The organism is Micromonospora sp. NPDC048986 (assembly GCF_040649335.1).
GTDB lineage: Bacteria > Actinomycetota > Actinomycetes > Mycobacteriales > Micromonosporaceae > Micromonospora > Micromonospora alfalfae.
In genome coordinates this window covers 115344-173014 of record NZ_JBEZFJ010000014.1, presented here as the reverse complement: position 1 = coordinate 173014, position 57671 = coordinate 115344, and the positions used below count along the sequence as shown (strand labels likewise).

44 protein-coding genes, 1 tRNA gene, 5 pseudogenes and 2 riboswitches (1 of these 52 only partly in view) are annotated in these 57671 nt (G+C 70.6%); of the genes and pseudogenes, 19 read left to right on the top strand and 31 right to left on the bottom strand.

The window, feature by feature from the left end:
• Positions 1 to 245: 245 nt before the first annotated feature.
• Positions 246 to 914 (bottom strand): DUF3159 domain-containing protein, encoded by a 669-nt coding sequence (locus AB0B94_RS26225; protein WP_357285887.1) that lies wholly within the window; start codon positions 912 to 914, stop codon positions 246 to 248.
• 170 nt (positions 915 to 1084) lie between these two features.
• On the opposite strand from AB0B94_RS26225, the gene AB0B94_RS26220 reads away from it, so the two are divergent.
• Positions 1085 to 1972, top strand: coding sequence for a phosphatase PAP2 family protein (locus AB0B94_RS26220; protein ID WP_357285700.1), 888 nt, complete (start codon positions 1085 to 1087; stop codon positions 1970 to 1972).
• A 40-nt stretch (positions 1973 to 2012) separates the two neighbouring features.
• Here the strand turns inward: AB0B94_RS26220 and AB0B94_RS26215 are convergent, their stop codons facing one another.
• Positions 2013 to 2876 carry a DUF1028 domain-containing protein gene (locus tag AB0B94_RS26215; protein ID WP_357285697.1) on the bottom strand — a complete coding sequence of 288 codons (864 nt, stop codon included), beginning with the start codon at positions 2874 to 2876 and terminating at the stop codon, positions 2013 to 2015.
• 47 nt (positions 2877 to 2923) lie between these two features.
• Complete coding sequence (locus tag AB0B94_RS26210; RefSeq protein ID WP_357285694.1) at positions 2924 to 4144, bottom strand: low temperature requirement protein A; 1221 nt, start codon at positions 4142 to 4144, stop codon at positions 2924 to 2926.
• A gap of 154 nt (positions 4145 to 4298) precedes the next feature.
• Between AB0B94_RS26210 and AB0B94_RS26205 the strand changes: the two genes are divergently transcribed.
• Positions 4299 to 5282, top strand: coding sequence for an LLM class F420-dependent oxidoreductase (locus AB0B94_RS26205; RefSeq protein ID WP_357285883.1), 984 nt, complete (start codon positions 4299 to 4301; stop codon positions 5280 to 5282).
• Positions 5279 to 6070: an SDR family oxidoreductase gene (locus AB0B94_RS26200; protein ID WP_357285691.1), complete on the top strand. Its 792-nt coding sequence runs from the start codon at positions 5279 to 5281 to the stop codon at positions 6068 to 6070. The genes AB0B94_RS26205 and AB0B94_RS26200 overlap by 4 nt, the downstream gene beginning before the upstream one ends.
• Positions 6071 to 6074: 4 nt before the next feature.
• On the opposite strand, the gene AB0B94_RS26195 is transcribed toward AB0B94_RS26200, so the two are convergent.
• The 8 genes and pseudogenes from AB0B94_RS26195 to AB0B94_RS26160 all read right to left on the bottom strand — a co-directional run.
• Positions 6075 to 6878, bottom strand: coding sequence for a class I SAM-dependent methyltransferase (locus AB0B94_RS26195; RefSeq protein WP_357285688.1), 804 nt, complete (start codon positions 6876 to 6878; stop codon positions 6075 to 6077).
• Between the two features lie 65 nt (positions 6879 to 6943).
• Positions 6944 to 7687 carry a class I SAM-dependent methyltransferase gene (locus tag AB0B94_RS26190; RefSeq protein WP_357285685.1) on the bottom strand — a complete coding sequence of 248 codons (744 nt, stop codon included), beginning with the start codon at positions 7685 to 7687 and terminating at the stop codon, positions 6944 to 6946.
• A gap of 135 nt (positions 7688 to 7822) precedes the next feature.
• Positions 7823 to 10180 (bottom strand): transglutaminaseTgpA domain-containing protein, encoded by a 2358-nt coding sequence (locus AB0B94_RS26185; protein WP_357285680.1) that lies wholly within the window; start codon positions 10178 to 10180, stop codon positions 7823 to 7825.
• Complete coding sequence (locus AB0B94_RS26180) at positions 10177 to 11349, bottom strand: DUF58 domain-containing protein (RefSeq protein WP_357285676.1); 1173 nt, start codon at positions 11347 to 11349, stop codon at positions 10177 to 10179. The genes AB0B94_RS26185 and AB0B94_RS26180 overlap by 4 nt, the downstream gene beginning before the upstream one ends.
• 14 nt (positions 11350 to 11363) lie before the next feature.
• Complete coding sequence (locus tag AB0B94_RS26175; RefSeq protein WP_112583044.1) at positions 11364 to 12359, bottom strand: MoxR family ATPase; 996 nt, start codon at positions 12357 to 12359, stop codon at positions 11364 to 11366.
• Positions 12360 to 12386: 27 nt separating this feature from the next.
• Positions 12387 to 15002: a fibronectin type III domain-containing protein gene (locus AB0B94_RS26170; protein ID WP_357285672.1), complete on the bottom strand. Its 2616-nt coding sequence runs from the start codon at positions 15000 to 15002 to the stop codon at positions 12387 to 12389.
• A gap of 193 nt (positions 15003 to 15195) precedes the next feature.
• On the bottom strand, positions 15196 to 16479 hold the full coding sequence (locus AB0B94_RS26165; RefSeq protein WP_357285879.1) for a hypothetical protein: 1284 nt from the start codon (positions 16477 to 16479) through the stop codon (positions 15196 to 15198).
• A gap of 1296 nt (positions 16480 to 17775) precedes the next feature.
• A pseudogene (locus AB0B94_RS26160) lies at positions 17776 to 18207 on the bottom strand (tetratricopeptide repeat protein); the annotation flags it as partial.
• A gap of 233 nt (positions 18208 to 18440) precedes the next feature.
• Here AB0B94_RS26160 and AB0B94_RS26155 point away from each other — a divergent pair.
• A tRNA-Leu gene (locus AB0B94_RS26155) sits at positions 18441 to 18524 on the top strand.
• Here AB0B94_RS26155 and AB0B94_RS26150 read toward each other — a convergent pair.
• A complete protein-coding gene (locus AB0B94_RS26150) occupies positions 18506 to 19111 on the bottom strand; it encodes a hypothetical protein (protein WP_357285668.1) in 606 nt (201 codons plus the stop codon). The two genes, AB0B94_RS26155 and AB0B94_RS26150, sit on opposite strands and share 19 nt — an antisense overlap.
• 59 nt (positions 19112 to 19170) lie before the next feature.
• Positions 19171 to 19446 (bottom strand): annotated as a pseudogene (locus AB0B94_RS26145) (transposase family protein); the annotation flags it as partial.
• A gap of 210 nt (positions 19447 to 19656) precedes the next feature.
• On the opposite strand from AB0B94_RS26145, the gene AB0B94_RS26140 reads away from it, so the two are divergent.
• Both AB0B94_RS26140 and AB0B94_RS26135 read left to right on the top strand, forming a co-directional pair.
• Complete coding sequence (locus AB0B94_RS26140; protein WP_357285665.1) at positions 19657 to 20637, top strand: helix-turn-helix domain-containing protein; 981 nt, start codon at positions 19657 to 19659, stop codon at positions 20635 to 20637.
• A 270-nt stretch (positions 20638 to 20907) separates the two neighbouring features.
• Complete coding sequence (locus AB0B94_RS26135; protein ID WP_357285662.1) at positions 20908 to 21234, top strand: DUF6355 family natural product biosynthesis protein; 327 nt, start codon at positions 20908 to 20910, stop codon at positions 21232 to 21234.
• 9 nt (positions 21235 to 21243) lie between these two features.
• On the opposite strand, the pseudogene AB0B94_RS26130 reads toward AB0B94_RS26135, so the two are convergent.
• The 3 genes and pseudogenes from AB0B94_RS26130 to AB0B94_RS26120 form a co-directional block, all read right to left on the bottom strand.
• Positions 21244 to 21349: pseudogene (locus tag AB0B94_RS26130) on the bottom strand (IS5/IS1182 family transposase); the annotation flags it as partial.
• 654 nt (positions 21350 to 22003) lie between these two features.
• Positions 22004 to 22183, bottom strand: coding sequence for a hypothetical protein (locus AB0B94_RS26125; RefSeq protein WP_357285659.1), 180 nt, complete (start codon positions 22181 to 22183; stop codon positions 22004 to 22006).
• 19 nt (positions 22184 to 22202) lie between these two features.
• Positions 22203 to 22568 (bottom strand): GNAT family N-acetyltransferase, encoded by a 366-nt coding sequence (locus tag AB0B94_RS26120; RefSeq protein ID WP_357285875.1) that lies wholly within the window; start codon positions 22566 to 22568, stop codon positions 22203 to 22205.
• Positions 22569 to 22917: 349 nt separating this feature from the next.
• Here AB0B94_RS26120 and AB0B94_RS26115 point away from each other — a divergent pair, with 349 nt between their 5' ends.
• From AB0B94_RS26115 to AB0B94_RS26095, 5 genes are all read left to right on the top strand, one after another.
• Positions 22918 to 24075, top strand: coding sequence for a cellulose binding domain-containing protein (locus AB0B94_RS26115; RefSeq protein WP_357285657.1), 1158 nt, complete (start codon positions 22918 to 22920; stop codon positions 24073 to 24075).
• A 1087-nt stretch (positions 24076 to 25162) separates the two neighbouring features.
• Positions 25163 to 25735 (top strand): sigma-70 family RNA polymerase sigma factor, encoded by a 573-nt coding sequence (locus tag AB0B94_RS26110; RefSeq protein ID WP_145780037.1) that lies wholly within the window; start codon positions 25163 to 25165, stop codon positions 25733 to 25735.
• The gene (locus tag AB0B94_RS26105) at positions 25732 to 26877 is read left to right on the top strand and encodes a hypothetical protein (protein WP_357285651.1); all 1146 of its coding nucleotides are present in this window, start codon (positions 25732 to 25734) and stop codon (positions 26875 to 26877) included. Before AB0B94_RS26110 ends, AB0B94_RS26105 begins: the two co-directional genes overlap by 4 nt.
• A 484-nt stretch (positions 26878 to 27361) precedes the next feature.
• Entirely contained in the window at positions 27362 to 28036 is a 675-nt protein-coding gene (locus AB0B94_RS26100; protein ID WP_357285872.1) for a response regulator transcription factor, read from the top strand.
• Positions 28033 to 29484 (top strand): HAMP domain-containing sensor histidine kinase, encoded by a 1452-nt coding sequence (locus AB0B94_RS26095; RefSeq protein ID WP_357285648.1) that lies wholly within the window; start codon positions 28033 to 28035, stop codon positions 29482 to 29484. The genes AB0B94_RS26100 and AB0B94_RS26095 overlap by 4 nt, the downstream gene beginning before the upstream one ends.
• Before the next feature lie 163 nt (positions 29485 to 29647).
• Here AB0B94_RS26095 and AB0B94_RS26090 read toward each other — a convergent pair whose 3' ends face one another.
• From AB0B94_RS26090 to AB0B94_RS26070, 5 genes are all read right to left on the bottom strand, one after another.
• Positions 29648 to 31789 carry an MMPL family transporter gene (locus tag AB0B94_RS26090; protein WP_357285643.1) on the bottom strand — a complete coding sequence of 714 codons (2142 nt, stop codon included), beginning with the start codon at positions 31787 to 31789 and terminating at the stop codon, positions 29648 to 29650.
• A 218-nt stretch (positions 31790 to 32007) separates the two neighbouring features.
• The gene (locus AB0B94_RS26085; RefSeq protein WP_357285637.1) at positions 32008 to 33111 is read right to left on the bottom strand and encodes a winged helix DNA-binding domain-containing protein; all 1104 of its coding nucleotides are present in this window, start codon (positions 33109 to 33111) and stop codon (positions 32008 to 32010) included.
• Positions 33099 to 33488: a hypothetical protein gene (locus AB0B94_RS26080; protein WP_357285634.1), complete on the bottom strand. Its 390-nt coding sequence runs from the start codon at positions 33486 to 33488 to the stop codon at positions 33099 to 33101. Before AB0B94_RS26080 ends, AB0B94_RS26085 begins: the two co-directional genes overlap by 13 nt.
• A 64-nt stretch (positions 33489 to 33552) precedes the next feature.
• Positions 33553 to 34926: a serine hydrolase domain-containing protein gene (locus AB0B94_RS26075; RefSeq protein WP_357285631.1), complete on the bottom strand. Its 1374-nt coding sequence runs from the start codon at positions 34924 to 34926 to the stop codon at positions 33553 to 33555.
• Between the two features lie 632 nt (positions 34927 to 35558).
• Entirely contained in the window at positions 35559 to 35705 is a 147-nt protein-coding gene (locus tag AB0B94_RS26070) for a hypothetical protein (RefSeq protein WP_357285905.1), read from the bottom strand.
• On the opposite strand from AB0B94_RS26070, the gene AB0B94_RS26065 reads away from it, so the two are divergent.
• Entirely contained in the window at positions 35640 to 38306 is a 2667-nt protein-coding gene (locus AB0B94_RS26065) for a BTAD domain-containing putative transcriptional regulator (protein ID WP_357285869.1), read from the top strand. The genes AB0B94_RS26070 and AB0B94_RS26065 overlap by 66 nt on opposite strands.
• Before the next feature lie 231 nt (positions 38307 to 38537).
• Here AB0B94_RS26065 and AB0B94_RS26060 read toward each other — a convergent pair whose 3' ends face one another.
• Positions 38538 to 39485, bottom strand: coding sequence for a hypothetical protein (locus AB0B94_RS26060; protein ID WP_357285628.1), 948 nt, complete (start codon positions 39483 to 39485; stop codon positions 38538 to 38540).
• Between the two features lie 561 nt (positions 39486 to 40046).
• Positions 40047 to 40676 carry a 5,6-dimethylbenzimidazole synthase gene (gene bluB / locus AB0B94_RS26055; protein WP_357285625.1) on the bottom strand — a complete coding sequence of 210 codons (630 nt, stop codon included), beginning with the start codon at positions 40674 to 40676 and terminating at the stop codon, positions 40047 to 40049.
• Positions 40677 to 40704: 28 nt separating this feature from the next.
• A riboswitch (cobalamin riboswitch) is annotated at positions 40705 to 40905 on the bottom strand.
• Between the two features lie 161 nt (positions 40906 to 41066).
• Positions 41067 to 41142, top strand: a riboswitch (S-adenosyl-L-homocysteine riboswitch).
• 14 nt (positions 41143 to 41156) lie between these two features.
• On the opposite strand from bluB, the gene metH reads away from it, so the two are divergent.
• Positions 41157 to 44783: a methionine synthase gene (gene metH / locus AB0B94_RS26050; protein WP_357285619.1), complete on the top strand. Its 3627-nt coding sequence runs from the start codon at positions 41157 to 41159 to the stop codon at positions 44781 to 44783.
• A gap of 220 nt (positions 44784 to 45003) precedes the next feature.
• On the opposite strand, the gene AB0B94_RS26045 is transcribed toward metH, so the two are convergent.
• Complete coding sequence (locus AB0B94_RS26045; RefSeq protein WP_357285864.1) at positions 45004 to 45099, bottom strand: aspartyl/asparaginyl beta-hydroxylase domain-containing protein; 96 nt, start codon at positions 45097 to 45099, stop codon at positions 45004 to 45006.
• A gap of 49 nt (positions 45100 to 45148) precedes the next feature.
• Between AB0B94_RS26045 and AB0B94_RS26040 the strand changes: the two genes are divergently transcribed.
• Positions 45149 to 45322 carry a hypothetical protein gene (locus tag AB0B94_RS26040; RefSeq protein ID WP_357285615.1) on the top strand — a complete coding sequence of 58 codons (174 nt, stop codon included), beginning with the start codon at positions 45149 to 45151 and terminating at the stop codon, positions 45320 to 45322.
• A gap of 11 nt (positions 45323 to 45333) precedes the next feature.
• Here AB0B94_RS26040 and AB0B94_RS26035 read toward each other — a convergent pair.
• From AB0B94_RS26035 to AB0B94_RS26025, 3 genes and pseudogenes are all read right to left on the bottom strand, one after another.
• Positions 45334 to 45690 (bottom strand): annotated as a pseudogene (locus AB0B94_RS26035) (5'-methylthioadenosine phosphorylase); the annotation flags it as partial.
• A 78-nt stretch (positions 45691 to 45768) separates the two neighbouring features.
• Positions 45769 to 46317 carry a hypothetical protein gene (locus tag AB0B94_RS26030; RefSeq protein WP_357285612.1) on the bottom strand — a complete coding sequence of 183 codons (549 nt, stop codon included), beginning with the start codon at positions 46315 to 46317 and terminating at the stop codon, positions 45769 to 45771.
• Entirely contained in the window at positions 46310 to 47677 is a 1368-nt protein-coding gene (locus AB0B94_RS26025; RefSeq protein ID WP_357285609.1) for a molybdopterin-dependent oxidoreductase, read from the bottom strand. The genes AB0B94_RS26030 and AB0B94_RS26025 overlap by 8 nt, the downstream gene beginning before the upstream one ends.
• A 115-nt stretch (positions 47678 to 47792) precedes the next feature.
• Here AB0B94_RS26025 and AB0B94_RS26020 point away from each other — a divergent pair, with 115 nt between their 5' ends.
• Positions 47793 to 48854, top strand: coding sequence for an NAD-dependent epimerase/dehydratase family protein (locus AB0B94_RS26020; protein WP_357285605.1), 1062 nt, complete (start codon positions 47793 to 47795; stop codon positions 48852 to 48854).
• A 24-nt stretch (positions 48855 to 48878) separates the two neighbouring features.
• On the opposite strand, the gene AB0B94_RS26015 is transcribed toward AB0B94_RS26020, so the two are convergent.
• Positions 48879 to 50291: a hypothetical protein gene (locus AB0B94_RS26015; protein WP_357285602.1), complete on the bottom strand. Its 1413-nt coding sequence runs from the start codon at positions 50289 to 50291 to the stop codon at positions 48879 to 48881.
• Between the two features lie 145 nt (positions 50292 to 50436).
• On the opposite strand from AB0B94_RS26015, the gene AB0B94_RS26010 reads away from it, so the two are divergent.
• From AB0B94_RS26010 to AB0B94_RS26000, 3 genes and pseudogenes are all read left to right on the top strand, one after another.
• The gene (locus AB0B94_RS26010; RefSeq protein ID WP_357285598.1) at positions 50437 to 51111 is read left to right on the top strand and encodes a glycosyltransferase family 2 protein; all 675 of its coding nucleotides are present in this window, start codon (positions 50437 to 50439) and stop codon (positions 51109 to 51111) included.
• A pseudogene (locus AB0B94_RS26005) lies at positions 51108 to 51725 on the top strand (TIGR04282 family arsenosugar biosynthesis glycosyltransferase); the annotation flags it as partial. The gene AB0B94_RS26010 and the pseudogene AB0B94_RS26005, both read left to right, overlap by 4 nt.
• 239 nt (positions 51726 to 51964) lie before the next feature.
• Entirely contained in the window at positions 51965 to 52630 is a 666-nt protein-coding gene (locus AB0B94_RS26000; RefSeq protein ID WP_357285861.1) for a class I SAM-dependent methyltransferase, read from the top strand.
• Between the two features lie 99 nt (positions 52631 to 52729).
• Here AB0B94_RS26000 and AB0B94_RS25995 read toward each other — a convergent pair whose 3' ends face one another.
• A complete protein-coding gene (locus AB0B94_RS25995; RefSeq protein ID WP_357285595.1) occupies positions 52730 to 55720 on the bottom strand; it encodes a ricin-type beta-trefoil lectin domain protein in 2991 nt (996 codons plus the stop codon).
• Positions 55721 to 56036: 316 nt separating this feature from the next.
• On the opposite strand from AB0B94_RS25995, the gene AB0B94_RS25990 reads away from it, so the two are divergent.
• A complete protein-coding gene (locus tag AB0B94_RS25990; protein ID WP_357285592.1) occupies positions 56037 to 56429 on the top strand; it encodes a nuclear transport factor 2 family protein in 393 nt (130 codons plus the stop codon).
• A gap of 140 nt (positions 56430 to 56569) precedes the next feature.
• Here the strand turns inward: AB0B94_RS25990 and AB0B94_RS25985 are convergent, their stop codons facing one another.
• Both AB0B94_RS25985 and AB0B94_RS25980 read right to left on the bottom strand, forming a co-directional pair.
• On the bottom strand, positions 56570 to 57217 hold the full coding sequence (locus tag AB0B94_RS25985) for a response regulator transcription factor (protein WP_357285589.1): 648 nt from the start codon (positions 57215 to 57217) through the stop codon (positions 56570 to 56572).
• On the bottom strand, positions 57214 to 57671 hold the 3' end of the coding sequence (locus tag AB0B94_RS25980) for a sensor domain-containing protein (protein WP_357285586.1). 970 nt of this gene lie beyond the right edge of the window; the window shows 458 of its 1428 coding nt (coding positions 971-1428); its start codon lies beyond the right edge, outside the window; the stop codon is at positions 57214 to 57216. The genes AB0B94_RS25985 and AB0B94_RS25980 overlap by 4 nt, the downstream gene beginning before the upstream one ends.

Below are 57671 nucleotides of genomic sequence, written 5' to 3'. Positions count from 1 at the left end.
ACGGTCAGGCCGGGGTGGGCCGGCCATCTGGCCGACGCAGCGGATCGGCTGGCCCACCCCACCGCCCGGACTGGAGCCAGCCGCGAAAAAGCCCAGAAATTCGGGCCGTCGCGGGATCACACCGAGGTCCGTGACGGAGTAACGTACGTCACCGGAGAGGCCGCTCCCCCCGTGGCGGCCTCTCCACTTTTTTGCCCCGAGTCCGGCCGCTTCCCCGCCCCGAGTCGGGCCGCGCGGGGCCGGTTTCAGCGAGGCGGCGCGACCGGGTGACGCAGCCCCGGGTGCCCGGCCGGCAGCGAGCGCCGCAGCACCACCCAGCTCAGCGCCAGCGCCGCGGCGACCAGCGGCCAGGTCAGCGCCACCCGGGCCACCACCAACGCGAGCACCTGCCCACCCAGGTAGAGCGGCACGAACACGGCCAGCCGCAGCAGGTAGGTCGCCGTCCACACCCAACTGGCCCGGCCGTAGCCACGCAGCAGCACCGGGTCGCGCCGCCACCCGGCCCGCTGGCCCAGCACCGCGCCAACCAGCACACCGAGCAGTGGCCACCGCACCACGATGCTGACCGTCCACGCCAGAGCGCTCGCGGCGTTCGACAGCACCTGGATCAGGAAGAAGTTCTCGGCCCGGCCGGTGCGCACCGCGATCAACGCCGCGACGCAGACGGCCAGCAGCCCGATCAGCACCGAGCGCGGCCGGTCACCCCGGCGCAGCCGTACGCCGGTCACCACCGCGCCCATCGCCAGCGCCGCACCGACCCCGCCCCACAGCGACTCGCCGCCCAGCAGCCAGCCCGCCGCGAACGCCAGCGGCGGCACTGTCGCATCGATGGCGCCGCGCCGCCCGCCCAGCAGATCCGTCAGCGACTCGGCCCGCGCCGGCCCACCCGGACCGGTGTCGACGCCGGCCCGCACCGGCCCTCCCGGCCCCGGGTTGTCGCCTTCACGCTGCTCCGCGCCGGGTTCGGCCGGGCCGCTGTCGCGCTCCGGTGTTCCGCTCACGACCGCCTCCTCGCCTCCGGCACAACCTAACCGGCCATTGGCGGCGGGCCACCGGTCGGAGCGCCGACACCTGCCGCTACGGTGTGCGGATGCGCGCGACGGCACGGGGTTGGACCGCGGTCTGGTTGGTCGTACTGGCCCTTGTCCAGGCGGCCGCCTTCCTCGCCGTGTGGCGGGTGGCCGTGCACCTTGAGATCGGTCAGTGGGTGGACACAGTCGCCCTCACCGGCAACCGGATCGGGCAGGACACCATCGAGGGTCCGGTCGACCGGATCCTCAACGCGATGTCGGTGGTCTCGCTGCTGGCCGCCACCGCGATGATCGGGTTCATCGCGCTGATCCGGGGGCGGATCGCCCTGGCGATCACCGCGACCCTGCTGATCGCCGGAGCGAACGTCACGACCCAACTGCTCAAGTACGGGCTGAGCCGGCCCGACTACGGTGTCGACCCGGAACGCGCCGCGGTGGGCAACAGCCTCCCGAGCGGGCACGCCACGGTGGCCGCCTCGGTGGCGGTCGCGCTGATGCTCGTGCTGCCGCGCAAGGTGCGGGCCGCCGGTGCCTTCATCGGTGCCGGCTACGCCGCCGTCGCCGGGGTCGCCACCCTCTCCGCCGGCTGGCACCGACCCAGCGACGCCGTCGCCGCGTACCTCGTGGTCGGCGTGTGGGCGGCGTTGGCCGGGTTGCTGCTGCTGGTCACCCAGCGGGAGCAGGCCGAGATCGCCCCCGGCGACGCGCACCGGATGGCGGCGCTGGTGCTCGGGCTCGGCGGTGTGCTCGCCCTGGTGGCCTGCGGGATCTCCCTGTCCTGGCTGCTCGACCTGCGCGACACCGGGCCGGAGGAGCTGGCCCGCCGTCCCCTGTTCGTCGGGTACGCGGGCAGCGCCGCCGGGATCGCCGGCACGATGGCGGTGGTGATGGCGTTGGCGCTCACCGTCGTGCACCGGCTGGTGCCCCGGGTCAAGGGCTGAGCCAGCCCGGCTCAGCCGCCTCGCGTGGGAACGGCCGGGGTCAGCTCGCTGCGCGGGGTGCGGGGACGTGCGGGGCGACACCGCGCAGGTGTGCCAGCACCACCGGGTCGATCCGCCCCGGCACCAGCCGCTCCTCCAGGTTCTCCAAACCGGCCCAGGAGATCAACGCCGCTTCGGTGCCGTCCTCGTGCACCGGATGGCCCAGCGCGCCGAGCAACGCCGCCACCTCGTCGGCGACCGCGCCGCTCAGGTCGAGCAGGGTGGCCGGGTCCGGCCGGCCGAACAGCATGGTGTGCACAGTGAGCAGGCGACCCAGCTCGGCGACCGGGTCTGGGTGGTCGTCCACGCGCAGGTCCACCACCACGTCGCTGGTGCCGCCGTACCCGCCGCCGCGCTCGACCACGAGCAGGCCGGCGCTCTGCCGGCCACGCCGGTCGCCACCGGCCTCGTCGCCGGCCCGCAGCGCGGCGACCAGCCGCTCGGCGAAGGGCAGCGCCGTTCCCGCCAGCCAGGCCGCGCCGAGGGCGTCGACGACCTCCGGGCCGGTGAGCACGTTGCCCTGCGCGGCCCAGCCGTCGCCGGTCCGCCCGCCGGCCCACTGGTGGCAGGCCGGCCCGGTCCAGCTGGCGCCCGCGCCGGTTGCTCCCACGACGCCGAGCTGACGATGCTCCCGCTCGGGGTCGGCGGCGACCAGCCCGGCCACCACGTCGGCGGCGGCCACCCCGGTGCGCAACAGGGTGAGGCCCTGCGGTCGGTAGGCGAGATTGACGTGCGCCTGGGTGGCCAACGCGCCCACCTCAGCGGCGGCGGCCGGCACCAGCGCCCCGGCGGCGAGGAACTTGCTGGCGACGGCGACGCCGTGCAGGCGGCCGTCGGCGGAGCGGGCAACGAGCGAGAAGGTCACCGACCGAGAGTAACCGTCCACGCCGACGCGACATCGACGTGCGAAGCTCAGAACGGTGGCGTGGCGGCCTCCGGCGGGCCGCCGTGGGCCCGACGGGCGTCGGCCACCGCGACCCCGCCCAGCACCAGCACCGCGAACGCTGTCGCGATCACACCGGGCAGGTGCAGCAGCGGCACCGACGACGCCACCAGCACCGTGAGGGCGACCCAGCGGGACGGGGAGATCCGCCCGAACACCTCGTACTCCAGGCGGGCCCGGCCGGCCAGGAACAGGGCCGGCCCACCGAGCACCATGGCCAGCCACGGTCCCGGGATGCGCTCCAACGGATGATCGATGATCAGCTCGTACCCGATCGCCGTGGCAGCGAGACCGATCACCATCAGCAGGTGGGTGTCGGCTGCCGACCGGCCGATGGTGGCGGGGTGGCGGGCCTTCATCACCGCCTCGCCCAGGATCCGCCCGGCCCGCTGCACGTAGATGCGCCACAGCATGATCGAGGTGGCCAACGCCAGCGCGAACGCCCAGGCGTGACCCTTCTCGTACGGCCCCCGGCTGTACGAGAAACCAGCCACCAGGATCGTCTCGCCCAGCGCGACGAGGAAGAACTGCTGGTACCGCTCGGCCAGGTGTTCCCCGGCGATCTCCCACTTGGAGATCGTCGAACGACCCAGGCCGGGCACCGGCCAGCCGCAGCGGGCAGCCAGGTACTCGGTGAGCAGCGCCGCCGACCAGAGCACCACCTGCGCGTCGGTGGACATCATCGCGCCGCTGATCCAGAGCACGCCGCTGACGGCGTAGATCACCGCCATGCGCACCTTCAACCGGCGGTACGGGTGCGGCCCGAGCGCGATCGACAGGATCACCGGCCGGGTCACCTGCGCGACGACGTACGCCACAGCGAACATCAGCGCGGTCTCGCTGAACGCCCGGGGGATGGCCACCCCCATCACCATGCTGCACACCAGCGCGGTGAGCACCACGCTCTGCAACGGCACCCGGTACGGGTCGTACCGGCTGGTCGTCCACGCGGTGCCCTGCCAGACGGCCCAGAGCGCCAGCAGCAACAGCAGTGTCTTGCCGCCGCCGGTGATCGTCGCCCAGCCGTGCTCCCGGCCCGGTTCCTCGGTCAGGTCCTCGAAGGCGCGCGCCGAGATCCGGGTCAGCGCGAAGACGAACACCAGATCGAAGAAGAGTTCCAGGAACGTCGCCCGGCCGGGCGCGGCCGCCGCCGGGACCGGCTCCAGGTGTCCCGCTGCCCTGGAACCCATGGTCAGCGGCCTGCGCCGTCGGTCCGGTCCACCACGAAGTCGTAGCACCCGGTGCTGGGGCGCACTGGCGGAAACCGGCGATTCTGCCCAACCCGGGGATCTTGCTCGGGCCCGCGTCAACGGGCACGATCGACCGGTGACGAATCGATGGGGCATGACGGTGCCGCTGGGCGGGATCGCGCTGGCGCAGCACGACGCGGCCTACGCGGCCCTCGACCGGGCCGGGTTCACCGACGTCTGGTCGTCCGAGGTCGCCGGGACCGACGCGTTCACCCCACTGGCGCTGGCCGCGGCCTGGCAGCCCGGACTGCGGCTCGGCACCGCGATCACACCGGTCTTCACCCGGGGCCCCGGGTTGTTGGCGATGAGCGCGGCGGCGTTGGCCGAGGCCGCGCCGGGCCGGTTCTCGCTCGGCATCGGCGCGTCCTCACCCGTGCTGGTACGGGACTGGAACGCGGTGCCGTTCGACGAGCCGTTCCGCCGCACCCGCGACGTGCTGCGTTTCCTGCGCGCCGCGCTGGCCGGCGAGACAGTCGACGAGGTCTACGACACGTTCGCCGTCCGCCGGTTCACGCTGGAACGACCGCCGGCGGTGCCGCCGGCGATCCTGCTCGCCGCGCTGCGCCCGGGGATGCTCCGGCTGGCCGGAGCGGAAGCCGACGGGGTCATCCTCAACTGGCTCGGCGCCGACGACGTGCCGCGCGCCCTCGCCGAGCTGGGCGAGCGCCGGGCCGGCTTCGAGGTCGCCGCCCGGATCTTCGTCTGCCCCACCGAGGACGCCGCGTACGCCCGGGCGCTGGGCCGTCGGCTCATCACCAGCTACCTCACCGTCGGAGCGTATGCCGAGTTCCACCGCTGGCTCGGCCGTGACGAGGCGCTCGCGCCCATGTGGGCGGCCTGGGCCGCCGGTGACCGGCGTGGCGCCAACGCGGCGGTGCCCGACGACGTGATCGACGCGTTGGTGCTGCACGGCTCACCGGAGCGGTGCCGCGCCGAGGTGCGCCGCTACGCCGACAACGGGGTGGACGTGCCGATCGTCGCGCTGCTGCCCACCCCCGAGGTCACCGCCGGCGGCGCGACAGCGCTGCTCAGCCTCCTCGCCCAATTGGGCACCAACTCCGTGGAGGCGTCCGCGTGAACCTCACCGACCGGATCGTGGTGGTCACCGGCGGAGCCGGCGGCATCGGCGCGGCGCTCTCGCGCCGGTTCGCCGCCGAGGGGGCCGCCGCCGTGGTGGTCGCCGACCTGGATGCCGACGCGGCCCGCGCGGTGGCCGAGGGCATCGGCCCGGTCGCGCACGCCCGCGCTCTCGACGTCACCGACGAGGAGCAGGTCCGCGCGCTGGTCGCCGACACCGAGCAGCGGTACGGCCGGATCGACCTGTTCTGCGCCAACGCGGGGCTGACCACCGGCGGGGGAGTGGAGGTCGACGACGCCGGCTGGGACCGGTCCTGGCGGGTCAACGTGCTGGCCCACGTCTACTCCGCGCGCGCGGTGCTGCCCGGAATGCTCGCCCGCGGCGGCGGGCACCTGCTGCACACCTGCTCCGCGGCCGGTGTGCTGACAGCGGTGGGCGACGCCGCGTACACGACGACGAAACACGCTTCGGTGGGGTTCGCGGAGTGGCTGGCCATCACCTACCGGGACCGGGGCATCCGGGTCAGCGCGCTGTGCCCGCAGGGGGTGGACACCCCGATGCTCGCCGACGGGCTCGCCGAGGGTCACCTCGGCGCCCGGGTGGTCGCCGCGTCCGGTGCGGTGCTCACCCCGGACCAGGTCGCCGACGCGACCATCGCCGGGCTGGCCGAGGAGAGGTTCCTGATCCTGCCCCACCCCGAGGTGGCCGACTACGCGCGCCGCCGCGCCGAGGACCCGGACGGGTGGCAGGCCGGCATGCGCAAACTCATCCGCCGGCTGACCGCCTGACCCGCTACCGCGTCGGAACGCGCCCCACGGCCAGGAGGTGAGCGCTGGAACCGATCAGCGCCGGCTCGCTGCTGTAGAGCCGGGCCAGGTCCAACGCCGCGGCGAAGACAGCGTCGCGCGCCGGCCCGTCCGCCGCCGCCTCCGCCGCCGTCCAGGCCGGACCCTCCACCCCGTGTACGACGACATCGGTCAGCCCCGCCGCCGCGCACTCGTCGGTGATCTCTTCGACCCGGTGGAAGTAGGCGTGGGTGAACCCGATCCGCGGATCGTTGACACCGTCGCTCAGCAGCGCCCTGGCCTCGTCGAGCAGCCGTTCGTCGAGTCGCCCGGTGGCCGCGAAGTCCAACGGGCCGGCGAAGCGGGAGATGACGGCGGCCACGACGAGACCGCCGGGGCGGGTCACCCGGACCGCCTCGCGGAGCGCCTGGAGCCGGTCGGCGCGGCGTACCAGGTGATAGAGCGGGCCCAGCAGCAGCGCGGCGTCGTACCCGTCGTCGGCCTCGGGAAGCGCACGCGCGTCGGCCACCTGTGCCTCGACCGGAGGGTGCCCGTCGCGGGCCTGCGCGACGTGGCTGGGCACCAGATCGACGAGGCGGACCTGGTAGCCGGCGCAGACGAGGGCCCGTGCGTACTCGCCCGTGCCCCCACCGATGTCCAGCACCCGGGCACCCGGGCCGGGTAGGAGATCCCGCAGGAGCTGGGACGTGCGGATCCACTCCAGTCGCGCCTGTGGGCGGGCGGTGAGCCGCTGGTCTTCGCGGTAGCGCTGCGTGTAGTAGTCGACGATGTCGCGCGAATGCTGATCCACGCTCTGATGGTCACCGGTGTGCGGCGCGCGGGCCACCTGATTTCACCCGCCGAGCTGGCCGGTCACTACCGCTGGCGGGTGCCGGTCACCAGGGTCATCCGCCGGGGTGCGGGTGCCTGGCCGACGTCGCGGAAGCCGGCTTCGGTGAGTTGGTCGGTGACCCACTCCGGCGCGATGCGCAGCTTGCGGTAGGAGCTGGCGGACAGTGTCCAGCCCTGCTGAGCGCCCCGTTGGTGGAGCAGGTCGTGGACGGTGACGACGTCGGGTTCGTACTCCAGGAAGCAGGTCAGGATCGAGTCGGCGTCGGCGTGCACCGGGATGAACCGGCTCGTCCCGGTGAGGCTCGTGGTGAGGTCGCGGAAGCTGAGGACGAGGCGACCGCCCGGTGCCAGGGCGGCGAACAGGTCGACGAAGAGCTGAGTGACGGCCCGGCGGTCCGGCAGATGGGTGAGCGTGTCGCCCATGCACACCGCCAGTTCGGCGGTGCCGGCCGGGAGGTTCGCCGCGACCTGGCTCAGGTCGTCGTGGACGACGCGGATCGCCGGATGGTCACTGGCGTGCAGCTCCAACTCGGCGAGGAGCTTGGCGCTGCTGTCGACCGCCAGGACGGTCCGATAACCCATCTCGGCCAACGCGACCGACTGGAAACCCGAGCCGCAGCCGAGGTCGACGGCGAGGCCGGTGCCGGTCGGCTCCGCGACACCGGCTCGGCGTAGCGCATCGAGCTGCTCCGCGACGAGCGCCGGGTAGGGTGCACCGAACATCCAGGTGTAGTGGTCGGCGAGGAAGCCGTCGTAGTGCGGGTTCATCAACGCTCCACAGTGGTCGACAGTTGGTCTTCGAGTAGTTCACAGCATGAACGACGTGGGGATCCCCCAGCGGCGGTACCGCACTCCCCCGCGCGGGGGAGAAGCCGACCGCAGGTGTCACCGCCGTGCGCCTGCTCATCGGGGGGAGCGGCGGGCGCGGCGCAGCGGAGTGGGGTGCACCGACCAGAGCAGACGCCGCCACCAGGGGCGGGCCGAGCGCAGGGTGGCCACGTAGGCGGTGGCCACCTCGGCGGCGCGAGCCGCCTGGTCGGGAGTCGCGGCGGCGGGGGCGAAGCCCACCTGATTGAGCAGGGCCGCCAACTCGTCGACCGCCAGGCCGGACGCGTCTGCCCCCGCCGAGCCGACGGCGTCCGGGTCGGCGGTCGTGTCGCGCCCGGTCGGTTCGTGGCCGGTAGTGCCCGCTCGGGCGTCGGCGAGGGTCCGGCGGGCGTGCCCGGCGATCTCGGTGGCGGCCAGGTCGTCACCGACCGGTCTGCCGGCCAGCCGGAGCGCGTCGGTGACCTCCCGCCAGGCGCCGGCGATGCGCTGGCCGGGGTCGCCCCGCACGAGTCGGCCGCGGGTGAGGGAACGGCGCATCGCCAAGAGGGCGAGCAGGAGGGCCCCCACCACCAGCAGCAGACCGCCGCTGCCGCCGGCGACCAGCACCGGCGTGGAGACCCCGTCCGGGCCGGGCGGGGCTCCGGCGGCGTCCGCCGGCTGCGGTGAGGCGCTCGGCTCCGCTGTCGGCGCCGGCGCCTCCGACGGCGGAGGGTCCTCCGGCGTCGGGCGGAAATCCTCCTCCACCGGTCTCGGCTCGTCGTCGGGGCGGGGCAGGGGGTCGAACGCCACCCACCCCAGCCCGTCGAAGAGCACCTCCGGCCAGGCGTACGCGTCACCGGCCAGCACCGGCCCCTGCCCGCTGGTCCGAAAGCCCACCACCACCCGCGTGGGCAGCCCGGAGAGCCGGCCGAGGACCGCGAAGGACGCCGCGAACTGCTCCGAGGTGCCCTCCTGGCCGCCGCCGTTGCGGGGCCCGAACAGGAAGAACCCCAGATTCGGGTACGCGTGCCCGCTCGGGGCGTCCGCCACCACCCGGTAGTGCTCGGCCAGGAACTGCTCGATCGCCGATGCCCGCGCGAACGGCGCGCCGTTCTCCTCGGCGAGTTGGGTGGCCAGCCGGCGCATCGGATCGGGCACCCCGTCGGCGACCCGCAGCACCCGGGCCACCTCGTCGCCGGCGGGCACGTTCGCGCTGGCCAACAGGTTCGCGTCCGGCCGCTCCTCGGCGGAGGTCACCGAGTACCGCAGCCCCGGCGTCAGCCCCTCCGGCCGGATCAGCGTCCCGCTCGCCGGGTCGTACGCCACCCGCGCCCCACTGACCTCCCTGGGCGTCGCCACCGCGGGCAGCAGCCGACCGCTCAACTCGGCCACGCTGATCTCCTGCCGGACCGTCTGCACAGTGCTGTCGCGGGCCACGGTCGCGGCCGGCAGGATCCGTCCGGCGTTGCGGTACGTCGCGCCGACCCGCCAGGTCACCCCGTCGTAGTCGCTGAGCACCGCCAACCGGATCCGCACACTGCGCGCGGTGTCCGCCGTCGGGTCGGCCCCCGGCGGGGCGTCGGCGGGCGGCGCGTCGGGGCGTTCGGTGCTCACGTCGAGGAGCTTCTGCTCCGGGTGCAGCGCCCAACCGGAGATCCGGATCAACGGGTTCTCGTCGAGCGTCTGCACCTGCGGCGGCTCCACGTACCGGCGCGGGTCCACCGGCCGCCCGTCGACCTGCCCCGCGACGACCGGGCCGAGCAACGCGACGAGGCCGACCACCACCGCCACCCCGAGCGCCGCGCTGGTGGCCAGGCGCAGTCGCACCGCCGCGCGTACCCGGGGGGCCAGCTCGGCGCTCGGATCGCCACCGCCGGGCGCGGTCCGGGTGGGGATCGCCAGGCCGAGGGCCGCGACAGCGACGAACACCACCGTCGACCCCAGCGCCGGTTCGGCGTTCGGGCCGACCACGTAGAGGGCGGCGGCGTAGAGCCCCGCCGCCGGCAGGTAACCCAGCAGCACCCGGCCGGTGCGCAGCGCCACCTCCGCGCCGGTCAGCCCGGCCAGCCAGGCAGCGACGACAGGCACCAGCACGGTGTCCGGGGTGGGTTCCACCGGGATCATCGCGGTGAGCAGCCGGGGGATGCCGTTGCGGGCGGCGTCCGTAGTGATCTCCAACAGGCCGCCCGGCAACTGCGCGCGGGTCGCGGCCAACCGCAGCGACCACAGTGTCCAGCCGACCATCGCGGCCACCGACACCGGCGCCACCAGCCAGGACGGCAGCCGCCGGGCCGCCACGCTGACCAGCACCGAACCCGCCGCCGCGCCGACGACCAGCCAGGTCAGCAGGCCACCGGCGTACACCCGGCCGAGTACCACCCCGGCGAGCGCCGTCAGCCCGATCAGCGCCAGCGGCAGGACCGCCGCCCGCAGCACCCGCACGGCGGCCGTCACCACCGGCGTACCCCGTCCCACTCGGCGGCGAACCGCGCGCCGTCGGCCGCGTCGACGATCACCAGGCCGGCGGTGCCCGGCGGCGTCGGCTCCGCCGCGCCGAACACCCCGACCACCACCGACGGGTACGCCCCGCGCAGCGCCCCCACGTGTCCCAGCTCCGCCCGGCCATCCGGCCCGGTCAGGAAGATCAGCGTGTCGCCGAGCCGGTCCTGCCGCAGCCGGGTGGTGACCGCCCGCACCGCGTCAGCGTCGGCGGACAGGTCGGCGGCGGCGAGTCGGTCCAGCGGCCCGAGCGCGCCGTCGGCGTCACCGCCGGGCGGCGTGACCTCCGCCGGTTCCGCGGCGGCCAACAGCAACAGCACCGGCAGGTCGGCGCGGTGCGCGGCGGTGACGACCGACGCCGCCGCCTCGCAGGCCGACTCGAACGACTCCGCCACCCCGCCGACCCGCTGCGGGTGCGCGGCGGCACGGTTGTCCAACAGCACGACCAGACGCGGCAGGCTGGTGTCCACGTTCTCCCGCACCATCAGCTCACCCACCCTGGCGCTGGTGCGCCAGTGCACCCGGCGCAACTCGTCGCCGACCACGTACTCCCGCAGCGAGTCGAACGTGATCGACCCGTGCGGAACCCCGTCCACCCGGCCGTCGAGGCTGCGCCCCGAACCCCGGGGCACCGCCGTCAGCGGGTGGATCCGGGGGTGCACCCAGACCGGCACCGCCGCACCGTACGGGCGGGCCAACGCCACCAACCCCAGCGGGTCGCGTCGGGTCACCCGCAGCGGACCGACCGGCACCACCCCACGACGGTCGGTCGGCACGTCGTAGCGGACCTCGGTGTCCCGGCCGGGGCGCAGGCGCAGCACCGGCACCGGCACTGTCCGCTCACCGCACCGGTCCTCGGCCAGCAGGTTCGCCGAGCGCAGCCGCCCGGTGTTGCGCACTGTCAACGTCATGCTCGCCGGCTCGCCGCGCGCCACCCGGTCCGGGTCCGCACGTCGGGTCACCGTCAGCCGGGGCCGCCAGGCCGCTACCAACGCCGCGTAGCCGACGGCCGCGCCGGCCGCCGCGCCGAGCAGCGTCAACTCGGGGTACGCGAACCGGAAACCCACCCCCAGCAGCGCCACAGCGGCGACGAGCAGCCCGACCCCACGGGCGGTGATCCCCATCGCGCTGCTGCCGGTCAGCCCTGCACCGGAGCGGGTTGCCCCGACGGCAGCGGCACCGGCACCGAGGCGACGGCCTGGCGCAGCACCTCCGCGGGGGTCATCCCGCGCACCTGGGCGTCCGGGGTGAGCAGCAACCGGTGCGCGAACACCGCCTCGACGAGCGCCTTCAGATCCTCCGGCATGATCCAGCCCCGCCCGTCGATCAGCGCGTACGCGCACGCCGCCCGGGTCAACGCGATCACGCCCCGGGGGCTGACCCCGACGCGCACCTGCGGGTGGGTGCGGGTTGCCGCCGCCAACCGGACCGCGTACGCGTAGAGCGGCTCGGCGATGTGCACCCGGCGGGCCATCCGGACCATCTCCCCGACGGTGGCGGTGTCGGTGACCGGGGCGAGCGCCTCGGGGGAGCGCACTGTCGCGCCGCGCAGCACCTCCACCTCGACCGCCTCGTCCGGGTACCCGACGGAGAGCTTCACCAGGAACCGGTCCAACTGCGCCTCGGGCAGCCGGTAGGTGCCGTCCATCTCCACCGGGTTCTGCGTGGCCACCACCAGGAACGGCGACGGCACCGGGTGCCGGACCCCGTCCACAGTGACGGTCCGTTCCTCCATCACCTCCAGCAGCGCCGACTGGGTCTTCGGCGACGCCCGGTTGATCTCGTCGGCGATGACGATGTTGGCGAAGACCGGCCCCGGGTGGAACTCGAAGTCCCGGGTCGCCTGGTTGAAGATCGTCACGCCGGACACGTCCGAGGGGAGCAGGTCGGGCGTGAACTGGATGCGCCGCCACTCGCCCTTAACCGTGGCGGCGATGGCCCGCGCCAGGGTCGTCTTACCGACCCCTGGCACGTCCTCCAGCAGCACGTGACCCTGGGCGAAGAGCGCGGTCAGCGCCAACCGCACCACCTGCGGCTTGCCGAGCACCACCGCGTTGACGTTCTCGGCCAGCCGGGCGGCCAGGGCGGCGAAACCCTGCACCTCCGGTTGGGTGAGCGGCTCGTGGGTGTTCACTGTCGGTGGTGCTCCTCGCCTGGTGTTTCAGCAGGTGGGCAGGACGTTGATGTTGTCGCCGCCCTCCAGGTTGAGCCAGGCCCAGGGGATGTAGTTCTTTCCCTTGAACTCGACCTGCACCCACCAATTGCTGCGCTTGTCGTTGTTGTAGATCCAGGCGTCAACGTTCTCGCCCGACTTCTTGCAGTACGCCTTCAGTCGGGTGCCGGGCTTGGCCCAGCCGGCCTGCTGGTCGTTGTCCTGCCGGGTGACCTTGAAGACCTCGTTGCCGTTGCGGCCGTCGACTTCCTCGTTGCAGTAGGTCCGCTGGTCACCGTCGGGCCCGTTGTTGCAGGTCGCTATGCCGAACAGCGGCTGGGTGGCCTGCGCCTTCTTCGCGGTGCCCTTACCGGCGGCGTTGCTCGCCGTCACAGTGAACGTGTAATTCGTGCCCGGCGTCAGGCCCGTCATCGTGATGCTGGAGCACGCCCCGGCCTTCGCCGGCTCGCCCGTCGTGGTCAGCGTGCAGGTGGCCTGCCCGCCACCGGCGTCCACTGTGAACGTGACGGTCGCCCCGGTGGCCGTCGACGACGAGCCGGTCACCGTGACCCGTGGCTCGGCCACCGTGCGGGCGGTGGCGGTGGCCTCCGGGCCCGGCCCCGCCTCGTTGACGGCCTTCACCTTCACAGTGACGTTCTGGCCGTTGCCCAGCCCGGTGACGGTCGTACGGGTGTCCGTCACCTCGCTGACCCGCCCACCCACGTCCACCAGGTACTTCGTCACCGGCCGACCGTTGGCCTCGGCTGGCGCCCACTGCACCGTCACCGCGCCCGGCTGGTTGGCGACGGTGCCGGCGCGCAGGCTGAGTGGTCGACCGGGTGCCGCGAAGGGCACCACGGTGTTGCTGACCGGGGACGCCGCCGACCCGGCGCCCTTGCTGTTGACAGCCACCACCGTGAACGCGTACTGGGTGCCGAACTCCAACTCACCGGCGGGCACCACCAGCTCCGTCTTCGTCGACTCACCCGCCGGGGCGTTCGTCCCCGCCGAACTGGCCGTCACCGCGTACCTCGCGATGGTGTTGCCCTGCCCGTTCGCCGCCGGCCACTTGACCAGGACCGTGCCGTCCGGCCGTTCCTGCGCGGTGACGCTCGCTGGTGGGTCGGGCACCGCTGCGGTCGGCGTCACCGGGTTGCTGTTGCGCGGCGGGCCGTCGCCCTTGGCGTTGACCGCGTGCACCGCGAAGCGGTACGTCTCGCCGTTGGTCAGCCCCTTCACCTCCACCGCACGCTGGTTGGCGCCCACCTCCAGGCGCTGCCCGGCGCCCTGCACCACGTACTTGATGATCTCGGCGCCGTTGGCGGCGGCCGGCCGCCAACTCACCCGCGCCTGGGCGTTGCCGGCGGCTGCGGTGACGCTGCGCGGCGCGCTCGGCTTGCCCACCCGCGGCTTCTTCGGCGGAGGCGGCGGCGGGGGAACCGGCGGCGGGTCACCGCCGAGCACGTCGTTGGCGTACTTGTTGACCTCACGCACCTGGTGCTTGTCGTCAACGACCCGGGCGGTCGCCGCGTCGGGGGAGTTGATGAACAGGTGGTTCTCCCGGACCTCCAGCTCCAGCGGCCCGTTGGCCCGCCCGCGGATGGTCTCGACCAGCTGACCCGCCGCGTCGAAGGAGTAAATGATGCCGGTGGCCTCGTCGGCGCAGTAGAAGCGGTTCGCCCAGGCCACCGCCGCACTGAGCCGATCCCCCTCACCCGGCACCGTGAACGCGCTCTCCTGCCCACCGTCACCCACCAGCAGCACCCGCCGGTCGGCGGTCACCGTGACCGGCACCCGGGGGCCGCTGGTGCGCGCGGGCAGCGCCGCCGGGCCGGACAGCGTCAGTGCGGTCGGGTGCACCTCACCGCGCTGCACCCGCACCAGCTTCCCGGCCGTGCGGTCGAGCACCGCCACCCCGTCGTCCAGGGTGGAGACCACCAGCTCGTGGCTGGCGTCGGCGACGTCGTACGACTCGACCCGCTGCGGGCTGAGCCCGGCACTCGCCGTCGCCGGCGCGGACGGCAGCTTGGCGGCGGTGATCGCCGAGACGGTGCCCTGGCTGGGCACCGCGATCCAGAGTCGACCCTTACCGTCGAAGGTGCCGCCGGCGATGCCCGGCGGATAGCGCACCGGCTCGCCGACCGGGGTCAACGATCGTGGGTCGAGCTGGCGCACGATGCCCTGCACGGCGTCGACGACGAACGCCGCGTCCTCGTGCAGGGCCACACTGACGCCCAGGCCAGGGGTGGTCCGGGTGGTCGCGCTGAGCTGGAGGGTGGCCAGATCCAGTGAGCTGATCTGCCCGGTTTGGAGGTCCCGCAGGATCAGCAGCCGGTCGGTCTGGGTGATCTGCATCGGATGCTGCCGGGCACCGGGGATCTCGGTGCGGGTGTCCACCCGGGCGGTGACCCCGTTGACCCGGGCCAGCTCGCTGCGCGCCGCGCTCCACAGCCAGGAACTCGCGTCGTAGTTGGCCACCGCGTTGTCCGCCGCACCCAACCCGAGGACTGTCAACCCCATGGCGGCCAGCAGCGCGGCCACCGTGCCGACGGTCACCAGCCCGCCGCGCAGCCGTGACCGGGAGCGGGGGGCCTCGGTCGGTACGGCGTCGTCGATGCTGGCCACAGCCGGCTGCCTCCCCTGAGTCGTGGCAGGTGGCGCGCCTTCCGGCGACCCCTGCCCTGAGCCGGGTGCCATCATATGGCGCTGGTGGTGGCGGGGGAACCCGCACCGTTACCCCTGTGGATACCGAGAGTGTGCGTTGTGGACCTCCAGCTCAGCCCGGTCTCCGGTCGACTCGGCGCGGTACCGGCTCGGCTCAGCGCGGCGACGGTCGGCCGGAGGGCTCCCCACTGGGTGTGGCTTGGCGCTCCCGCGCGGTGCAGACCTGCCCGGAAGTCGCAAAGCTGTCAGTGGAGTAGACCGCCAACACGGTGAAACAGTGATCCACTCGGGAGTTCAACCCGTTGACCGTGTAGCTGGTCCGGCCCGGGTCCACCGTGGCGATCACGCCCAGGGCCTGCCCGGCCCGCCCGGCGGCGACCATGAACGGCACCGCGCCACCGGTCGGGTCCGTCCAGGTCAACGTGATCGTGGCCGAATCGTCGCGCAACTTCAGGTCGCCCGGCGGAAGCCCGGCAGCCGTCGGCGCCGCCGCCGTCGGCGTGGTCCCGGCCGGCGGCGGCTCGTCGCGGGTCAGCATCACCGCACCCAGGCCCGCCACCGCCACGACGGCCACCCCGGCCGCCACGACCGCGCCGATCACCGCCGCCCGGTTGCGGCCCGTCGACCCACCATCATCGGCGTACGCCGCCCGGTACGCGTCCGGGACCGGGTGGTACTGCTGACCCGGGTACGGCGCCTGGTGTTGGTACTGGGTCGGGTACGGGCCCTGCTGGTGCTGGTGCTGGTGCTGGGTCGGGTACGGGGTCTGGGGTGGCTGGTGGTGGTACCGCTGGGCCGGCGGCGGTGCGGCCGGCGGCACCAGCGTCGGGTCGGCGCTGACGCCCGGTGACCAGACCGGCTGCGCGACGGGGCCTGACTGCCCGACGATCGGGCCTGCCTGATCGCTGCTCGGCTGTGTCTGGGTGGCCGTGAGGTGCGTTTGCGCGACGACGGTGCCTGCCGGAGTGACCGTTGGGACGGGCTGGACCGCGGCTCGCCAGCCCAGACTGGCCTCGACCGCAGCCGGGCTGCCATCCGCCGGAACGGACGGCAGCACCACGGTCTGATCGGACATCGCGCTCGGGGCCCGCCGGGGCGCCACCACCGGGGCGTCGAGGATGCCCAGCCCGGAGTCACCGTCCGCACCGGTGCCGCCCGCGTCCATCGTGTTCCGCCCGGCGGGCGTGTGCTGCCCGGCCGGCGTGTGCTGCCCGACGGGCGTCTGCTGCCCGACGGGCGTGCTCTGCCCAGCGGGCGTGTGCTGCCCGGTGGTGCCGGCCTGCGCGGCCGCCGTGGTCGGCGTAGGCGTCGTGGTCGCAGTAGGCGTCGTGGTCTGTGCGGGGGAGTCGGTGCCTGGAGTGGGCAGGGGCTGTGACGGGGCGCTGCTGCTCCAGGGCGGTGCGGTCAACCCCCAGGGCGGCACGGGTGGCGCGCTCACCGGAGGCGCGGAGACTGGTGGTCCGTACGGCGGCCCCGAGGCGGGCGGCCCGAAACCGGGCGGCGCGGACACCGGGTAGGTGTGCCCTGGTGGTGCGGACACCGGCGGGCCGTAGCCGGGAGGTGCGGACACTGGGTAGCTGTGCCCAGGTGGTCCGGACACGGGCGGACCGTAGCCGGGGGGTGCGGACACGGGGTAGCTGTGCCCAGGTGGTCCGGAGACAGGCTGGCCGTAGCCGGGGGGTGCGGACACGGGGTAGCTGTGCCCGGGTGGTCCGGACACGGGTTGGGCATGGCCGGGCGATGCGGGGCCGGGTGGTGCGGAGACCGGGTACGGCTGGGCCGGTGGTCCCGAGACCGGAAACGGCCGGCTGGGGGGCGCGGAGATCGGAGGCGGGGTCACCGGCGGGGCGCCGATGGGCTGGGTCGGTGGTCCGCTCACCGGGTACGCCGGCCCCGGGTGGCCAACGATAGGAGAGGGAACGATAGGAGAGGGCCTGCCCGATGATGTCGCCTCGACGCCGGACACATTGTGCGATTCGCTCGGCGCGGTTGGCGGGTCGACGGCTCGGGCGGCCTCCTCGGCGAGCAGTGGCTCAATCTGCCGTACCTGGATCGTGGGGTTGTCCCAGCGAGGTGCCGGCACCGCCGGTGTCGCCGGCGGGGCGGTCGACGCCGGGGCGGTTGGGGTCGACGGCACGTCGGCCGCCGGCGGGGTCGCGTGGTCACCCAGCCTTTGACGTGGTGCCACGGCCGGCCCGGATGGCGGTCGGTCTGGTGACCCCTGCGCGGCCGGCGTCGTCGGCGGGCCTTCAGCCCTCGGCCGGGGCACCGGACCCACCGCTGGCCGGGCTGGTCCGGACGGTTGCTCGTCGGGACGTTGACGGGGTGGCATCGCATTCGCCGGCGGTGGGGCGTCGGCGCGTGGGCGGGGCGGAGTCGCGGGTCTGGGTGGGGCTGTCGGCGGGTCGGGCTGCACTGGCGCGATCGAGACTGGCGCGATCGAGGAAGCTGCCGGCTGAACGGGCGTCGCCCGAGGGGCTGGGACCGGTGCCGGGGTGGTGTGGCCGGGAGACGTGGGTGTGGCTGGTGCGCGTACCGCCGGGGGGGTTTGTCGGGGCGCCGCCGGCGGTTGCGGCGCCCAGGGTGAGACGGCGGGCGGCGGGCCATCGGCGGAGGGCCGCATCGCGGCGAGGGTCGCCAGCGACAGCGTCGGGCCGGAGAGCGCCGACCGGGCACCGGGCTCGGTCACCGGGATCGGACCGGGTGTCGGCGTGGGGTGCTGCTCGCCCGACGTCGACGGGAGTGGGCCGAGGTAGTCGCGGGCTGCGCGTACCGCCGGGTGGTTCTCCCCCAGCGCGGCGGGACCGGCGGTGGCGACGCGGGTGTAGTTGCGGCGGGCCTCGTGCCGGTTGCCGAGTTCCTCCGCCACCTCCGCGAGTTCGAAGGCGAGCGCGAGCATCAGCGGGTCAGAGTGCTCCCAGCGCCGCTCGCCCGCCGCGAACGCCTCCTCCAACACCCGGCGGGCGGCGAGCGGATCGTCCCCCTCCCGGTGCAGCCGCGCCAGCAGGTGCGCGGTGTGCAGCACCTCGGGATGGTCGGCACCGTACGGCGGGGAAGCGGATTCGACGGCCTCCGCGAGCAGTTGCCGGGCGGCGCTGAGATCGCCCGCGGCGCGCAGGGCGAGGGCTCGGTGCTGGGCGGCTGCCAGGGGGGAGGGATGGGACACGTGGCAATGCTGCCGCCACAGGGCCGCCGGACGCTACCCGGACACGCGCCGACGGTGCGTCAGAGCGGCCGTTTTGAGGCGGCTTGAGCAGCGGCGGGAGCGCCGGGAGAGAAGCGCCGGAAGGCAATGTGCATGATCCACGAGCGGCGTGTACAGTAACTCCCCGTGCGGCCCACAGTGCCAACCACCGGATGGAAAGATCATCTGGTCGGCAAGGTAGGCTGAACGTGCAGGTCCGGGTGGCGGAATGGCAGACGCGCTAGCTTGAGGTGCTAGTACCCGTATAGGGTGTGGGGGTTCAAGTCCCCCCTCGGACACGAACCATAACCCCACGGTGCGCGCTGAGATCCACTGCAGCGCGCACCGTTTGCGTTTCGGTCTGGTACACAAGTCGCAGTCCGAGTTGCCGGTAGACCTCGGCTTTGTCGTCCGGGTCGGCGTCGCGCAGCACGGCGACGATGTCGCCGAGCGTTCGGACTAGGTCGGCGATCTGGGAGCGGCTCATCCGGCGCGGCTCTGTCCGCTGGGTCGTTTGAAGGTCAGCTTCGGCTCGTGCCCGTTCGGCCTGGGTTTGAGTGATCCAACCGGCGACTGGTGCGGGGTCTGCGCCGGCGTCGAGGGCGCCCCGGTATTGGGCAAGCTTTGCGTCACAGGCCGCGATCGTGGCCTGCGCTGCGGCCGTCGGTGGCGTTGGGTCCGTTGGTTGGGCGTCGCACATGGCGCTGATCGTTTGGTCGAGGTGGTCCGGGGTGAACGCGGATGCCAGCCACTCGTCGAGCGGGTTGGTGAGGGCGTCCTCGCGCAGGTAGATGTTGCGGGGGTGTTCGACCTCGTTGGCGAGGGCGTATTCCTGGGGGAAGCGGCAGCGGTAGTAGGCGTCGCCGTGGTTGTACTGGCCCTGCATGCGTCGCTGACAGACGGGGCAGGAGATCATCCCCCGAAAGACGTAGGGGTTGCGGGCGCACGGCGGGGCTTGAACGGCGTGCGGGTGCTGCCGCCGGCGCCTTGGTGCGCCTTGTCGGCGAAGGTCATCACATTGGCGCTGGTCAGCGCGTCGATCAGGCAGTGGGTGCGGGCGGCGGTCAGGTCGTGCACGGCGCCGGGCAGGGCCGGCGAGGCCCAGATGAGGCGTCCCTTGCGGTCCGCGATGACCTGCACGTTGACTCCGTGGCGCTTGTGCTTGCCGGAGTAGTACGGCCTCTGGTCCGCGACTCGGTCGATCGGGATCGGGGTGCCGTCCGGGATCGCGGGGCATCGGATCTTGGTCGACTGCTGTCTTACCGGGAGCCTCGTCCTATGTCGACACACGTTGCCTGCCACCTATCGCGACCAGGCCCATCACGATGAAAAGCCCGCAATGCCTGACCCGTACCACAACATCGCAACGCCGCTATATCGACGCCAAGCTATCGTGATGTGACCCCTGCAGCGACAGCGCGAAGGCGAGTCATGGACGTAGTCAGCACCACCGAGGTCCCGGTTGAAGACGGGTTCGCCTTCTGGCGCGAGGTAAACTCGAAGCTCTGGGTGCCCTACGATTTACGCTGTGAATCGCAGTGGGAGCCCGGATTTCGGGCTCAGGTCGGAATCAGCGAGTTCGGTCCCGTGCAGGCGACATTAATAACCACGATGCCGCACTCGGTCCGCCGCACTCCCAAGCTCATTCGGCAGGCCGATCCCGAGGTGTTCAAGCTGGGTTGCCTTGTGCGCGGTGGCGGCATGATCACCCAAGACGGCCAGCGCACAGATTTCGGCGTGGGGGACCTGATACTGTATGACACCTCTCGGCCCTACCTGGCCGAATTCACCCCGGATGTTCCAGTTAGTCAGCTGCTGCTCCTGCGCTTCCCGCGCTCGTTGCTGCCGTTGCCCTCTCGGGAGTTGCGGCGCCTGAGCGCAGTTCGCATCCCTGGCGCCCAAGGCATCGGCGCGTTATCTTCACAATTCCTGCTGCACCTTGCCCAGCACATGGACGAACTCAGTCCGTTGGACGCCGCCCGGCTGTCCACCCTCACCATTGACGTGTTGACAGCGGCACTGGCCAATGCGCTGGACCTCCAAAGCGCGGTGCCCTCCCACACCCGACGGCGAGCGTTGATGGCTCAGATCCACGCCTTCGTCCGAGAGAATCTGGGCGATCCGCGCCTGACACCGGACGCGATCGCCGCAGCGCATCACATCTCGTTGCGATACCTGCACAAGCTGTTCCACGAGGAAGGGCACACGGTCGCCGGCTGGGTCCGCGAGCGTCGCCTGGAGCAGTGCCGACGCGACCTCGCCAACCCCCAACTAGGCGCGCGCCCGATCCACGCGATCGCCGCCCAGTGGGGTTTCACCAGCCCGGCGCACTTCAGCCAGGCGTTCCGCAGCGCCTACGGCCTTTCGCCACGCCAGTTCCGCGAGCAGTGCGCGAGAGTGCGCGCAGACTAAAGACTTGTGCGCTTACCGGTAACGACAGACCCGGCTGTGGCCTGCACTCTTATCTTAGGAAGTCCGCTCAGTCAGGGTTGAATCTGATTCCGGCTTACGGAAGAAGGTTCACTTGAGCGCGTTACATCGATCCGTGTTTTCGCGATGGAAGGAGCGCGAGGAAGTACATCGATCACTTCATGCAGCCAGCAGCATCATCTAGGCCGCAGCAGCGGCTGACAGGAGACCATTGTGAAAATGTGGTACAGAACGGCGTTTCGGATCTCGGCAGTGACCGCGATCCTCGGCGCACTCACCCTGTCCGGGACCGTGGCACAGGCAAGTCCGGGCGCCAGCTCCCGCCTGTCCCAACCCGAAACCACCGCGGTTTCGGAGCAGGCCAAGCCCGGCAGCGAGGACGTCTCCGCGCAGGTTTGCGGCTACTACGAAGACGCGGTGACGGCCTGGTACAACCACTGCGGGAACACCCATGTGCTCATCTACGTCGACGCGACGTGGCCCCGCGACGACTGGACCTGGTGCATCGGCCCGGGAACGTGGGACATCGGCGGCGCCAACGCCGTATCCAACGCCTGGTACTCGGGTCAAACTTGTTGAACCGCCAGCCAAGCGCCGCGCGATTCTCCACCTGCGTTCGGTGGTTGCGGATCAGGTCAGCGAGGCAAATGAGGGTGCGGTCGGACAGGGGAATCGCGGCAGGGTAGGACAACAGCGAGGCTTCCGGTTGGGGCATCGGATCTTGGTCGACTGCTGTCTTGCCGGGAGCCTCGCCCTACGTCGATCCCTGCCCCCCACCCCACCGCCGTGACCAGCCCCGTCACGATGAAAAGGGCTCATTCAACATCGCGCTCGCCCTCAGCAACATCGGCGCTGTCAGGTCGCGCCTCGGCCAACACGGCCTCGCGGCGCGCTACCTGAGAGTGTCACTGGGACTCATGGGCCCGGCTGGGCATGAGATTCGGGACAGCCTCCTCGTTCAACCAGCTGTACCTGAACGGTTCGAGGTGGAGCAGCACCTCAAGAATTCCGCTACCACGCCGCCCCAGAACGACGGCCAACCGCCCTCATGATCGAGGTGGAGGTCCGTGTTGATACGGAGGATGCGGCCATCGTTGCGGTGTGAGCCTGCGCGGCGGCAACACCGTGATCCTTCATACGAAGGGTGCTCGAAGAGCGCGGCGCGCAGGAATTGTTCGAGGCGGACGCAGCGGAGACAGGGCCTGGCCCGCGCCACCGTGGCCATCGGAACGAGTGGGCTCTGGCTGAGGCCGATGAGCACCAACCGAGCGAGCCCGGTCTGGGCGAGCAGGTTGGGAGCAACGGGGTGCTCTGAAGGGCCTTGAACTGCGTCCAACGGCATCGAAGGTCACTCAACTGCGCCCACCCTTTCCTGCGGCTCCACGTTTGCGCAGGTCAAAGAGGGGTGTGGCGTCCTGTATCCCGCCAGCAACCTCTTGACCAGGGCTCCTTGCTGGGAGACGTCTTCGGCGGCACCGAAGACATCAGTCATGATCCTTTCGGTATCCAGTCGGGGACGTTCGGTCATGCCGACGAGCGTGTGTGGATCAGGCACTTCTGGGCTCTGGTATGTACGCGGCCGCGACGGGTGTGCGTACTGTCCATCCGAGAGCTCGGTAAGGACGGTGACTGTCGTCAGTAGCGACGAGGACACCGGTGTCCGCGCCGTGTCGGAGGGCGTGCGGTGCGAGCGAGCGCATGACCACGTTGCCCAGTCCGCGGCTCCGGTGTGCAGGCGCGGTTTCGACCTGGTCGACGATCCCGAATGCGTCGGCGGTCGTGAGCCTGCCGGACGCGGCGACCTGCCCCTCAAGGTCGAGAACGATAGCGGTGACATTACCGGAGGTCTGAAGCCGTGCGGTGTACGGCGATGGAGGAGTTGTGACGGAATCGGCCCGGTAGGTCGTCGTCATGAGGTAGCTGGCGTCGGCCGGCTTCCACTGTGGCGGAAAAGCGGCACCGGCGCCCACATCACGAGGGTGCCTCGCGCTGTGGCTCGGGGCTGACTGATGGCCGTCGGTCTGGCGATCTGCCCACTGGCCGGTCCACATTGCGAGGTCGCGTACCCGGCGCTCGGTCTTCTGCCGGGACTTGGCCGCCCACTTTGTTGCGTTATTTGACGCGAAGTCGTCCAGGGCCTGGCGGCCAGTCGCGGTCCAGGCGAAAGGCTGCGCTATCCACTCTTCCGCCTGCTCGGCGCTGTGGCCGCTACCGATCGCCCATGGGCGCGCTGCCCGTTGTCCTGCCGGCGGCAGGACTGCCGTGCGTGCCTTGACAGGAAAGCGGAGCCGCAGGACAGTCGACATATTCATAGACACTCAACTATCTACGGCGAGGTGTGCCATGCGGAAGTCGCTGACTGCTGTGGCCGCCATCGCTGTTGCCGTGGTCGCGATGATGGCCGCGATCTCACACGCCAGTGCGGCGAACGCGGCAGCCGGGTGTCGGGTGAACTACGTCGTCACCAGCCAGTGGACCGGTGGCTTCCACGCCGACATCGCGGTCACCAACTTGGGTGACCCAGTCAACGGGTGGACGCTGCGGTTCGCGTTCCCTGCAGTCGACCAGCGGCTCACACAAACCTGGAGCGCCACCTGGGCCCAGGCGGGCCAGCAGGTCAGCGCGACCAATCTGGGCTGGAACGCGACCCTGGGCACCAATGGCTCCGCGAACATCGGTTTCGTTGGCGCCTGGTCGGGCAGCAACCCCATACCGGCGTCGTTCACGCTCAACGGCGTCACGTGCACCGGCGGCGTCCTGCCCAGCCTGACGCCGACCCGGACGACCACACCGCCGGTCGCTGACTACCCGGCGATCGTCACCTGGCTCAGCCCGACCGCCGGCGCGGTGTACACCACGCCGGGAACCGTTCCGCTGGCGGCGACCGCGACCGTGGGAGGCGGACACAGCATCACCTCGGTGTCGTTCCGGGTGGACGGCGTCACGGTTGCCCGGGGGGTGAGGACGACAGGTGACCGGTACGAGGCGCTGTGGACACCACCGATCGGGGAGCCCGGCACCAGCACCACCTTCGTGCTGTACGTCTCGGCCGGCACCGACCAGTCGCTGTCTGGCGCTGCGCCGCCGTTGCTGGTCACGGTGGTGACGCCGGCGTCCACCGGCACCAACCACCCGCCGGCGGTGGCGTTGAGCACCCCCGGCGGGCAGACCTACTTCCTCGAGCCGACGACCGTCACGCTGGTCGCCGACGTCGCCGACACCGATCCCGGGGACCTCGTCAGCCGGGTGGAGTTCTACCTCGGCGCAACCCGGCTGGCCGTGACGCCGACCAACAGCGGACAGCGCTACCAGTTCCAGACGGCCCTGTCGGCCGGCACGTCGTCCACCTTCACCGTGCGGGTCCACGATTCCCACGGCGGCCTCGGCATCTCGAACCCGCTGACCTTCACCATCCGTTAGCGTCCCGGCCCTCGGTTACGGGCTGACCAAGGTCCTTCCACCGGCCGTCGACACGATCCCACGGGCAGTGCCCTGACCAGGACCTTCAGGCTGGAGACTTTTTCGGCAGTGAGCCGAGTGGCCCGAGCCGCCGGCCTGCTGCTGACCGAGACGGGGGAGCAGATTGGGAGCAACAGGGTGCCCTGAACGGCCGTGAACTGCACCCAGCGGCCCCGGACGGCGCTCAACTGCACCCGCCCTTACCTGCGGCTTCACTTGTCGCAGGTCAGACGCGGCGCGGCGTCCTGGTGATCCTTTGGCGGAGCCGACGAGGTCACCACAGACAGCTAGGCTTGCGCGAGCCTCAGAGTTGCGCTGAGCGTCATCGGCGGTGGGGCAATGAATCGCGTCTCGGACACATTATTTCCACACGAACTTTGATGGTTGTTCGTGTTTTGCGTGATCCACCGTGGTGTTGGGCGGGGATTTTTGCTGTCGTGGCGAGGAAGCTCCCCGCCGGGGTGAACGGGTAGGTCACGGTCTCGGCTTCGATGGTCCACGCGTGGTGGTCACACACAATGATCATGTTGTTGGTGCGTAAGTAGGCGGCGAGCTTTTCTGGGTCGGGGCTGCGCAGTGCGGGATGGCGACGGTGTAGCCCGCGGTCGTGTCGGATGCGGTCGAGCAGGTGGCCTTCCCGGATGTAGAGGATCGTCGGTTGGGGCGGAGGTCCTGGTGCGGGTGCTCGTGTGTCCGTGGCGGCAGCGGTAGCCGGGTCGGCCGTGGACCCAGTGGGAGTCCATGATCCGGCCGCACACGCCGCAGCAGATCACTGCGGCCAGCAAGTAGCAGCGGGGGACGCCGTCGGCTGGGGTGGGTGCGGCTCGTCGGGCGGCCCCGGATCGGTAGGCCCGGTCGCCGCGCCTGAACCGGGCGAGCCGCCACCTCTCGGCGCCTCTGGCAGCCCCATCGAGAACCAGATCCAGCCCTGAAACGGCGGGGAGAGGTCGCTATTGGGCGACCGCTTGCCGTCGGACCTCGGCGGCTGAACACTTTCCCGCCTGATCGGCAATGTCAGGGTGAAGCGCGGACTTTGCCGAGGAGGGCCATGGCTTCGGATGCGGATTTGATAGGTCGGTCGCTGGATGGCGATGTCGACGCCTTCGTGGAGGTGGTCGAGCGTCATGAGGCCGCCGTCGGTTCGTACCTCGTTCGCCGGGCTGGGCGGGATGCGGCTGAGGACCTCCTGGGCGAGGTTTGGGTTGCGGCCTTCGAGTCGCGGCGATCGTACGACCGGTCGTACAACGATGCGCGGCCGTGGTTGTACGGGGTGGCATTGAATCGCTTGCGGCGCTACTGGCGGTCCCGGCCGGCCGAGGACCTGGTCGCGGACGTGCCGGACGTGGCTACTGGATGGGATCCGTGGTCGGCGGTGGACCTCGGCGTGGACGCCCGGGCGGTGCTCCGGTCGGCCCTGACGCGGCTCAAACCCGAAGAGCGGGAGGTCCTGAGGCTCGTCGCCTGGGAGGACCTGACCGCAGCCGACGCCGCGCGGGCCCTCGGCATACCGGCCGGCACCGCGCGGCGGTTGCTGAGCCAGGCCAGGACGGCATTGCGCGACGCCCCGGGGGTGTCCGCGCTTCTGAAGGACCGCAACAGCGCGAAGGAGAGACACCGATGACCGACGAGCTCGATCTGGTCGGTGCGTTGGGCAGCGCAGAACCACTACGCCCGGAGGCGTATCAGCGGGCGCGGGCGGTGCTGCGGGCGGCTATGGCCGACCCCGGGAACGTGCGGCTGCTGGGCGCGATATCAGCGGAGGACACGACTATGGAGGCGACGTCATCCATGGAAACGACGACAACCACGCGGGACCACGAATCCAGCCCGGCGGTTCAGGGCCGCCGCCGGATCGGTATCGCGGGCCGATTGGGCATCGGCGCCGGGGTGGGGGTTGCCGCCGCGGCGGCAGTTGTCGCTGTGGTGCTCAACTCGTCGGCGACCGGGGGCGTGGAGGCCAGCAAGGATTCGCCAGCCGCCACCTCGGGTTCGACCACCGTCGACGCGTCCGCCGAGCGCGCGCCGCTGATGACCCTGGCCGGGTCCATCACGACGGTCACCCCGTCGACGGGCGACGCGTGGCTGGTGAAGGCGACGCAGGTCCACGGCACCAAGACCATGCAGGTCGTCTACACGCTGTACACCGACGGTCACGCCATCTATACGGGCAACAGCGTGAAGGACATCAAGCGTGCGATCGCCCGCCACCAGGACCAGATGACGGACGGCGGCTACGCTCCGCTGCTCAAGGCGGCCCTCGCCGCCTCGGACAGCAGCCCGGCCGACGGCCGGACCCAGATGCTCAAGGCAGCCAACGATCCGTTGGTGGGCCTTGACCCCGCGGCGCAGAAGGCGGTGTGGGACAAGCAGCAGGCGGCCGCCCAGGTGATCATCAAGCAGAAGGGTGGCAACGCCGAGCCGAAGCCGTACAGCCCCCAGGCCGTTCAGCGGCACTTCGACAACGCCCTGTGGACGTACAGCACCCAAGCGCTGTCCGCTGGCGACGGCAACACGCAGGTCCGGGCCGGTGTGCTGCGTCTGCTGTCCACCATCTCCGCGGTCAGCGTCAAGGACTCGACCACCCACGGCAAGGCCACGCTGACCATCACCGCCGGCCCCGAGGTGTTCGGCGGCGAGGCCAGCGAGGTGCTGACCATCGACGCCACGACCGGCATGCTCGTCAAGGACGTCTCCACCGTGCCGGGCCTTTCTCAGGCCTCCACGACGTACGAATCCTCCCGGGTGACGAAGGCCGACCTGTAGGCCGGCGGTTCCCGTCCACCAGCATTCGGCAGACGGGCGTAAGGTGCCGGGCGTTCGATGATCCCGGTCGCTGACTACCTGGCGCGATCCCGCCGCAGGCGCCGTGACCAGTGCGTCCTTGGTGGTGACCTCTTCGGAGGTCACCACCATCGCTGGTGCCCTCGTTGGCCTGACGAGCAACTCGTCGAGGCGCTCGTTCCGACCCCACTTCCAGTCGCATGGCCGGAGCCGGCGCCGGAGCCGACACGATCAGGAAGACGTTCGACGGAGCTGGGGTTTGCCGCCAGCACCAGTTGCAGCCTGAGCAGCATGTCGGCGAGTTCCGCACCGGTTTGCCGCTTGACGGTCCGTCGCGGGCGGACCAACGAACGCGAACAGAACTGGGTTCGCCCACTGCCGTTGCAGCATTAATCCTGCCCTCAGGTTGATCGGGGAGGATGAGCGCAAAAGCATCAACGGGAGGGAGCGGGCCGGCGTGCGGATCATGATCGCCGATGACGAGGCGGCCATCCGTGAGTCGCTGGAGCGGGTGCTTCAGGTCGAGGGCTACGGCACCAGCACCGCCTCCAACGGTCTCGCCGTGCTCGACGGGATCGGTGGCGCGGCGCCGGATCTGCTGATCCTCGACGTGATGATGCCCCGCCTCGGCGGGTTGGAGACCTGCCGGCGGTTGCGGGCGGCGGGTCGGGATCTGCCGGTACTGATGCTGACCGCCCGGGATCAGGTCTCCGACCGGGTCGCGGGGCTGGACGCGGGCGCCGACGACTACCTGCCCAAGCCGTTCGCCACCGAGGAGTTGCTGGCCCGGGTCCGGGCTCTGCTGCGCCGCCGCGTGCCGGGCGACGATGAGTCGCAGATCCTGTCGTTCGCCGACGTTCGGCTCGATCCCGACAGGTTCGAGGCGTGGCGGGGTGGTCGGCCGCTGTATCTGACCCGGACCGAGTTCTCCCTGCTGCAGGTCCTCATGCGCAATGCGACGCGGGTGTTGACCCGCGACGCGCTGTTCGAGGCGATCTGGGGCTTCGACATGAGCACCACCGCCAACAACCTTCAGGTGTACGTGAGCTACCTGCGCCGCAAGATGGAGGCCGAGGGTGAGCCGCGATTGATTTACACGCTGCGCGGCTTGGGGTACACGCTGCGGGAGGCTCCTCCGTGAGCAGGCCCGCCGGGCGGGTACCGCGCCGGCTGACCCGATGGTGGCGCCAGCGGTCCCTGCGGACCAGGCTGACGGTGATCGCGGCGACGGCCATCGCGGTCAGCGTGTTCGTGGCCTTCCAGGTGGCCAGCGAGCTGCTCGACTCGGAGCTGCGGGACAACGCCGAGGATCAGCTACGCGCGGACTCCCACGTCCTGGCGACGACAGTGCAGCGCACCGGTCTGGCGCAGGTCCAGCTACCGCCGTATCCCGGATCCGGTCGGCTGGTGCGGGTCATCCTGCCCGACGGTTCGACCCGGACGCCGGCCGGCCAACCCGCGTTGCCCCCCGTCAGCGGGCACGCCGGGCGGGTGGCGCAGGGCGCGTCGGCCGACCTGATGGAGTCGAACGACAGCGATGAGGACGGCTACCTCATCTACACGCTGCGGGCGGGCGACGGCGCGGTCCAGGTGGCCCGCAACAGCGACGACAGCCCGATCAACCAGTTCGGGTTGGGCATGTTGCTGATCGGACTGCTCTGCGTGGTCGGGGGTGCCCTTGTCGGGCGGACCGTGGCGCGGACCGGGCTGGCGCCGATCGACCGGCTCACCGCCGCCGCGGTTCGTGTCGCGCAGACCCGGGACCTGGACGCCGACATCCCGGACGAGGGCGGCGGCGAGATCCGGCGGCTGATCCGGTCAATCAACGACATGCTCGCCGCGCTCCGGGACTCCCGGCGGGCGCAGCGGCTGCTCGCCGAGGACGCCGCCCACGAACTCAAGACCCCGCTCACCAGCCTGCGCCTCAACGTTGAGCTGCTGATCCGGCTCGATCGGCGCGGCACCCTGGACAGCGCACTGCCGGCGGAGAGCCGGACCCGGCTGCTCAACGACCTCGGCGCCCAGGTGGCCGAGTTGAGCACCCTTGCCGCCGAGCTGACCGACCTGGCGCGCGGCGACGTCAGCGACGAGAGCAGCGAGCTGCTCGATCTCGCGGACGTGGTGGTGGCCGCCGCGGCCCGGGCGCGGTCCCGGGTGCCCGACATCGAGGTCGCGCTCGACGTGACCTCCGTGTGGGTGAGCGGGCGTCCCGCTGCGCTCCAGCGGGCGGTGCTCAACCTCATCGACAACGCCGGCAAGTGGTCCCCTGCGGACCAGCCGGTCCAGGTACGGCTCCGTGCCGAGGACGCGTCGGCGGTCCTCGAGGTCGACGACGCCGGGCCGGGCATCGACGCCGCCGACGTACCGCGGGTGTTCGACCGGTTCTACCGTGCCGACAGCGCCCGGGCGCTGCCGGGATCAGGTCTGGGGCTGTCGATCGTGCAGCGGGTCGTCGACGCCCACGCCGGCCGGGTCACCGTCGCCCGGTCCGCACGCGGTGGCGCGCTGCTGCGGATCATCCTTCCGGCTGCCGCCCCGCCCGCTCGGATCACGCAGCTCAGCGCGGGGACGGACACGGTGGCGCGCTGACCCGCTTCGGCATGGCGACGGGACCGCCACGGCGCGCGGTGCCGGGACCCGCCGCAGCGGGCGGCGCAGGACAAGGGCGGCGGACACGGTGACGGCCGCCGGTCCATGACAAAGATCCGGGACGGGCTCTTGCCCGTCCCGGATCTCGACTGTGCCGCCGCGCTCACCGTTGCGGCGCGGGTCCCTCCACGAGCTGCCGTTGATCGTCCGGCAGCTCCACCGGTCGGGACAACCGGCTCGGCCACCACATCCGCCGGCCGATCAGCAGCGTGAGGGCGGGCACCAGGACCGACCGCACCAGCAAGGCGTCGAGCGGTACGCCGAAGGCGACCAGGAATCCGACCTCGATCAGCATCACCAGCGGAAGTGAGGCGAGGACCGCGAACGTGGCCGCCAGGACCAGCCCTGCGGAGGTGATGACGCCACCGGTGGCGGAGAGGGCTTTGAGCATGCCCTCTCCGGTGCCGAGGCGCACGGTCTCCTCCCGGGCCCGGCTGGCCAGGAAAATGTTGTAGTCGATGCCGAGCGCCACCAGGAACAGGAACGCCAGCAGCGGCACCGAATAGTCCACGCCCTTGAACCCGAGGATCGTGTCGAAGACGAACACGCTGCCGCCGAAGGCTGCGGCGAATGAGACGATCACGGTCGCCATCAGGACCAGCGGGGCGACGATCGCGCGCAGCAGTAGCCCGAGAATGATCAGGACGACGGTGAGCACCAGCGGGATCACCAGCTTCTCGTCGCGGGTGGTGGTGACCTCGGTGTCGAGGTTCTCCGCGCTCGGCCCGCCGACGATCGCCTCCGCCCCGTTCACCGCGTGCACGGCGGTACGCACCCGCTTGATCGTGTCGTACTCCGCGGCGGTGTCCGGCGCGTCGGTCGGGAACACGGAGATGTCGGCCCAGCCTCCGCTGGTCTGCCCCGGGACGGCCAGGGCCACACCGCTGGTGCTCTGGACGATGTCGAGCACCCGCTCCTGGTACGCCGGCCGCGTGAAAATAGTCATCGGCTGGCCGCCGAGCTCCGGGAAGTGCTGGCGGAGGACGGTGAAGCCGGTGACCGACTCCGGCGCGGACAGGAACTGGTCCTGCTCCCGCAGGGCGCCGGTATTGCCGGCCAGCCCGATGGCGAGCACGCCGAGGACTCCGAGCGAGCCGAGCGTCGCCACCCAACGGCGGCGGCTGATGGCGGTGCCGAGCCGTCCCCACAGCCCCGGCTTCTCCTGGACGGCCGTGTCGAACCGCGGGATGGCCGGCCAGAAGATCCGCCTGCCGAGCACCACGAGCACCGCCGGGAACAGCGTCAGCATGGCCACCAGCGCGCACAGGATGCCGGCCGCGCCGATCGGGCCCAACCCGCTGGTGCTGTTCAGGTCGGCGACGAGCAGGCAGAGCAGGCCAGCGATCACGGTGGCCGCGGACGCGACGATTGCTGGCGCCGCGCCGCGTAGCGCGTGGACCATCGCGACCCGGACGTTGTCGTGGTGGTGCAGTGTCTCCCGGTACCGGGCGATGAGCAACAGCGCGTAGTCCGTGCCGACGCCGAATACCAGGATCGTCAGCAGCGCCGAGTTCTGGTCGTTGATCACGATGCCGAAGCCCTTGACGAGCAGGTAGACGGTCGCCATCGCGGTCAGTGCGGCCGCGCCCACAGCCATGAGCGGGATGAGCCACAACACCGGGCTGCGGTAGGTGAGGATCAGCAGGAGCGTGACGACGACGACGGTGGTGAGGAAGACCTGCAGGTCGATGCCGTCGAAGACGGCGTCCATGTCGCCGTCGATCGCGGCGGGTCCGGTCACGTCGAGTTCCAGGCCGGCGGGGCGGTCCTTCGCCGCCTCACGCAATGGGCCGACGAGGGTCTCTGGTGCGCCGTAGGTCGTGCTCACGTCGAGGGTGAACATCATCGCCCTGCCGTCGGTGGAGCGTCGCGTCGCTGGGCCCTCGTCGTCCTCGCCGCCCGCCGCCGTCGTCTTCGGCGGGTACCGCTTGGCAAGGGTGTCGTGGTGGCGCTCGACCGACGCGCGGTCGGCGTCGGTCATGCCGCCGGCGCGGTGGTACACGAAGACGAACGTGTTGTCCTCACCGCCGGGGAGGCTGTCCTCCAGCACCGCCACCTTGGTGGACTCGGCGCTGGCCGGCAGGGTGTCCACGGCTCGGTCGGTGGTCACCGAGCTCAACTTTCCGCTCAGCGGCACCATGACCGCCGCCAGCGCCACCCACAACCCGATCACCAACCATGGCACCCACCGGCCGGCCAGGCGACCGGCCGGCGCTTCCCCGGGCGGCGCTGCCTTGACTGCCATCACTAGCTTCCTCCATACGGGTCACATCGCTTATCTGATGCCGACTTCGTACCGAGCGAATCTGAGACGACAGTTAATGCGCCGCTCAGGCCGGGTGGCCGAGCCAGACGCCGAGCGCACGCACCAGCGCGGTGGTGTCCAGATCCGGCGCGGTGGGCAAGGCCCGGGGGACGCAGCGGTCGGGCCGGATCAGCTACGCGTCGCCGGCAGTGCGGTCCTCAGGTCGGCGCGTTGAACCGGATTTCGTGTGACCCTTCGGGGGCGAGTAGGCCCAGCAGCGCGCTGCCCTCGGTGGTCAATGCCTCGCGGTCGGCTGCGGACAGCGGTTCGAATGGGTGCACGGTCAGGGACGCCGCGCCTCGTGCCGTGGTGAACGTCCAGGTTGCTGCGGTGAAGCCGTCGAGGAGCACCAGGCGGGGGACGGGACCGTGCGGGGCGAAGTTCTGCTGACGGAGGCCGTCGGTGACCACCCTGGACCGGTCGTGGTGAGACAGCAGCAGGTTGTCGAAGTCGTACAAGTACCGGGCAGGCGCGCTGACCTGGGGGTCGGGTCGGGGTGCGTCGGGTAGGTCGAACAGTTCGACGCCGTTCTCGTCGCGGAACGTGGCCAGGCGGGGCCGGAGCCGGTCGAGCACCTCCGCCAGCCGGGTGAGACCGCACCAGGTCTGCGCGTCGCGTACGGTCGCCGGGCCGAACGCGGCCAGGTATCGCAGGAGCATCTGGTCGATCGGCTGGTCGGTGCGCAGCGGCGCGCCGACCCACGATTCGAGCGGCGCGTGGACGGGTTGGCCACTGGCGCCCCACACGCCGCGCGGCGGGGTTTGCACGACCGGCAGCAGGTTGCGAACCGCGTAGGCGAGGCTCGCGGGGTTCCGATCTGGCCACCGCTGGGCCAGCAACCGGCCCAGTTCGCCCGGGGTGCGCGGCTGCTCGTCGAGGAGTTCCCGGCCTGCGGCGACGAGCTCCGCGGTGTCCAGGCCGCGCATGGGCCGGCCGTGTGTGTGGTTGGTGAACAGGTCGCGGTCCAACGCCGGCTGGACGAGCGGGCGTAGCGCCAGCGCGTCGGACGCGCTGACGAGATGGATCGTCGAGCGCATGAGCGCGATCCGCACTGCCCGTCGTTGGGTGAGCAGCGCCCCGATGTCCTCGGGTCGGCACTCGGTGAGCCGGGTCCACAGCCCCACGTACCAAGTGTGCGGGGTCTGGGCCTGCAGGCCGACGAGGTGCTCGATGGCCTGCAGCGGGGTGAGGTCGGCGCGGCGCAGGAGCAACTGCCGCTCAAGGGTGGCGCGGTTGAGGGCGCGGCGGGTCAGGGTTTGCACGGGTGGCCTTCCCGAAGGGTTGAGATCAGGGGTACGCGCGGCGGGTGTACCTGCTGGGTGTGGGTCAGTGGAGTTGGCGCAAGAAGCCACGGATGCCGCTCGCCAGCAGGTCGGGGGGCGTGCGCGGCGAAGTGGTTGCCCTTGTCGTACACGTGCCAGGACACGATGTTCTTGTGGTCCCTCTCAGCGATCGGGCGGATCGACTGGAAGTCCCGGGCGAGGTTCGCCTTCTCGCGACCCCGACCCTCGGAGCATTGCAGGTGAGCCTGCTGGGGTCCGCGTGGTTCCGTGCTTTCGGACACTGATCCCACCGGCAGCGCACTGACCAGCCACTCCAGGGTGGTGAGCTGTTCGGCGAGTCCGAGGGTGTCAGCCATGGTGCTCCCGGTCATCGGCCCGGGCGATGTCCGCCAACTGGCCGCGATCCGTGCGTTGGTGACATCAGCCGGTCCGCCAACCGGCCGGGTCGGTACCGCCGGGCACTGGCGCCGCGGGGTCGTAGGGCTGCCGGGTGAAGATGAAAGTGCCAAGATCGAGGTGGCTGACGGCGCCAGTCGCGTCGTGTTGCACCCGCAGCCGCTCGCCGGCGAAGTAGCCGTTGATCCCCTCCCAGCCGCCGTCGTCGGTGGGACGCAGCCGGGTGCCGCGCCCGCCGGACAGCGGGGCCAACTCCACGAAGCCATCAGCCTGCGGGCGCAGCACATAGGGGGCCGGCCCCCAGTACCACGGACCGGCGAGATCCAGTAGCTGTGGGTCAACTGAGGGCAGCGGTCGCCACGGCGCAGGGATCCGGGGCTCCCGCTCGGCGACTGTCTGCAGCAGATCAGCGGCCAGAGCACCGGCGGACAGGCCGGCGGTCACGTTACCCATGACGACCGCGCCCAGAGCGTCATCGGGGTCGACCCACACGGTCGCGACAAAGCCCGGCATCGAGCCGGTGTGCCCGGCCAACAGCCGGCCGTCGCGGCGCAGCAACTGCACACCAAGCCCATAGCCTCTGTCCCAGTCCGTCGCCTCCGGCGGGCTGGCGGGGGTGCGCATCTGCGCGACGGTGTCCGGATGCAACACCCGGTCGTCGCCGTCGATGAGGAACGCGGAGAACCTCGCCAGGTCCGTCGCGGTCGACCACAACTGCCCTGCAGGCGCCATCAGACCGGTGTCCACGGCCGGCTCGGCCAGAAGCACATCGGCCCAGGGATGCACCGCCCAGCCCGTGGCGTGCGGCGCGACGGGCAGCAGGGTCGTGCGGGTCATCGAGAGCGGCTCCAGCACCTCACGCCGCAGCACCTCGCCCCAGGCCTGCCCCCGAACCCGCTGCACCAGCGCGCCGAGCAGCGCATAGCCGGGGTTGGAGTAGTGGTGGCGCTGTCCGGCCGGATGCACCTGCGGATCGCTGCCCAGCACGTCGGCCACGTCGGGCCGTAGCGTGCCCGGGGTTCGCTCCCACCACGGGCCGGGCGCCTCAGCGATCAGCCCAGCGGTGTGCGCCAGTAGCTCACCGACCGTGGCCTGACCCGCGGCCGTGCCCGGCAGGTGCTCGGCCAGTGGGTCGGTGAGCGCGAGTCGTCCCTCGTCGCGCAGGCGCAGCACCAGCACCGCCAGGAACGTCTTGGTGATCGAGCCGATCCGGTATTGGAGGTCGCCATCCGGCACCCTGCCGTCCACTGTTCCCCACCCGTCCACCCATACAGGACGGCCATCACGCACCACGGCAGCGACGACCGAAGGCGCCCTACCCGCTACCTGACCAGTGGCCAGCCGGTGGACCAGCGCACGCCGGGTTTCGGGTAGCAGCGGCGTCGGGGTCGGTGACATGCGGGCAAACCTACCGGGCGGCCCGCACAACCCCGTACCGATCCGACGCGTCCGGATCTGCCGCTGATGAGCGTGGCGTCCGCGACTGGCGGCCAGTGATGGCGTGCGCGTGGGATCAGGTCAGGCACGCCGGGAGTCGGCGTGAGCTGAGGCCGGCGCCTTCTGGGGTCGGCAGGGCGGCGTCCGCCCACGCCCCTCCAGGCGGGCTCTCTGGTCCTTCATTCTCGGATGCCTTCGCCTGGCCCGGATGTCACCGCTGGCGCCTACCAAAGCAATGGGCCGGCAGCCACGGCGTTTTGCAGGGTCAACGCAGGTCAACGGGGGGCACTCCCTGCCAACGGGGGTCGATCCGCAGGTCGTTACACTGACCATTCGTGCCAGTGGCTCAGGGGACGGAGCACGGTTTCCTGGACAACGACCAATTGCCTAGTCACAGGCCGATGACCTGCGGATCCCTCGCTTCAGGCTCGAAGATGGGTCGTACGGACTGTCCCCGGTGCCGACCGGCCGCCAATGGGCCATGACCGAATTCCCCGACGTGTTACGCACCAGCACCGCACTGGAGATTTTCACTGCGTTACCAGAGCAACCTCGTCCATCCCGGAGGCGACTGCTAGGTGGTTGAGTTCCGGTTACTCGGCGAGGTTGAGGCCGACGTCGATGGCCACCCCGTCGACCTCGGTCACGCCCGCCAGCGGACCGTGCTGGCCGCGTTGCTGGTCGACGCGAATGGTCCTGTCCCGGTTGATCGGCTGCTGGACCGGGTGTGGGGGGAGCATCAGCCGCAGCGTGCGCGCGATGTCCTCTACAGCTACTTGTCCCGGTTGCGGCGTCAGCTGGCCGCTGCTGGTTCGGTCGCCATCTCCCGCCAATCTGGCGGCTACTTGCTGACGGTCAGCCCGAGCGCGGTCGACCTACACCGGTTTCGGCACCTGGCCAACCAGGCCCGGACTGCCGACGACGGACAGGCGCTGGCGCTGCTGGAGGAGGCGCTGGGTCTCTGGAGGGGTCCCGCCTTCGCCCAGTTCGACACTCCGTGGCTGAACACGATGCGGGAGACATTCGGTCGGGAGCTGCTCGCCGCCGAACGACGACACGCCGATCTCGCGCTGGGCGCGGGGCGGCACGCCGAACTCCTCACGAGACTGTTGCGACTCGTCGATGAACATCCGCTCGACGAGCACGTCACCGGCCAGCTCATGATCGCCCTCTACCGGTGCGGCAGAAAGGCCGACGCACTCATGCGGTACCAGCGGCTACGCGACCTCCTGGCCGACGAGTTGGGAACCGACCCCGGGACGATGCTAAGCGAGTTGCACCTGCGGATGCTGAACGCCGATCCGGCTCTGGACCTACCCTCGGTCGGACCTGCGGCGGGGCGGATGCCGATGCCGCGCCAACTGCCCGCGAGTCCGCCACTGTTCGTCGGCCGAGGCGAGGAACTGGCCGCTCTCGACAAGACGGATGACACCCGGATCCGGCTCATCTGTGGTGCTGGCGGCGTCGGCAAGACGTGGCTCGCGCTGCGCTGGGCACACGACAATCTGTGGCAGTTCCCGGACGGACAGCTCTGGCTGAACCTGCGAGGCGTTGCCCCAGCCGCCGCGCCGATGTCGCAGTCGACCGCGATCCGCGCCATCCTCGAGGCCCTCGGCGTACCGGCCACGGAGGCGCCGACCGACCTCGACGCGCAGATTGGGCTCTACCGAAGCATTGTCGCCGACCGGCGGATGCTCATCGTGCTCGACAACGCGGCTGATTCCGACCAGGTCCGTCTACTGCTGCCCGGCGGTGACGGCTGCTTCGTCCTGGTAACCAGCCGCCGCCAGCTACCCGGCTTGGTCGCGATCGACGGGGCCCGCGCGCTGACCCTCGGGCTGCTCTCCACCGACGAGTCACGCGAACTGCTGGCCCGTCGCCTCGGCGGCGATCGGGTCGCCGCCGAACCCGAGGCCACCGCCGAGATCATTGATGGCTGTTCCCGGCTCTCGCTGGCCCTCGCCGTCGTGGCCGCCCGCGCCGCCGCCCATCCCGGGTTTCCGCTAGCCGGCCTCGCCGCGGAGCTTCGGGAGACGACCGGCGGTCTCGACGCCTTCGACAGCGGCGACCAACTGCTCAACGTACGGGCAGCGCTCTCCTGGTCCTACCGAACGACGAGCACGGAGGCGGCCCGCGTCTTCCGGCTACTCGGTCTGCACCCGGGACCGGACGTCTCAGCAGCGGGCGCGGCGAGCCTGGTCGGGCTGCCGGTCAACCGCGTTCGCCCGCTGCTGGCCGAACTCACGCGCGCCCATCTGATCGATGAACACGCCCCCGGCCGGTACGGCTTCCACGACCTGCTCCGCGCGTACGCCGCTGAACTGACCCGTGCCGAGGAGTCCGCGGCTGAGACTGACGCGGCGCTGCGGCGCATGTTCGGGCACTACCTGCACACCGGGCACGCCGCTGCGGTGGTGCTCGACCCACACCGGGATCCGATCGACCTCGAACCGCCGGTCCCGCTGACAATCGTCCACCCGGTCGACACCTACGAGCAGGCGATGGCCTGGTTCTCCACCGAGCACGCGACACTGATCGCCACCACCATGCACGCCACGGAACATGGCTTCGCCGCGTACGGCTGGCAGCTGACCTGGACGCTGATCTCGTACCTCGACCGGCAGGGGCACTGGCATGACGGGCTCGCTCTACGGAAGGCGGCGCTGGTCGCAGCCGAACGCCGAGATGACGTGGCCGGGCAGGTGCTCTCGCACCGCGACCTGGCTCGCGGGTTCAGCCAACTCGGGCGGTACGACGACGCCCACCACCATCTGACACAGGCCGCTGACCTGTTGGGCCAGACCGGCGACCGGGTGGGGCAGGCCCACACGCACCTGAGCATGAGCATGGTCTACGACCAACAGGGCCGGATATCGGACGCTATCCACCACGATCTGATCTCCCTCGACCTCTACCGAGCGCTCGAACACCGCAGCGGACAGGCCAACGCGCTGAACAATGTGGGATGGCACTACGCCCTGCTCGGCGAGTATCAGCAGGCGCTGGACCACTGCGAGCAGGCCCTGACGTTGCAGGCTGAGATCGGACACCGGATCGCGGAGGCGAGCACCTGGGACAGCCTCGGCTTCATTCGGCACCGCCTCGGCGACCACACGCAGGCCGCCGTCTGCTTCGCACGGGCCATAGAACTGAGCCGCGAGCTGGGGCACCGGTTTGGCGAGGCCGAGGCGTTGGACCACCTCGGCGATCTACACCAGACACTCGACGAGACGGACCGGGCGCGAACGGTGTGGGAACAGGCATTGGAGATCCTCACCGCGCTCGGTCACCCCGCTGCTTCCACGGTACGCAGCAAGCTGGCCGACGACGCACTCCCCTGACCGGCGTCGCCGCGACAGAACGCGGGGGCGCTGTTGAATCGGCGAATCGGTGGGCACTCCGAGCCGCGTTCTCCGGGCGCGGGCACTTCTCCGATGCCCAACTTCGCTGAACCGCTGATCATATGACCTTGACGACACCGCCCGCCGGGGTCGCTCGGTTGAGCACGACCTCGGCGGGCGGCGACGGTGGCTGCGTCGAAGATCGACGCGGCCTCACTGATCCCCCCGCTGCTACCAGGGCCTGGTTGAGACGTACGAGTTGGTGCCGCTGAAGGTGATCGGGTCACTTGAGCAGCCGTAGAGGTTGGCGTCGGTCGCTGCGTCATGACCCCACAGGCGCACCCGGACGATGCTGATCGAGCCCTGGCCGTCCTCGTTCCAGCTGTCGTTGTTGTACGTGGTGGTGCCCACCTTGTTCGCCGAGAAGATGCCGTTCGTGCTGCATCCCTCGGTGGTGTACCGCCAATCGCTGAAGATCGCGTACGAGCCGGTCTTCCAGAACATGTTGGCGTCCACGATCGTGTTGTTCGCACGGTTGCGCGTCCGCACCGGGTCACCCGAGATCAGCTCGAACTTGTTGCCGTAGATGGTGGTGTTGCTCCCGTAGTTGGCGACATAGACGCCGTGTATCTCGGCGACGCCGGTGCCTGCGGCGTTCTCCAGGTTCTGGAACAGGTTGCCCTCAACCCGTAGCCGGGTCGTGTAGGTCGCGTGTACGCCCCCGTAACCATTGCCGGGCCCGGCCTGGTACTTGCTGCCGAGACGCCGGAACGTGTTGCCACTGACATTCAACGCGTCGAGCGGGTTGGCCGCTGTTCCGTTGGCCCGGATGCCACCGTTGCGGCAGTTCTGGTACGTCTGACCTGAGATGCGGACGTTGTCAGCGGAGACGATCACGCCGTACTCCGTGTTGGAGCTGTTGTCCTCGAACAAGCTGCAGTCGATCACGGCTGCGGCGCCGACCCCGGCGATCGTGAGCTGCCCGCCCGGAGGTGACCAGTCCACCTTGATCGGCGCGCTCGGCTGGTAGAGGCCGTCCGCCAGGAGCACCTTCGCGTCCTTCACCCTCCGGGCGCGCAAGATCGCCTGCGCCTCCTCGATTGAGGAGACAGCGGTGTCGCCGCTGAGTCCGGCACGGCTACCCATCGCCGTGGCGCTGGCGGTGCCCGAGGGGCTCACGTACACAGTCAGCTGATCGACTGGGGCGGCACTCGCGGGCAGTGACGGGAGCGCGCCCGCGAGCGCTGCGCAGACCGTACCCGCCGCCAGGAAGGACCATCGGCTGCGACCCGACCGTTGCCAACTTCTCATTGCGCTCCCCGTTCTGTTCATGGGCGGCATTCGGTCCGCCGGCCCCGTTGCCGATGAAACTAGATACGAGACCTGCAACGCCTCTTGTGACGACCTTGAATCCTCAGCGCAGGGCAACTGCAATCAGACAGGGAACCCGGCGACAGGCCACACCGGCGGAGCTTGTAACCGGGCGCGCGTGGACATCTGTGCGGCAGGAGGCCAATGGCGTGACAAGGCGAGGACTTTCGCGAACTTGGTGGTCAGAGACCGAGACAGGCCGGAGGTGACCTACCGCGGGAGCGGCCGGATTGCTGGCGCCACCCAGGCCTACCGCCGAGCCGGGCCCACTGAGAACACTCCGGCCGGGCCGTCATGCCAGGTTGACACTCCGACCTCAGGAATGCCGGCGGGGTGCCTGGCGCGACAGCGCCGCCACAACCACTTTGGTCACTCCGTCGTCCAACGATCGTGGTGGATCACCGATGACACCGGGCGTCGCTGGCGCCAGCCGTGCCGCTCCAGGTCCGGCGTCTGCTCCAGATGGGTGACCGGGCCGAGACAGAGCCACGCCACCGGGCGGACGGTGGCCGGGATGCCGAGCAGGTCGCGTAGGAACGGCTCCCGGTAGAACGAGACCCAGCCGACCCCGAGTTGCTCGGCGGTTGCGGCCAGCCACAGGTTCTGGATCGCCAGACAGACCGAGTAGAGGCCGGCGTCGGCGATCGCGTGACGGCCGAGCACGGCCGGTCCGCCCCGCTCGGGGTCGTACGTGACTACGACTGACATCGTCGACTCGCGTACGCCATCGATCTTGATCCGGTTGAAGCGTTCCGCCGCCGCACCCTGCAGAGTGGCCGCGAAGGTGTCCCGTTCCCGCTGCACGTGCCGGTGGAACTCCTGCCGCAGCTCGGGATCGCGGACCAGGATGAAGTCCCAGGGCTGGGAGAGGCCGACGCTCGGGGCGGCGTGCGCCGCCGTGAGGACCCGGTTCAACGTCTCGTCGGGGATCGGCGCCCCGGTGAACTGGGCACGTACGTCCCGGCGGCGGTGGATGGTCTCGTAGAGGCCGGTGTCCAAGGCAGGCTCCCGCTGCGCTCGTGCCCCTGACGGGGCGATGACGCGAGGCCGGTCTTCGGACTCCCGGATCTACGCTGGTCACCCGCCTTCCCAACCCGGCAGGGTCAGTGGCTGCGTCTGGTACGCGTGGGTGGCAGCTCCCCGGTCACCGCGGCGGGCCCGTGCCGGACTCCCACCGGCTTCCCGATTCTCCCCACTCGCGCAGGGCACCTCGCAACGTTTGTGCCACCGCACACGATAACGGTCCCGACGAACATGGGAGGTCCCGCCGCTGCATCGCCAGTGATGGGCGGTGCTCGTCACGATCGGGCTTGCCGGGTGACCGGGGCGGCCAGACGCCGACGCCGTACGGGGACCTCCAGGCAGACGGGTCGGGTAACATCTGCCTGTCGGGTCGAGAGGCGCTGCGACGGGCGGAGCCCGCCACGCTCGGCCCACATCTCTTCGACAAGGGCGCCTCCGAGCTTCGGAGGCGACCGCTTGAGCGCGTTATCGAGCCAGAAAGACACCGCATCGTCGCTGCGGCAGCTGATGTCCCAGCGTGTTCTGGTGTTGGACGGCGCCTGGGGAACGATGTTGCAGGGCGCGCGGCTCACCGCCGCGGACTATCGGGGCGACCTGATTGTCGACCATCCGCAGGACGTCAGCGGTGATCCCGACCTGCTCAACCTCACCCGGCCGGACGTCATCCTGGACGTACACCGGCGGTATCTGGCCGCCGGCGCCGACATCACCACCACCAATACGTTCACGGCGACGAGCATCGGCCAGGCCGACTACGGGCTCCAGTCACTGGTTCGTGAGATGAACGTTCAGGGTGCGCGGCTGGCCCGGCAGGCGGCGGACGAGTTCGGTGGCCGGTTCGTGGCCGGCTCGGTCGGGCCGCTGAACGTGACGCTGTCGCTGTCGCCGCGGGTCGAGGACCCGGCGTATCGTGCCGTCGACTTCGACGGCGTGCGCGCGGCGTACGCGGAGCAGATCTCGGCCCTGGCCGAGGGCGGCGTCGACCTGCTTCTGATCGAGACGATCTTCGACACGTTGAACGCGAAAGCCGCCATCGCCGCAGCCCGTGAGGTCGCGCCGCAGCTGCCGCTGTGGATCTCCGTGACCATCGTCGACCTGAGCGGCAGGACGCTGTCGGGGCAGACCGTGGAGGCTTTCTGGCGCTCGATAGAGCGGGCCGATCCGCTGGTCGTCGGCGTGAACTGCTCGCTGGGCGCGGCCGAGATGCGCCCGCACGTCGAGGAGCTTTCCAAGATCGCCGGCACCTACGTGGCGTGTCACCCCAACGCCGGTCTGCCGAACGCTTTCGGCGGCTACGACCAGACGCCGGAGGAGACCGCCAGCCTGCTCGGCGAGTTTGCCGCGTCCGGCTTGCTCAACGTCGTCGGCGGCTGCTGCGGCACCTCACCGGAGCACATCGCCCGGATCGTCGCCGCCGTGGCCGGCACACCGCCACGGACGGTCGCCGCCCTGGCGGAGACCACCCGCTTCAGTGGGTTGGAGCCGTTCGCGATCGGACCCGACACCGGGTTCGTGATGATCGGTGAGCGCACCAACGTCACCGGCTCGGCCAAGTTCCGCCGGCTCATCGAGTCGGACAACTATCAGGGGGCGGTCGACGTGGCCCTGGAGCAGGTCCGCGGCGGCGCCAACCTGCTCGACGTCAACATGGACGCGGACCTGCTCGACAGCGAGCGCGCCATGACGACCTTCCTCAACCTCATCGCCACCGAGCCCGAGGTCGCCCGCATCCCAGTGATGATCGACAGTTCGAAGTGGACGGTCCTCGAAGCCGGCCTCAAGTGCGTGCAGGGCAAGGGCGTGGTCAACTCGATCAGCCTCAAGGAGGGCACTGAGGCATTCCTCGCTCAGGCCCGCCGGATTCACGACTACGGCGCCGGCGTGGTGGTGATGGCCTTCGACGAACAGGGCCAGGCCGACACCACCGAACGCAAGGTGTCCATCTGCGGTCGGGCCTACGATCTGCTGGTCGAGCAGGTCGGGTTCGCGCCGGAGGACATCATCTTCGACCCGAACGTCCTCGCGGTCGCCACCGGGATCGCCGAGCACAACGGTTACGCGAAGGCCTTCATCGACGCCCTTCCGCTGATCAAGGCGCGCTGCCCGGGTGCCCGCACCAGCGGAGGCATCTCCAACCTGTCATTCTCCTTCCGGGGCAACGACGTGGTTCGCGAGGCCATGCATTCGGCGTTCCTGTTGCACGCTGTCCGCGCCGGGTTGGACATGGGCATCGTCAACGCCGGCCAGCTCGCCGTGTACGCCGATATCCCCGCCGACCTCGTCGAACTCGTCGAGGACGTGATCTTCGACCGGCGCCCGGACGCCACCGACCGCCTGGTCGCCTTCGCGTCGACCGTTACCGGTTCCGGCACGAAGCGTGCGGTCGACCTGTCCTGGCGCGAGGCGCCGGTGCACGAGCGGCTGTCGTACGCGCTTGTCCACGGCATCGTCGACTTCATCGAACAGGACACGGAGGAGGCCCGACAGGGCCTCGCCCGACCCCTCGATGTCATCGAGGGCCCGCTGATGAACGGAATGAAGATCGTCGGCGACCTGTTCGGCGCCGGCAAGATGTTCCTGCCGCAGGTGGTCAAGAGCGCCCGGGTGATGAAGCGCTCAGTGGCCTACCTCGAACCGTTCATGGAAGCCGAGAAGGAGCAGGCCCGCCTGGAGGGCCGGATCGACCCGGGCCGCGGGCAGGGCAAGGTCGTGCTGGCGACAGTGAAGGGCGATGTGCACGACATCGGCAAGAACATCGTCGGCGTGGTCCTGGGCTGCAACAGCTACGAGGTCATCGACCTGGGCGTGATGGTTCCGGCCGGCCGGATTCTGGACACGGCCGTCGCCGAGGGCGCTGACGTCATCGGCCTGTCCGGCCTGATCACGCCATCGCTCGACGAGATGGTCGCAGTCGGCGCCGAGATGCAGCGCCGCGGCCTCAAGATGCCGCTGCTGATCGGCGGGGCGACGACATCGCGTCAACACACCGCCGTGCGCATCGCCCCCGCGTACGACGGCACAACAGTGCACGTGCTCGACGCGTCCCGGGTCGTCGGTGTGGTGTCCGACCTGCTCGACGATGGCCGGGCCCGCGAACTGGACCGCACCAACCGCGTCGAGCAGGAGCAGTTGCGCGAGGCGCACGCCAGCCGGCGCTCCCAGCCCATGCTCGGCTTGACTGAGGCTCGCGCCAACCGCGAGGAGGTCGACTTCAGCGACCTGCCGACCCCGGACTTCACCGGCCGGCGGACGGTCCAGCCCACCCTTCCCGAGCTGCGCGAGATGATCGACTGGCAGTTCCTCTTTCTGGCCTGGGAACTCAAGGGAAAGTTCCCGGCGATCCTGGACCAGCCGGTCGCCCGCGAGCTCTACGACGACGCCAACACACTGTTGGACAAGATCACGAAGGACGACTCCTTCCAGGCCCGAGGCGTCTACGGCTTCTGGCCCGCGCGCTCCGAGGGCGACGACATCGTCCTCGGCAACGGGGTGCGCCTGCCGATGCTACGCCAGCAGACGGTCAAACCGGCCGGCCGCGACAACCGCTGCCTGGCCGACTACGTGGCCCCCGAGGGTGACCACCTGGGCGGCTTCGCCGTGACCATCCACGGCGCCGACTCCCTGGCCGCGTACTACGAGGCCCAGCACGACGACTACCGCGCGATCATGGTCAAGGCGCTGGCTGACAGGCTCGCCGAAGCCTTCGCCGAGTACATCCACCTGAAGGCCCGCCGCGACTGGTTCGAACCAGACGCCATGCCGGACCTCGCCGACCTGCACGCCGAACGTTTCCGGGGCATCCGACCGGCGCTCGGCTATCCCGCCAGCCCAGACCACAGCGAGAAGCGGGAACTGTTCGACCTGCTGAAGGCCGACGAGCTCGGCATCGGCCTGACGGAGTCCTTCGCGATGACGCCGGCAGCCAGCGTCAGTGGGCTGATCTTCGCCAACCCGGCGGCGAAATACTTCACGGTGGGCCGGATCGGCAAGGACCAGATCGAAGACTACGCCGCCCGCCGCGCCACCAGCGTCGCCGACGTCGAGCGGTGGCTGCGACCCAATCTGGCCTATGAACCGTCCTGACTGGTGTGCCGGCTGGGAGGGAGCGCCCCGCCGTGCTGCGTGGCGGCGCCGCCGCAGCCTCACCGCGGCTCCCTCCCGCCGCCGCCCACCGGCGGCCGGGACATCGTTCAGGCAGCCAGACGATGAGGTTGCTACCACGAGACCGCCCGCAACTGTCGACTACCGCTTCACTCGAGCAACGCGCGGGTCACCGGAGCCGGGTGCGGCTGGGACGTTCGGGTTACCAGCCAGTCTGCGGCACGACGAGTCCGAGATGCGCGCGGTAAACGGTGGTAACCCATCCCTGATGGGGCTTGAGGTGGGTGCCGGGAGCCATGACGCGGGCCCGACGAGCGGAAGACCCGAAGACGACGGATACTCGCCTGATGACTGAACCTGACCTCGACCCCGAACAGTATCCGCCCATCGACCCGCGTGAACCGGTGCCCGACGACGCGAGCGTCCTCCTGCCCGGCACGCCGGACGAACTGCCAGAAGCCCCGGCCGAACCGATGCCGGACGACGGAGGCAACGCCGGCGGCGTACGCGAGCCGGCGTAGGCCCCGGTTCTGTTGATCAGTGCCGCACCGTCGTCGAAGTAGGTGCAGGCCCGTTCGCTGGTGCGGTCGACCAGCTGGTCGGGGAGGACGAGCGCCCCGGGGGCCAGTTCCGTGGTGAGCGATCCGACGGCGCAGGGTGCGCGGACCTGGCGTACCCCGAGCGCGCGCAGTGCCCAGCGGTTGGCCCGGTAGTTGATCCGGCGCGGGGACCGGAGGTCGGCCCCGTGCCGCGGCAGGAACGCCACAGCGCGGCCGTGGAGTTGTCCGACGGTGACCGGATCGGACGGGCGGCCGTACGGTGCGGAGAGCTCGACCGTCATGCCACCGTCCGCCAGTTGGTAGAGGCCACTGCCACTGCCACCGATCACCCCCACTGCGGCCTGGGGCAGTTCCGCGGGCCTCGTCATGCTCGTGCCCTCCCGGGTCAGCGACGGGAAGTCACCTGTTCAACGCGCCGAACCGTCGACCCGTCGCCAGCGGATCCGCCGCACGAGGTACCAAACGCCGCTGACCAGGAACAGCGTGGCGGTGATTGCCAGCCAGCGGGCCAGGTACGGGTGCTGGTCCTGACCGGTGGCCGCGAGATAGGTCTCCCGGCCCTGCCGCAGGATGCCGGGGAGGTACACCAGGAACAGCAGCCCGGTGGCGAGTGCCGGCACCCGGATGTGGTTCAGCGGGATTGGTCGGGATGGCGTATGCCCGGCTCGGCGAGGCAGCGGGTGGCGTGCAGCGGGCGGCTGACCATCCGTAGCGGCGTGGCCGGAGCGCCGGAGCGCACCGCGCAGCACCCGGTCGGCCGAAGCGTAGATCGGAAAGAGGACGAGGTCGTGGGCGACGGCCGCCCCGACGAACCAGAGCAGCATCCGGCCGGCAGTGGCCTCTTCGGCGATTCTCAGTGCTACCCAGCCGGTGAGGGTGAAGCAGGCGATCATGGCGACGAGGTGCTGAAGGGACGATCCGTAGGCCGCCCGGAATCGGGGGAGAGGCTCAGCCATCGGCGTCGGTCCGGAAGGTGATGTCGGCGACCCACTTCGTGCAGTGCACGCCGGGCAGAGCGGGAACGATCACCCGGGCGGGAAAGCCGTGGTCGGCCGAGAGGTCGGCGCCGTTGACCCGCAGGGCGAGCAGAGAGTCGGCGTCGAGCACCTGGTTGGCCTGGAGGATCGCCTGGTTGAACAACCCGGCCTTCTCCAGCGACCGCACCTGCGCCGACGCCGGATCGTCCACGCCGACCAGGGCGGCGAGGTCGCGCAGTCGTACACCTGACCAGGTTTGTCGTGTCGACCACCCCTCCACGCAGGCGATCGGCAGGCGGGCGGTGTGCTGGCCCATGGCCAGCAGGCGGGGACGGTCGAGGGTGACGAGACGGTCGCCGCCCCGCACTGTCAACCGCCACCGTTGCCCGGTCTCGTCTGGCCGGATACCTGCCGCGGCGGCGGTGCGGTTGATCGGAAAACCGTTCGGTCCGGTGCCGGGCTCACGTCCGCGTGGTAGCAGCAGTGCGGTGCGACGCCAGCGACCGTCGAGGCTCTGCCCGATCGTGAGGGCGCCGAGCAGCAGGGACAAACCACCGACCAGGGCTATCGCGCCGCGTCGGCTCATCGTCGGTGCGCCGGGTGCGGTGGCCACCAGGTCGTCCGGATCCTGTGGCTCCGGCCGGGTCGCGGTCAGCGGGGTACGCAGCTCGGCCCGACGTGGCTCGCGCCGCCCCGGTCGGCGGGGGTCCCGCAGGGCCGGCCGGGATCGGAGTGCGCCGACCAGCCGGGGCAGCTTCAGCGTCACATGTGCCACGAACGCTGCGATGAAGACCCACGCGCCGAAGTAGTGCGCGGTGTAGAAGTCGAAGCCGAACAGGTACGCGTACTGGATGTTGAGCAGACCGGTTGCGATCTCGAAGAGGATCCCGCCGACCAGCAGCAGCAGGGACAGCCGCTCCAGCACCTGGGCCAGCGAGCGGGCCGGTGGCCAGATGAAGAGCTTCGGGATCACCGACCAGAGCTTCGCCAACACCACGGGGATCAGGATGATGCCGAGCGTCACGTGCAGCCCCTGGGTGACCCGGAACAGCCAGGACGGCCGAGTCGGCCAGTCGAACGGCGGCAGCCGTAACCAGCCCACCTCGCGGGGTAGGGCCTGATCGAACCGGGGGCCGTAGGCGGCGTAGTCGAGTAGCCCGGTGATGATCACCAGCGGCAGCCCGACGAGGAGCACAGCGCCGTAGACGGCAGTGAGCCAGGGACCCCGCAGCGGGCTGCGCCAGCGGTCTCCGCGCAGACCGGGGATCGGTGGGGGGTGCCGCTCAAGGGCCCTCCACCACCGCTGGGGGAAACCCGTCTGCCGGTCCGTCACACCCATATCCCGCGACGCTAGACGCCGTGGGCGCCGAAGTTGGCGCATACCGGGATACCGATCGCCTGGCAGGCGGGTGATTCGACCCCACCCCGGCCGAGTGCGGTCTACGGTCTCCGGGATGCGGGTACTGCTCACCGGCGCGGCCGGTTTCATCGGATCGCAGATCGCCGACCTGCTCGTCGCCGAGGGCCACGACCTGGTGGCGCTCGACGCGCTGCTGCCTCAGGCACACGGCCGGGAAATCCCCGAATGGTCCCGGCGGCACGCCCCGGTGGTCGGTGACGTCCGGGACGCCCCGCTGCTGGACCGGCTTCTTCCCGGTGTGGACGTGGTGTGTCACCAGGCGGCGATGGTGGGACACGGACTGGATCCGTCCGACGCCCCCGACTACGTCAGCCACAACGACTACGCCACAGTGGTGCTGCTCGCCGCGATGCACCGGGCCGGTGTGACCCGGCTGGTGCTGGCCAGCTCGATGGTCGTCTACGGCGAGGGTCGGTACGTCTGCGCGACGCACGGCACCGTGCGGCCCGCCTCCCGTAGCGTCGCCGATCTGGCCGCCGGCCGGTACGAGCCGACCTGCCCGGACTGCGCGGGCACCCTCTCGCCAGCTCTGGTGCCCGAGGACGCGCCCCTTGAGCCGCGAAGCACGTACGCGGCCACCAAGCTTGCCCAGGAACACCTGGCCGCCGCGTGGGCGCGGCAGACCGGCGGGAGCGTCTGGGCGCTGCGCTACCACAACGTCTACGGCCCTCGGATGCCCCGGGACACCCCGTACGCGGGGGTGGCCTCGATCTTCCGATCCGCACTGGCGGAGGGTCTGCCGCCGAGGGTGCTGGAGGACGGCCGGCAGCGCCGCGACTTCGTCCACGTCACCGACGTCGCCAGGGCCAACCTGCTGGCGTTGACCGCCTCGCCACCGCAGGGCCTCGTGCCGGTCAACGTCTGCTCCGGCGAGCCGCACACGGTGGGTGAGCTGGCCGTCGCCCTCGCTGAGGCGATGGCCGGGCCGGCGCCGCAGATCGTCGGTGGCGGTCGGGCGGCCGACGTCCGACACGTGGTCGCCGACCCCCGGCGGGCGGCGAAGCTGCTCGGCTACACCGCCCGGGTGGGGTTCGCCGAGGGCGTGGCGGCCTTCGCCACCGATCCGCTACGGGAACCGGCCGCCCTCACCGCCTGAGACCGTCGCACTGCCGCCGGCGGATCAGGACACCGTCCACAGCAGGTGACTGACCCCGAGAGCGGTGGCCACCTGCCCAGCCAGCCACAACCGTTGGGCCGCCGGCGGCAGGTGCGCCGCGGCCACCAGCAGCCAGACCACGAACGGTAACCAGATCCGTTCCACCTCCGCCTTGCTCAGCCCGGACAGATCAGCAGCGACGACCGCCAGCACGGCGGCCAGCGGCAGCAGCACCGCCGGCCCGGCTCCCCGCAGGGCGTCAAGCCAGGCACTCATCCCGGCTCGGTCCGGCCCACGCCATCGCATCGCTACGGTTCGCGCCGGACCGGCCGACGCGAGCGCGCTCCTGCGCAGTGCGGGCCCGAGCGCCGGGCCCGCGCAGAGCAGCAGCGCCGCCATGTTCGCCCACACCCAGTAGCCGTACGGGCGATCCGCCGCCCAGCCCTGGTGATACCGCTCAACCACCAGGTGGTAGCCGTCCAGCCACCAGAAACCGGCCAACGTGAAGGTGGCAACCACCGCACCGGCACCGGCCAGTGCGGCGAGCATCGCCGGCCACCGGTCTCGCGGTCGCAGTGCCACCACCGCCAGGGCGAGGACGCCGACCAGCACGAGACCGTACGACAGGTAGAGCGCGCAACCGAGCAACAGCCCCCCGACCGCGGCGGCGGCCGGTCCCCGCACCGCCAGCAGGGCCAGCCCCGCCGCGACCACACCGGCGAAGATGCCGTCGGCCGAGACTCCCACCCAGATCGCGCCGGGCAGCAACACCAGGAACGGCAGCACCCGGCGGGCGGCTTCCTCCGCGCCGAGGGCCCGCAGCGTCACCGGCACCGACACGGTGACGGTCGCTCCGACCAGCACGCATGCCAGGGCGGCGACGGTGGGGCCGCCGAGGCCGATCCGGTCCAACCCGACGAAGAGCAGCAGCGCACCCGGTGGATGGCCGGCGGTGTGGGTGGACCACGCGTTGGGCTGAAAATCGAGGATCCGGGCGCTGAAGCCGGCCAGCATGGTCGTGATGTCGGTGACCCGGGGCACCTCGTGCAGATATTCGGCCTGCGGGGTGAGTCGCCGGGTGAGACCGGCCGACCAGCCGTCCACCAGCGCCAACGACATCGTCCACGCGACCGCCGCGAGGTGGGCCGCGACCAGCAGCCGGCCCCACCCGGCGGTCCGGGCCCACCGGACGCCCCAGCCGAGCACCACGGTGGCGACAAACAGCGCGGCCGGGGTACCCCAACCCGGGTGCGGACGCCAGGTGGCGTAGAGCGGCGCGGCGTCGGCGTGCAGACCGACACCGCGCGCGTTGAGCAACACGCCCACCGCCACCGCGACAGCCACCAACGCCACCTCGACGCCGAGCACCACCAGGTCGGCGTCGACGCGTCGGGCGGGCACGTCCGGCCCCCGGCGCACGGGCGCGAGCACTCTCATGACGACCGGACGGTACGGCCACCGCCGGCACCGTCGTGCGGGAACGCGCCGGACAGCACCGTTCGATGAGAGAGCGACGGTGGTATGGATGCGGATGGTCCGATTTCGCCCATCTCGGGTGGCTTGGCGTCCTAGCGTTTCCGGTATGCCATCACCGATCGACGTGGTACTGCCGTGTCTCGACGAAGCCGCGGCGCTACCCGGCGTCCTGACCGCCCTGCCGCCCGGTTACCGGGCGATCGTGGTGGACAACGGCTCCCGGGACGGCTCAGCGCAGGTCGCGGCCCGGCACGGCGCCCGGGTCGTCCACGAGACGCGCCGGGGCTATGGCGCGGCCGTACACGCCGGTCTGGAGGCGGCGCAGGCCGCAGTGGTCTGTGTGCTCGACGCCGACGGCTCCTTCGATCCGACCCAACTTCCGGCGCTGGTCGCGCCGGTGGCCAGCGGGTCGGCCGATCTGGTGGTCGGTCGTCGCCGGCCGGTCGCCGCCGGTGTCTGGCCGTGGCATGCCCGGGCCGGGACCGCGCTGGTCGCGGCGCTGCTGCGACAGCGGGGCATTCCGCTGCGCGACCTCAGCCCGATTCGGGTGGCCCACCGCGAGGCGCTGCTGGGCCTCGGCGTCACCGACCGCGCCTTCGGATACCCGTTGGAACTGCTCATCCGCGCCGCCGCCGCCGGCTGGCGGATCCGGGAACTCGACGTGCGGTACTCGCACCGCGCCGCCGGCACCCGGTCCAAGGTCTCCGGCTCGGTACGCGGCACGCTCCGCGCGACCCGGGACTTCGCCGGGGTCCTGCGCACTGTGGAGCGGTCGCGGTGACCGTCCTGCTGGTGATGGCGAAGGCACCCGTGCCCGGGGCGGTGAAAACCCGTCTCTGCCCACCGGCCAGCCACGTCCAGGCGGCCCGGATCGCCGCCGCGGCGCTGCTGGACAGTCTGGACACCGTACGCGCCACGCCCGGCGTCACACCCGTCCTCGCCCTGCACGGTCGGCTGGCCGACGCCGAAGAAGCCGCCGAGCTGACCGCGGCGATTGCCGGCTGGCAGCTCCTGCCGCAGCGCGGCACCGACCTCGGCGATCGTCTCGCCAACGCTTACGCCGACGTGGCGGATGCCTACCCGGGTCGACCCGTGCTGCAGATCGGCATGGACACGCCACAGGTGACCCCTGCGCAACTCGACGCGGCAGTCCATCGCCTCGCCCTGACCGACGCCGTGCTCGGCCCAGCCATCGACGGCGGGTGGTGGGCCCTGGGTCTGCGCGATCCCGGCCACGCCGCCGTGCTGACGGCGGTGCCGATGTCCACCGCACTGACCGGGCACCACACCGGGACGGCCCTGCGCGAGCGGGGCCTGCGCGTCGAATCCCTGCCCCTGCTTCAGGACGTCGACGAGTGGGCTGACGCGCTGGCGGTAGCCGCGGCGACGCCCGCCGATGCGTCGGTATGTCCGTCCGGAGGGATTGCCGCCGGTTGTTCAGGGTGGGCCCCGCCGGGCCTGCCCGGCCAGCCCGAGGGCCAGGAACCCGCCCATCTGGAGGCCCGCCCGGCGGGGCACGCCAGTGGCATCCGCTTCGCCCGCCAGGTTGCGGCGGTTCGGCGCAGCCTGACGCCCGGGATCCCACGGTGAGCCGCGCCGTCCGGGTCAGACCGACAGAGGCGTTCGGCAGCGCGTTGCGGCGCCGCACCGACGACCACTGGTTGGTGCACTGCGACAACGGTTGGCGCAGCCGCCTGCCGGTACGTCGGTGGCACGGCCCGGCCGAACCGGCGGTGGCCGCACTCGTCGACAGGTGCGCCGGCCCGACTCTCGATCTGGGCTGCGGTCCAGGCCGGCTCACATTGGCACTCACCCGGGCCGGGCTGACAGCGGTCGGGGTCGACATTTCCGCGCAGGCTGTCCGGTTGACCCGGGCCCGAGGCGCGGTCGCCCTCCAGCGGGATGTCTTCGCCGCACTGCCCGCCGAGGGACGCTGGGCGCATGTGCTGTTGATCGACGGGAACATCGGCATCGGCGGTGACCCCGGCGTCCTGCTCGGCCGGTGCCACGATCTGCTACGCCCTGGAGGCACCGTACTCGTCGAACTCGAACCACCGGGTCCCGGACTGTGGCGCGGTCGGGCCCAACTGGCCGTCCAGGCCGTCGGCGGTGGATCGCGGCTCGGGCCACCCTTTCGGTGGGCGCGCCTCGACACGATGGCGGTCGCCGCAGTGGCGTCGGCTGCCGGCTTTACGGTCCGCGAGGTGTTCCACCTCGACTGCCGCTGGTTCGGCGAGTTGACCGCACACGGCTCGGGCGTGCTCGACCCTCGAAGCGGACATCCGGTCGTGGATCGCTGACTGGAACAGCGACCCACGACCGTTCATCCGGACCAGGACCGCCGAGGAGATCCTCAAGTCACTCGCACAATTCTGTGGGCGAGCGTCCCGCGCGACGCACTAGCTCCGCTGACTCCACTGCTGGTTGCTGCCACCGTGGCAGGCCCACAGATGGATGAGGGTGCCGTTGGCGGTGCCGGAGGCACTAGCGTCCAGGCACAGCCCCGACTGCACCCCGGTGATGGTGCCGTTGGAATTCAGGTTCCACTGCTGGTTGGCCTGGCCATTGCAGTCCCAGATGATTGCCTTCACGCCGTTGCTGGTACCTCCGCCGTTGGCGTCCAGGCACTTGTTGCCGTAGACGATCAGCTGCTTGGCCGAGGTGTAGGTCCAGCGCTGGTTGCTGCCCCCGTGGCAGTCCCACAGTTGTACCTGCGCGCCGTTGGTCGTGCTCGTACCAGGCGCGTCCACACATCGACCCGACGGACCGCCGACGATCTGGACGGTCGGCACATTCTGCGATCCGGAGATGCGTAGGTCGCTGACGACGTTGATGGCCCGCTGCGTGCGGTCGTGCGACGTGGTGAAAGTGCCTCCGTCCTGCGTGGCGCTGGCACCGGTCAGCGTTACGGATGAACCGATCTGGACGAAGTTGGCACCGTCGTAGGAGTAGTAGGCAGTGGCCTGGTTCCCACTTCGGGTGAGCTTGACCCAGACCGGGCGGTACGTGTCGACGCTCGCCTTGGATTCGCTGTCGACGTACCCATCGCCGTTGGAATCCCACTCGAAGAGGACCCCGTTCGTCCTCGTGACAGCGACCAGCGCATAGCCGTTGGAGGATCCCGGCCTCGTCATGTCGTTGCGGATCATCACGCCGGTCTTGGCGTAGGCATGGGAATCGTTCAACGAGTCGACCTTGGCGCTCACGCTCGTGCCCGAGGTGACGGAGTTGTCCTGGTAGATCGCCCCGAACTCGTCACCAGTGCCGCTCCAGACATCAGCGCCGGCGGCAGAGAGGGCGAAACGCGAACCTGACTGGGCGAAGAACGAACTGGCCGCGGATGTCGCAGTAGTGAGATAGGGGGCAGCAACGGGCGAACCGGTCTGACCGCAGGTGCCGTTGGGCGCGAACAGGTTCCCGTTGAGTTCCGTTCGGCGCTGCGCCGCGACGCCGGCCTCACAGATCACGGCCTGGGCGCCGGCCGGCCACGCCGTGCCGGAGACCTGAATGTTGCCGGTGACCTGATTGTTGTGCAAGGCCGCGTCCGGAATCTGGGCACCACCGGAGTTGTACCAGTTACCGGTAATCATGTTGTCGCTTGTGTTGTGCGCCGTCCCGTAGGAGTTCGTGAACACCCATGGGCTGGAGCCCTGGAGGACGTTGTTCCGGTAATTTGTGTAACGCGTGCCCTCGTCGAGGTAGAGCCCGACGCCGGACACGTTGTAGAGGTAGTTCTCCTCAAGGACCGTGCCGGGACTGGCGGACAGGTTGTACACCGAGCCGCCGTCGTGGAACCTGGCCTTCGTGTTGTGCACCAGGTTGTTCGCTACGTAGTTGTCGCGCAACGTCGTTGGAGTCGTGTAACGCGTGCTGTAGTTGTAGTAACCGCGGTTGGCATATTCGTTCGAGCCACCGGGGTCATGGCTGCCCCATCCGTACCCGGTGTCGATCGCGTCGTAGGCAACGTTCGCGACTTCGTTACGGACGATGCGCGCGTTGGTGACGTAGGTACTCAGGATGCCAGAGTTGTCCTTGTAGTCGACGGCCACCCGATTGACGGTGTTGTCCTCGATGCGGACATTCTTGTTGACCATGCGCTGATCGCTGGGGTGGTGGGCGTCGGGCTGGATTCCGCCGACGGCGATACCGTGACCGGAGACCTCCGTGAACTTGTTACCGATCACGTCGATGTCGCTCGCGCCCAGGCCGACCCCGGACACCATCGCGTTCGCGTCCTGACCGATACCGAGCGCCGACTGACCCAGGTTGGCAAAGGTGTTGTCGGTGAAGGCGATGTTGTTAGCCGCCGACACCTGGACGGCGGCGGGCTCCTGAAGCCACGTGTTCCGTGCCCGCTCGAACGCCGTGCAGCCGCGTGCGCAGCTGGTGAAGGCGTCGCTCGGCCGATAGCTGTACGTACCCTTGAGGAAGGTGCCGTTCTGTTGGTTGGCGTAACCTTCTACCGAGGAGGGCCCCAGCCAGGACGTCCCCGAGAACTTGATACCCCGGAACGCGAGGTTCGAGACCGGGTTGCTGTAGGTGCCGCCGATGCTCAGCAGGCTCTGCAGGCGGGGCAGCTCGATGTCAAGCTGGTCGGGGTGGACCCCCGGCGCAGGCTTGTAGTACAGCCTCCCCGCAGCGGGATCGATATACCACTGCCCGACTGTGGTCAAGAAGCGCAGAGAATTCCCGAGGAAGTAGGTCGGCCCCCCGATCAGGGAACTCTGCACGGTGTCGTAGCCCCAGGTGTTGTTGTTCCATCCCGGCTGAGCCATCGTGATCACGTTTCCGCTGATGCTGGCGACCTGAGCATAGCGATTAGTGAATGCGGCGATGCTCTCGAACTCGATGCGGTTCTGCTGAGGCAGGGTGCTCAGGTAGTTCAGAGCGGAGTTGTTGACCCTCATCCCGGTCGCCGTCAGCGTGATGTCGGAGTTGTTGAGCTTGATTGCCGCGCGGGATGCGCTGACGCCGTTCACGTACAGCTGCCGCGTTTCGAGACCCACCGGGACGTTCGCGACGTAGATGTTCGACGCGGCGTCGTGCAGCGACCATCCGGAGACGTCGAGCGCGCCGGTGATCAGCGGGGTGGCGCCGGGGGCTGCGGTCCACAGGACGGTCCCGCCGCGACCGCCATCCTCCGCGCGGAACTGGAGTGGGCTGGAGATCCGGTACGTCCCCGCGGCGAGCTGCACCGTGACGTCGCCAGCGGGCGCCGATCGAACCTGGGCTTGTGCTTGCCCGATGCTGCACGGCGCCGACGCCGAGCAGGCCGTCCCGGAGCCCGCTGGCGCCGCGTAGATGGCTGTCGCTGCGTACGCCGGTTGCGCCACGACGACTGCTGCAGTAGTCGCGACCGCTGTCGCAATCACGCCGGTCACGATCTTCACAGTCTTGGCGGACGGTGTAGATCTTCGCGAGGTGCGGTTGAAGGCTGGAGCCACAGTGGTTCCTTCCATCCGAGATGGACGACGGGCAGGGTGCAGCGGCGTTGGACCGTCATGCGGTGGAAACGCACGCGACATTCATGACCCGGATCACATCACACGTATGACGTCCTAGCAATACTGGTCGCCGGGGCAGTAGGCAGGCCCGCGCACACCACCACGGCGAGCAACTGCGGCGCGGACAGGTGCAGGACCAGCCCGCCACCGGACGGCCAAGCGCCGATCGACCGGCGGCCGGGAAACCCCGTACGCTGGCACAGTGATCGACTTTCGCGCGGCGGTTGAAGCACGCGATGCGGACGCCATGGCGGCGGCCCTGGCCGACGATGTGGTTTTCCGCAGCCCGGTGGCGTTCAAGCCGTATCCGGGCAAGGCAATCACCGCGGCGATCCTGCGCGGTGTGCTGCGGGTCTTCGAGGACTTCCGGTACGTCCGCGAGCTGAGCGGTGACGGGGATCGCGATCACGCGCTGGTATTCGAGGCGCGGATAGGCGAGGTCGCCGTCGAAGGTTGCGACTTCCTACACCTGGACGAGAGCGGCCTGATCGATGAACTCACGGTCATGATTCGCCCGCTGTCCGCCGCGCAGGCCCTGGCCGCCGCGATGGCCGCCCAGTTCGCGCAGATCCAGCGCGAGGCCATCGCCGGCTAGCACGTCCACCGAACAGCTGGACTGCGTGAGCCTGAGCGTTGCGCCACGCCTCGTCGGTCGTGAGGCACCGGGTCGCGTCGCCTCGCGGACACCGACAATTACTCCGCGTACCGGGCTGGTGATTTCCCCGGAGTGCTTGGTCAATTGAGGTAGCGCAGGACCGCGAGGACGCGACGGTTGTCGGCCTCGCCGGCGGGGAGGCCCAGCTTGCCAAAGATGCTGGTGACGTGTTTCTCCACGGTTCCGTCGCTCACCAGGAGCGCGCCGGCGATGCCTGCGTTCGACCGCCCTTCTGCCATGAGCGCGAGCACGTGGCGCTCGCGGGCGGTAAGTGTCGCTACGCCGTCGGCGCGGCGGCTGGCCCGCAGCAGTCGGCCGACGATCTCAGGGTCCAGCGCCGTGCCGCCCGCGGCGACCCGCTCCAGCGCGTCGGCGAACTCGGCGACGTCGGCCACCCGTTCCTTCAGTAGGTAGCCGGCACCTGCCGCATTGCCCTCCAACAGCCGGGAGGTGTACTTGGTCTCGATGTACTGCGACAGCATCAGCACACCGGTGCGGGGATGCTGCTGGCGGATCTCGAGTGCGGCGCGAACTCCCTCGTCGGTGTGCGTTGGCGGCATCCGGATGTCGACCACCACCACGTCGGGCTGATGCTCGGCCACCGCGGCCAGCAGCGCGTCCCCGTCGCCCACGGCAGCGCACACCTGGTGGCCGCGGTCCTCGATCAACCGAGTGAGCCCCGCCCGGAACAAAGCCGCATCCTCGGCGATGACGACCCGCGTATTCATGCGCGGAACGGTAGCTCGACGGCGATCCTCGTTGGGCCGCCAGGTGGGCTCGTGATGGTGAGCCGGCCATCCACCACGGCGACCCGAGACGTCAGCCCGCGCAGGCCACTGCCCCGACCCGAGTCGACACCACCCGTGCCGTCGTCGGTCACGCTGAGCAGCAGCACGTCCCGATGTTCGACAACCCGGACGGCGATCGCGTCGGCGAGGCTGTGCTTCGCCGCGTTGGCCAGCAGTTCGGCAGCGCAGAAATACGCGATGGTCTCGATCGCAGGAGCGGGCCGGACCGGGAGGTCGACCTGCAGCTCGACCGGAATCGCGCTGTCGGCGGCCAACGACGCGAGGGCGTCCGCCAGCCCGTTGTCGAGCACCGGCGGGTGGATCCCGCGGACCAGGCCGCGCAGCTCGCCGAGCGCATCCTTGGCACCCCGGATGGCGGCGTCGACCAGTTCGC

Coding starts and splice junctions, on each gene's coding strand:
- AB0B94_RS26075 (WP_357285631.1), bottom strand. CDS start 34,926: ATGTCACCGACCCCGACGCCGCTGCTACCCGAAACCCGGCGTGCGCTG.
- AB0B94_RS26190 (WP_357285685.1), bottom strand. CDS start 7,687: ATGAACCCGCACTACGACGGCTTCCTCGCCGACCACTACACCTGGATG.
- AB0B94_RS26040 (WP_357285615.1), top strand. CDS start 45,149: ATGACTGAACCTGACCTCGACCCCGAACAGTATCCGCCCATCGACCCG.
- AB0B94_RS26125 (WP_357285659.1), bottom strand. CDS start 22,183: ATGACCGAACGTCCCCGACTGGATACCGAAAGGATCATGACTGATGTC.
- AB0B94_RS26110 (WP_145780037.1), top strand. CDS start 25,163: ATGGCTTCGGATGCGGATTTGATAGGTCGGTCGCTGGATGGCGATGTC.
- AB0B94_RS26180 (WP_357285676.1), bottom strand. CDS start 11,349: ATGGGGATCACCGCCCGTGGGGTCGGGCTGCTCGTCGCCGCTGTGGCG.
- AB0B94_RS26070 (WP_357285905.1), bottom strand. CDS start 35,705: ATGCTCCCCCCACACCCGGTCCAGCAGCCGATCAACCGGGACAGGACC.
- AB0B94_RS26140 (WP_357285665.1), top strand. CDS start 19,657: ATGGACGTAGTCAGCACCACCGAGGTCCCGGTTGAAGACGGGTTCGCC.
- AB0B94_RS26210 (WP_357285694.1), bottom strand. CDS start 4,144: ATGGGTTCCAGGGCAGCGGGACACCTGGAGCCGGTCCCGGCGGCGGCC.
- AB0B94_RS26090 (WP_357285643.1), bottom strand. CDS start 31,789: ATGGCAGTCAAGGCAGCGCCGCCCGGGGAAGCGCCGGCCGGTCGCCTG.
- AB0B94_RS26080 (WP_357285634.1), bottom strand. CDS start 33,488: ATGGCTGACACCCTCGGACTCGCCGAACAGCTCACCACCCTGGAGTGG.
- AB0B94_RS26020 (WP_357285605.1), top strand. CDS start 47,793: ATGCGGGTACTGCTCACCGGCGCGGCCGGTTTCATCGGATCGCAGATC.
- AB0B94_RS26150 (WP_357285668.1), bottom strand. CDS start 19,111: ATGCAGGGCCAGTACAACCACGGCGACGCCTACTACCGCTGCCGCTTC.
- AB0B94_RS26025 (WP_357285609.1), bottom strand. CDS start 47,677: ATGGGTGTGACGGACCGGCAGACGGGTTTCCCCCAGCGGTGGTGGAGG.
- AB0B94_RS26100 (WP_357285872.1), top strand. CDS start 27,362: ATGATCGCCGATGACGAGGCGGCCATCCGTGAGTCGCTGGAGCGGGTG.
- AB0B94_RS26205 (WP_357285883.1), top strand. CDS start 4,299: ATGACGGTGCCGCTGGGCGGGATCGCGCTGGCGCAGCACGACGCGGCC.
- AB0B94_RS26105 (WP_357285651.1), top strand. CDS start 25,732: ATGACCGACGAGCTCGATCTGGTCGGTGCGTTGGGCAGCGCAGAACCA.
- AB0B94_RS26010 (WP_357285598.1), top strand. CDS start 50,437: ATGCCATCACCGATCGACGTGGTACTGCCGTGTCTCGACGAAGCCGCG.
- AB0B94_RS26045 (WP_357285864.1), bottom strand. CDS start 45,099: ATGGCTCCCGGCACCCACCTCAAGCCCCATCAGGGATGGGTTACCACC.
- AB0B94_RS26030 (WP_357285612.1), bottom strand. CDS start 46,317: ATGGCTGAGCCTCTCCCCCGATTCCGGGCGGCCTACGGATCGTCCCTT.
- AB0B94_RS25985 (WP_357285589.1), bottom strand. CDS start 57,217: ATGAATACGCGGGTCGTCATCGCCGAGGATGCGGCTTTGTTCCGGGCG.
- AB0B94_RS26120 (WP_357285875.1), bottom strand. CDS start 22,568: ATGACGACGACCTACCGGGCCGATTCCGTCACAACTCCTCCATCGCCG.
- AB0B94_RS26015 (WP_357285602.1), bottom strand. CDS start 50,291: ATGAGAGTGCTCGCGCCCGTGCGCCGGGGGCCGGACGTGCCCGCCCGA.